General features: G+C 62.0%; 50 protein-coding genes and 2 tRNA genes (1 of these 52 only partly in view). 31 read left to right on the top strand and 21 right to left on the bottom strand.

The annotated features are described in order from the left end of the window. The first annotated feature begins 70 nt into the window (after positions 1 to 70). From HNQ36_RS16470 to lpdA, 10 genes are all read left to right on the top strand, one after another. Positions 71 to 709 (top strand): arylesterase, encoded by a 639-nt coding sequence (locus HNQ36_RS16470; RefSeq protein WP_184087105.1) that lies wholly within the window; start codon positions 71 to 73, stop codon positions 707 to 709. 110 nt (positions 710 to 819) lie between these two features. Continuing rightward, positions 820 to 1,356: an RNA 2',3'-cyclic phosphodiesterase gene (thpR, locus tag HNQ36_RS16465; RefSeq protein ID WP_046828057.1), complete on the top strand. Its 537-nt coding sequence runs from the start codon at positions 820 to 822 to the stop codon at positions 1,354 to 1,356. A gap of 61 nt (positions 1,357 to 1,417) precedes the next feature. After that, entirely contained in the window at positions 1,418 to 2,599 is a 1,182-nt protein-coding gene (gene zapE, locus HNQ36_RS16460; RefSeq protein ID WP_184086905.1) for a cell division protein ZapE, read from the top strand. A 188-nt stretch (positions 2,600 to 2,787) separates the two neighbouring features. Continuing rightward, entirely contained in the window at positions 2,788 to 3,756 is a 969-nt protein-coding gene (gene mdh, locus HNQ36_RS16455; RefSeq protein WP_184086903.1) for a malate dehydrogenase, read from the top strand. A gap of 105 nt (positions 3,757 to 3,861) precedes the next feature. Then, positions 3,862 to 5,058, top strand: a complete 1,197-nt coding sequence (sucC, locus tag HNQ36_RS16450; protein WP_184086901.1) for an ADP-forming succinate--CoA ligase subunit beta — start codon at positions 3,862 to 3,864, stop codon at positions 5,056 to 5,058. Between the two features lie 4 nt (positions 5,059 to 5,062). Next, entirely contained in the window at positions 5,063 to 5,947 is an 885-nt protein-coding gene (gene sucD, locus HNQ36_RS16445; RefSeq protein ID WP_184086899.1) for a succinate--CoA ligase subunit alpha, read from the top strand. A 136-nt stretch (positions 5,948 to 6,083) separates the two neighbouring features. Further along, positions 6,084 to 9,035, top strand: a complete 2,952-nt coding sequence (locus HNQ36_RS16440; RefSeq protein WP_184086897.1) for a 2-oxoglutarate dehydrogenase E1 component — start codon at positions 6,084 to 6,086, stop codon at positions 9,033 to 9,035. Positions 9,036 to 9,134: 99 nt separating this feature from the next. Beyond that, positions 9,135 to 10,376, top strand: a complete 1,242-nt coding sequence (odhB, locus tag HNQ36_RS16435; RefSeq protein WP_184086895.1) for a 2-oxoglutarate dehydrogenase complex dihydrolipoyllysine-residue succinyltransferase — start codon at positions 9,135 to 9,137, stop codon at positions 10,374 to 10,376. A gap of 13 nt (positions 10,377 to 10,389) precedes the next feature. Further along, complete coding sequence (locus HNQ36_RS16430; protein WP_184086893.1) at positions 10,390 to 11,133, top strand: SDR family oxidoreductase; 744 nt, start codon at positions 10,390 to 10,392, stop codon at positions 11,131 to 11,133. 33 nt (positions 11,134 to 11,166) lie between these two features. Next, positions 11,167 to 12,570 (top strand): dihydrolipoyl dehydrogenase, encoded by a 1,404-nt coding sequence (gene lpdA / locus HNQ36_RS16425; RefSeq protein WP_184086891.1) that lies wholly within the window; start codon positions 11,167 to 11,169, stop codon positions 12,568 to 12,570. Between the two features lie 38 nt (positions 12,571 to 12,608). On the opposite strand, the gene HNQ36_RS16420 is transcribed toward lpdA, so the two are convergent. Together HNQ36_RS16420 and HNQ36_RS16415 are read right to left on the bottom strand one after the other, a co-directional pair. Further along, on the bottom strand, positions 12,609 to 13,199 hold the full coding sequence (locus HNQ36_RS16420; protein ID WP_184086889.1) for a DUF4337 domain-containing protein: 591 nt from the start codon (positions 13,197 to 13,199) through the stop codon (positions 12,609 to 12,611). A 110-nt stretch (positions 13,200 to 13,309) separates the two neighbouring features. Next, complete coding sequence (locus HNQ36_RS16415; RefSeq protein WP_184086887.1) at positions 13,310 to 14,293, bottom strand: tyrosine recombinase XerC; 984 nt, start codon at positions 14,291 to 14,293, stop codon at positions 13,310 to 13,312. An 89-nt stretch (positions 14,294 to 14,382) separates the two neighbouring features. On the opposite strand from HNQ36_RS16415, the gene HNQ36_RS16410 reads away from it, so the two are divergent. Next, the gene (locus HNQ36_RS16410; RefSeq protein WP_184086884.1) at positions 14,383 to 16,557 is read left to right on the top strand and encodes a primosomal protein N'; all 2,175 of its coding nucleotides are present in this window, start codon (positions 14,383 to 14,385) and stop codon (positions 16,555 to 16,557) included. Between the two features lie 127 nt (positions 16,558 to 16,684). Here HNQ36_RS16410 and HNQ36_RS16405 read toward each other — a convergent pair whose 3' ends face one another. Beyond that, positions 16,685 to 17,122, bottom strand: coding sequence for a septal ring lytic transglycosylase RlpA family protein (locus HNQ36_RS16405; protein WP_046828046.1), 438 nt, complete (start codon positions 17,120 to 17,122; stop codon positions 16,685 to 16,687). A gap of 852 nt (positions 17,123 to 17,974) precedes the next feature. Here HNQ36_RS16405 and HNQ36_RS16400 point away from each other — a divergent pair. The 5 genes from HNQ36_RS16400 (at position 17,975) to HNQ36_RS16380 (ending at position 22,917) form a co-directional block, all read left to right on the top strand. Continuing rightward, complete coding sequence (locus HNQ36_RS16400) at positions 17,975 to 18,535, top strand: F0F1 ATP synthase subunit delta (RefSeq protein WP_184086882.1); 561 nt, start codon at positions 17,975 to 17,977, stop codon at positions 18,533 to 18,535. Then, complete coding sequence (gene atpA / locus HNQ36_RS16395; protein ID WP_046828044.1) at positions 18,535 to 20,067, top strand: F0F1 ATP synthase subunit alpha; 1,533 nt, start codon at positions 18,535 to 18,537, stop codon at positions 20,065 to 20,067. Before HNQ36_RS16400 ends, atpA begins: the two co-directional genes overlap by 1 nt. A gap of 84 nt (positions 20,068 to 20,151) precedes the next feature. Beyond that, complete coding sequence (locus HNQ36_RS16390) at positions 20,152 to 21,030, top strand: F0F1 ATP synthase subunit gamma (protein ID WP_184086880.1); 879 nt, start codon at positions 20,152 to 20,154, stop codon at positions 21,028 to 21,030. A gap of 40 nt (positions 21,031 to 21,070) precedes the next feature. Beyond that, entirely contained in the window at positions 21,071 to 22,501 is a 1,431-nt protein-coding gene (gene atpD / locus HNQ36_RS16385) for a F0F1 ATP synthase subunit beta (RefSeq protein WP_046828042.1), read from the top strand. Between the two features lie 5 nt (positions 22,502 to 22,506). Next, positions 22,507 to 22,917: a F0F1 ATP synthase subunit epsilon gene (locus HNQ36_RS16380; RefSeq protein ID WP_046828041.1), complete on the top strand. Its 411-nt coding sequence runs from the start codon at positions 22,507 to 22,509 to the stop codon at positions 22,915 to 22,917. A gap of 60 nt (positions 22,918 to 22,977) precedes the next feature. Here the strand turns inward: HNQ36_RS16380 and HNQ36_RS16375 are convergent, their stop codons facing one another. The 10 genes from HNQ36_RS16375 to obgE form a co-directional block, all read right to left on the bottom strand. Beyond that, the gene (locus HNQ36_RS16375; protein ID WP_046828040.1) at positions 22,978 to 23,478 is read right to left on the bottom strand and encodes an RNA pyrophosphohydrolase; all 501 of its coding nucleotides are present in this window, start codon (positions 23,476 to 23,478) and stop codon (positions 22,978 to 22,980) included. Positions 23,479 to 23,583: 105 nt separating this feature from the next. After that, on the bottom strand, positions 23,584 to 24,786 hold the full coding sequence (locus HNQ36_RS16370; protein ID WP_184086878.1) for a divergent polysaccharide deacetylase family protein: 1,203 nt from the start codon (positions 24,784 to 24,786) through the stop codon (positions 23,584 to 23,586). 159 nt (positions 24,787 to 24,945) lie between these two features. Beyond that, complete coding sequence (locus tag HNQ36_RS16365) at positions 24,946 to 26,289, bottom strand: S41 family peptidase (protein WP_184086876.1); 1,344 nt, start codon at positions 26,287 to 26,289, stop codon at positions 24,946 to 24,948. Continuing rightward, positions 26,286 to 27,626: a murein hydrolase activator EnvC family protein gene (locus tag HNQ36_RS16360; protein ID WP_184087103.1), complete on the bottom strand. Its 1,341-nt coding sequence runs from the start codon at positions 27,624 to 27,626 to the stop codon at positions 26,286 to 26,288. The genes HNQ36_RS16365 and HNQ36_RS16360 overlap by 4 nt, the downstream gene beginning before the upstream one ends. An 80-nt stretch (positions 27,627 to 27,706) precedes the next feature. Next, on the bottom strand, positions 27,707 to 28,189 hold the full coding sequence (gene rlmH, locus HNQ36_RS16355; protein ID WP_184086874.1) for a 23S rRNA (pseudouridine(1915)-N(3))-methyltransferase RlmH: 483 nt from the start codon (positions 28,187 to 28,189) through the stop codon (positions 27,707 to 27,709). Between the two features lie 55 nt (positions 28,190 to 28,244). Beyond that, complete coding sequence (gene rsfS / locus HNQ36_RS16350; protein ID WP_046829671.1) at positions 28,245 to 28,631, bottom strand: ribosome silencing factor; 387 nt, start codon at positions 28,629 to 28,631, stop codon at positions 28,245 to 28,247. 200 nt (positions 28,632 to 28,831) lie between these two features. Continuing rightward, positions 28,832 to 29,470: a nicotinate-nucleotide adenylyltransferase gene (locus HNQ36_RS16345; RefSeq protein ID WP_184086872.1), complete on the bottom strand. Its 639-nt coding sequence runs from the start codon at positions 29,468 to 29,470 to the stop codon at positions 28,832 to 28,834. A gap of 11 nt (positions 29,471 to 29,481) precedes the next feature. After that, a complete protein-coding gene (locus HNQ36_RS16340; RefSeq protein ID WP_184086870.1) occupies positions 29,482 to 30,774 on the bottom strand; it encodes a glutamate-5-semialdehyde dehydrogenase in 1,293 nt (430 codons plus the stop codon). A gap of 160 nt (positions 30,775 to 30,934) precedes the next feature. Next, positions 30,935 to 32,080 (bottom strand): glutamate 5-kinase, encoded by a 1,146-nt coding sequence (gene proB, locus HNQ36_RS16335; RefSeq protein WP_184086868.1) that lies wholly within the window; start codon positions 32,078 to 32,080, stop codon positions 30,935 to 30,937. A gap of 47 nt (positions 32,081 to 32,127) precedes the next feature. Next, entirely contained in the window at positions 32,128 to 33,201 is a 1,074-nt protein-coding gene (obgE, locus tag HNQ36_RS16330) for a GTPase ObgE (protein WP_184086866.1), read from the bottom strand. Between the two features lie 226 nt (positions 33,202 to 33,427). Between obgE and HNQ36_RS16325 the strand changes: the two genes are divergently transcribed. Both HNQ36_RS16325 and HNQ36_RS16320 read left to right on the top strand, forming a co-directional pair. Next, positions 33,428 to 34,348, top strand: coding sequence for a DMT family transporter (locus HNQ36_RS16325; RefSeq protein ID WP_184086864.1), 921 nt, complete (start codon positions 33,428 to 33,430; stop codon positions 34,346 to 34,348). A gap of 5 nt (positions 34,349 to 34,353) precedes the next feature. After that, positions 34,354 to 35,280 carry a DMT family transporter gene (locus HNQ36_RS16320; protein ID WP_184086862.1) on the top strand — a complete coding sequence of 309 codons (927 nt, stop codon included), beginning with the start codon at positions 34,354 to 34,356 and terminating at the stop codon, positions 35,278 to 35,280. A 45-nt stretch (positions 35,281 to 35,325) separates the two neighbouring features. Here the strand turns inward: HNQ36_RS16320 and HNQ36_RS16315 are convergent, their stop codons facing one another. From HNQ36_RS16315 to rplU, 3 genes are all read right to left on the bottom strand, one after another. Next, positions 35,326 to 35,913, bottom strand: coding sequence for a GNAT family N-acetyltransferase (locus HNQ36_RS16315; protein ID WP_184086860.1), 588 nt, complete (start codon positions 35,911 to 35,913; stop codon positions 35,326 to 35,328). Between the two features lie 132 nt (positions 35,914 to 36,045). Further along, positions 36,046 to 36,315, bottom strand: coding sequence for a 50S ribosomal protein L27 (gene rpmA / locus HNQ36_RS16310; RefSeq protein WP_019199405.1), 270 nt, complete (start codon positions 36,313 to 36,315; stop codon positions 36,046 to 36,048). A gap of 56 nt (positions 36,316 to 36,371) precedes the next feature. Beyond that, the gene (gene rplU, locus HNQ36_RS16305; RefSeq protein WP_046828028.1) at positions 36,372 to 36,872 is read right to left on the bottom strand and encodes a 50S ribosomal protein L21; all 501 of its coding nucleotides are present in this window, start codon (positions 36,870 to 36,872) and stop codon (positions 36,372 to 36,374) included. 430 nt (positions 36,873 to 37,302) lie between these two features. On the opposite strand from rplU, the gene HNQ36_RS16300 reads away from it, so the two are divergent. The 5 genes from HNQ36_RS16300 (at position 37,303) to HNQ36_RS16280 (ending at position 42,483) form a co-directional block, all read left to right on the top strand. Further along, positions 37,303 to 38,379 carry an ROK family protein gene (locus HNQ36_RS16300; protein ID WP_184086858.1) on the top strand — a complete coding sequence of 359 codons (1,077 nt, stop codon included), beginning with the start codon at positions 37,303 to 37,305 and terminating at the stop codon, positions 38,377 to 38,379. Between the two features lie 203 nt (positions 38,380 to 38,582). Then, a tRNA-Ser gene (locus HNQ36_RS16295) sits at positions 38,583 to 38,672 on the top strand. Between the two features lie 158 nt (positions 38,673 to 38,830). After that, positions 38,831 to 39,661: a chromate resistance protein ChrB domain-containing protein gene (locus HNQ36_RS16290; protein WP_184086855.1), complete on the top strand. Its 831-nt coding sequence runs from the start codon at positions 38,831 to 38,833 to the stop codon at positions 39,659 to 39,661. Further along, positions 39,658 to 41,061 carry a chromate efflux transporter gene (gene chrA, locus HNQ36_RS16285; protein WP_184086853.1) on the top strand — a complete coding sequence of 468 codons (1,404 nt, stop codon included), beginning with the start codon at positions 39,658 to 39,660 and terminating at the stop codon, positions 41,059 to 41,061. Before HNQ36_RS16290 ends, chrA begins: the two co-directional genes overlap by 4 nt. A 93-nt stretch (positions 41,062 to 41,154) precedes the next feature. Further along, positions 41,155 to 42,483 carry an NAD(P)/FAD-dependent oxidoreductase gene (locus HNQ36_RS16280; protein WP_210312053.1) on the top strand — a complete coding sequence of 443 codons (1,329 nt, stop codon included), beginning with the start codon at positions 41,155 to 41,157 and terminating at the stop codon, positions 42,481 to 42,483. 59 nt (positions 42,484 to 42,542) lie between these two features. Here HNQ36_RS16280 and HNQ36_RS16275 read toward each other — a convergent pair whose 3' ends face one another. Beyond that, positions 42,543 to 44,516, bottom strand: a complete 1,974-nt coding sequence (locus tag HNQ36_RS16275) for a DEAD/DEAH box helicase (RefSeq protein WP_184087099.1) — start codon at positions 44,514 to 44,516, stop codon at positions 42,543 to 42,545. Positions 44,517 to 44,771: 255 nt separating this feature from the next. On the opposite strand from HNQ36_RS16275, the gene HNQ36_RS16270 reads away from it, so the two are divergent. Next, positions 44,772 to 45,188 carry a DUF1236 domain-containing protein gene (locus HNQ36_RS16270; protein WP_184086851.1) on the top strand — a complete coding sequence of 139 codons (417 nt, stop codon included), beginning with the start codon at positions 44,772 to 44,774 and terminating at the stop codon, positions 45,186 to 45,188. 68 nt (positions 45,189 to 45,256) lie between these two features. On the opposite strand, the gene HNQ36_RS16265 is transcribed toward HNQ36_RS16270, so the two are convergent. From HNQ36_RS16265 to HNQ36_RS16255, 3 genes are all read right to left on the bottom strand, one after another. After that, positions 45,257 to 46,057, bottom strand: a complete 801-nt coding sequence (locus HNQ36_RS16265; protein ID WP_184086849.1) for an FAD binding domain-containing protein — start codon at positions 46,055 to 46,057, stop codon at positions 45,257 to 45,259. A 75-nt stretch (positions 46,058 to 46,132) separates the two neighbouring features. Then, entirely contained in the window at positions 46,133 to 48,487 is a 2,355-nt protein-coding gene (locus HNQ36_RS16260; protein ID WP_184086847.1) for a xanthine dehydrogenase family protein molybdopterin-binding subunit, read from the bottom strand. A gap of 82 nt (positions 48,488 to 48,569) precedes the next feature. Next, the gene (locus tag HNQ36_RS16255) at positions 48,570 to 49,055 is read right to left on the bottom strand and encodes a 2Fe-2S iron-sulfur cluster-binding protein (protein WP_184086845.1); all 486 of its coding nucleotides are present in this window, start codon (positions 49,053 to 49,055) and stop codon (positions 48,570 to 48,572) included. Positions 49,056 to 49,367: 312 nt separating this feature from the next. Between HNQ36_RS16255 and HNQ36_RS16250 the strand changes: the two genes are divergently transcribed. The 7 genes from HNQ36_RS16250 (at position 49,368) to HNQ36_RS16220 (ending at position 57,139) form a co-directional block, all read left to right on the top strand. Continuing rightward, on the top strand, positions 49,368 to 50,045 hold the full coding sequence (locus HNQ36_RS16250; protein WP_430641375.1) for a 3-oxoacid CoA-transferase subunit A: 678 nt from the start codon (positions 49,368 to 49,370) through the stop codon (positions 50,043 to 50,045). 51 nt (positions 50,046 to 50,096) lie between these two features. After that, complete coding sequence (locus tag HNQ36_RS16245; RefSeq protein ID WP_184087097.1) at positions 50,097 to 50,750, top strand: 3-oxoacid CoA-transferase subunit B; 654 nt, start codon at positions 50,097 to 50,099, stop codon at positions 50,748 to 50,750. Between the two features lie 284 nt (positions 50,751 to 51,034). After that, positions 51,035 to 52,534: an MFS transporter gene (locus HNQ36_RS16240; RefSeq protein WP_184086841.1), complete on the top strand. Its 1,500-nt coding sequence runs from the start codon at positions 51,035 to 51,037 to the stop codon at positions 52,532 to 52,534. Positions 52,535 to 52,537: 3 nt separating this feature from the next. Continuing rightward, a complete protein-coding gene (otsB, locus tag HNQ36_RS16235; RefSeq protein ID WP_184086839.1) occupies positions 52,538 to 53,350 on the top strand; it encodes a trehalose-phosphatase in 813 nt (270 codons plus the stop codon). Beyond that, the gene (locus HNQ36_RS16230; protein WP_184086837.1) at positions 53,347 to 55,185 is read left to right on the top strand and encodes a glycoside hydrolase family 15 protein; all 1,839 of its coding nucleotides are present in this window, start codon (positions 53,347 to 53,349) and stop codon (positions 55,183 to 55,185) included. Before otsB ends, HNQ36_RS16230 begins: the two co-directional genes overlap by 4 nt. Before the next feature lie 278 nt (positions 55,186 to 55,463). Next, the gene (locus HNQ36_RS16225) at positions 55,464 to 56,960 is read left to right on the top strand and encodes a trehalose-6-phosphate synthase (RefSeq protein WP_184086835.1); all 1,497 of its coding nucleotides are present in this window, start codon (positions 55,464 to 55,466) and stop codon (positions 56,958 to 56,960) included. An 89-nt stretch (positions 56,961 to 57,049) separates the two neighbouring features. Continuing rightward, positions 57,050 to 57,139: transfer RNA gene (locus HNQ36_RS16220), tRNA-Ser, on the top strand. Between the two features lie 169 nt (positions 57,140 to 57,308). Here the strand turns inward: HNQ36_RS16220 and HNQ36_RS16215 are convergent. Then, positions 57,309 to 57,424: the final stretch of a hypothetical protein gene (locus HNQ36_RS16215; protein WP_210312052.1), read on the bottom strand. The gene runs 223 nt beyond the window's last position; 116 of the gene's 339 nt are visible here — the last part of the coding sequence; its start codon lies off the right edge, out of view; its stop codon occupies positions 57,309 to 57,311.

Raw genomic sequence — 57,424 nt, 5'->3', positions numbered from 1 at the left:
CAAGGAGAGTGCGGACCTGCGAACCGCCACACTAGTGAGGACGTTCATTGTCGCAGCAGCGGGGGCAATGATGGCGATGTCGGGGCCGGCCTCGGCTCAAACGATACCCGTCAAACAAGATGTCAAAGATGTGAAGCCGATCAAGCTCGCCGTTCTGGGCGATTCCCTGACCGCCGGTTACGGCTTGCCGGCTTCGGCGGCGTTTCCGGTGCGCCTGCAGAAGGCTCTCGCCGACAAGGGTATCGCCACTGATATCCATAACGCGGGCGTGTCCGGCGATACCACGACCGGCGGCCTGGCCCGGCTCGACTGGTCGATCCCGCCCGGCACCGAAGCTGTGATCGTTGAACTTGGCGCCAACGACGCATTGCGCGGCATCGATCCGAAGGTCTCGCGCGGCGCACTCGACGAGATTCTCAACAAGCTGAAAGCGCGCAACATCGCTGTTTTATTGTGCGGGATGTACGCGCCGCCGAACTATGGCGCGGAGTATACGGCGACGTTCAACAGCATTTATCCCGACCTCGCTAAAAGTCACAAAGTGCCGCTTTATCCGTTCTTTCTCGACGGCGTGGCCACCGAGGCGAAGCTGACCCAGCCCGACGGATTGCATCCGACGGCCGCGGGCGTTGACGTCGTGGTCGAGCGGATTCTGCCCACGGTGGAGGCGTTTTTGAAGGATCATGCGTTGCAGCCGGGCAAGCCCTGAGGGGATTTGTTGTTGTTGTTCGCGCGATGGTCGCTTCGCACTGTCATCGTGCTGCGGTAAAAAAGACCTCAGGTGATTCGTGATCCTCTTTTGCATCGAGGAGATTCGTGATGCCGCGCTTGTTCACCGGGCTGGAAATCCCCCCGGACATCGGCCAGACGCTCTCGAACTTACGCGGGGGCCTGCCGGGCGCCCGCTGGGTCGATCCCGAAAATTATCATGTCACATTGCGCTTCATCGGCGACATCGATGGCCCCGCGGCCAACGAGATCGCCGCGACACTGGAGCGGATCAATCGCAAACCGTTCGAGGTTGCCTTGCAGGGCCTGTCCAGCTTTGGCGGCAAGAAACCGCGCGCCGTGGTGGCATCGGTTGTACCAAGCCGTCCGCTGATGGAGTTGCAGGCGGAGCTGGAGCGGCTGATGCAGCGCTTCGGTTTCGATCCGGAGGGGCGCAAATTCATCCCCCACGTGACGCTGGCGCGGCTGCGGGATGCATCCAATCGGGATGTGGCGGACTATCTGTCGGTGCGGGGGTATTTTCCGACCCGCAGCTTCATGGCCTCCCGGTTTGTGCTGTTCTCATCACGCGCGTCGGTGGGTGGCGGACCTTACGTGGTTGAAGACGCCTATGCGCTGAGCGCATAGAGAGTCGGCCGTTACGTTTGTAGTCTTGCATTTTCCGCCTCGTTCTGGCGGGTAGCGGGCCATGAACGCTCTCACCCCCGCCCCGTTCCGTCGGCAGTATCAGGCTCTGGTTGCTGCGGGCACCATCGAGGCTGATCCGGCGCAGGCCCGGGCTGTCGAAGCTTTCTCGGCGCTGGAGGCAAGGCTGGCCGGATACCGTCCCGGCCGCGGCGGACTGCTGCAACGGCTGTTCGCCGACAAGGACGCGGTCCCGCTGCGCGGCCTCTACATCCACGGCGAGGTCGGACGCGGCAAGACCATGCTGATGGATCTGTTCTTCAGCGAGAGCGCCGTCACGCACAAGCGTCGCGCGCACTTTCACGAATTCATGGCCGATGTTCACGAGCGGATTCATGGCTTTCGCCAGAAGATTGCGCGGCAGGAAATCGCAGACACCGATCCGGTGCGGCTCACGGCGGCGTCGATTTTCGAGGAAGCGTGGCTGCTGTGCTTCGACGAGTTTCACGTCACCGACATTGCGGACGCGATGATTCTCGGACGGCTGTTTGGCCGGCTGTTTGAACTGGGAACCGTGGTTGTTGCGACCTCGAATGTCGCTCCCGACGATCTCTACAAGGGCGGCCTCAATCGCGCGCTGTTTCTGCCGTTTGTCGGGCAGCTCAAGGAGCGGATGGACGTGCTGCGGCTCGACGCGCGCACCGATTTCCGGATGGAAAAACTCGCAGGCATCAAGATGTGGCTGGTCCCGGCCGATGCGTCGGCCGATGCCGCGCTCGACAAGGCGTGGACCAAGCTCACCGGCGGCGCCGCCGACCGGCCGCGCGACATCACGGTCAAGGGACGCGTGCTGCACGTTCCGCATTCGGCACACGGCGTTGCGCGATTTTCGTTTGCGGACTTGTGCGAGAAGCCGCTCGGCGCATCGGACTATCTGCGGCTCGCGCATGATTATCACACGCTGATCATCGACCGGATTCCGGCGATGAACTACGAGCATCGCAACTACGCGAAGCGCTTCATCACCCTGATCGACACGCTTTACGACAATGCCGTGAAGCTGATGGCGTCGGCGGAGGCCGATCCGCTGTCGCTATACAGCGCGACCGAGGGTGTTGAAGCCAACGAATTCAAGCGGACCTCGTCGCGGCTGATCGAGATGGGCTCGGAATCCTATCTGGCGCTGCCTCACGGCCGCAGCGACTCGTCCGCCAGCGGTTCGACCACCGGTCTGGTCGAGACCTGACGGGTTCGCTTTATGTTTCGGCTCCGGACCCGGCGAAAGCCCGATACGAAACCAGCCGGCACTGCCGCCGCGGTAAGCACTGCCTCTCCATTGGGCGAACAGCGACTTGAACGCTCGCCGCGAAAGGTCTAACCAGCCGTCCAGACTTTTCCCATCCTCTCCCGTCGACATCAAAGGACAGATTTCCCATGGCGCGTGACAAGATTGCTTTGATTGGTTCAGGTCAGATTGGCGGCACGCTGGCGCACCTGGTCGGACTGAAAGAGTTGGGCGACGTGGTGATGTTCGACATCGCCGAAGGCATCCCTCAGGGCAAGTCGCTCGACATCGCGCAGTCTTCGCCGGTTGATGGCTTCGACGCCAAGTTCACCGGCGCCAATTCCTACGAGGCGATCGAGGGCGCGAGCGTGGTGATCGTCACCGCCGGCGTGCCGCGCAAGCCGGGCATGAGCCGCGACGATCTTCTGAGCATCAATCTCAAGGTCATGGAGCAGGTCGGCGCGGGCATCAAGAAGTACGCCCCCGACGCGTTCGTGATCTGCATCACCAATCCGCTCGATGCGATGGTCTGGGCGCTGCAGAAGGCCTGCGGCCTGCCGCAGAAGAAGGTCGTCGGCATGGCCGGCGTGCTGGATTCATCGCGCTTCCGTTATTTCCTCGCCGACGAGTTCAACGTTTCGGTGGAAGATGTCACCGCCTTCGTGCTCGGTGGGCACGGCGACACCATGGTGCCGCTGACCAAGTACTCCACCGTCGCCGGCATTCCGCTGCCTGATCTGGTGAAGATGGGCTGGACCTCACAGGCCCGCATCGACGAGATCGTCGATCGCACCCGCAACGGCGGCGCCGAGATCGTCAACCTGCTCAAGACCGGTTCGGCCTTCTACGCTCCGGCAGCATCGGCCATCGCGATGGCGGAAAGCTACCTGCGCGACAAGAAGCGCGTGCTGCCTTGCGCCGCTTACCTCAACGGCGAATACGGCGTGAAGGACATGTATGTCGGCGTGCCGGTGGTTATCGGATCGAAGGGCGTTGAGCGCATCGTCGAGATCGAACTCGCCGGCAAGGATCGTGAAGGCTTCGACAAGTCGGTCGGCGCAGTGCAAGGCCTGGTCGACGCCTGCAAGAAGATCGCGCCGGATTTGCTCGGTAAGTAAACGCCGCGACACCGTTATCTTCACGTGCGATCCGGGAAGATCCGTTTCCGGCTCGCACGCTGAAATTCCCTTCTTCGTTCTCTTCTTCGATCTCTGGGGCAATCCATGAACATCCACGAATATCAGGCCAAGGCCGTGCTGAAGGAATTCGGCGTGCCAATCTCGCGCGGCGTGCCGATTCTCAAGGCATCCGACGCGGAAGCAGCGGCGAAAGAACTTGGCGGCCCGTTGTGGGTGGTGAAGAGCCAGATTCATGCCGGCGGACGCGGCAAGGGCAAGTTCAAGGAAGCCTCGGCCGGCGACAAGGGCGGCGTGCGTCTTGCCAAGTCGATTGAAGAAACCAAGCAGTTCGTGACCCAGATGCTCGGTGCCACGCTGGTCACCGAACAGACCGGCCCTGCCGGCAAGCAGGTCAACCGCATCTATCTCGAAGACGGCTCCGACATCGAAAAAGAGTTTTATCTGTCGCTGCTGGTCGACCGCGAAACGTCATGGGTGTCCTTCGTGGTTTCCACCGAAGGCGGCATGGACATCGAGAAGGTCGCGCACGATACGCCCGAGAAGATCGTGACGTTTTCCGTGGATCCGGCCACCGGCGTCATGGCCCATCACGGCCGCACGGTTGCGCAGGCGCTCGGCCTGAAGGGCGATCTTGCCAAGCAGGCGGAAAAGCTTGTGGCGCAGCTCTATACGGCGTTCCTCGCCAAGGACATGGAGATGCTGGAGATCAATCCGCTGATCATCTCCAAGCAGGGCGAATTGAAGTGCCTCGACGCCAAGATGTCGTTTGATTCCAATTCGCTCTACCGTCATCCCGAGATCGTCGCGCTGCGCGACACCACGGAAGAAGACGCCAAGGAAATCGAAGCATCGAAGTATGACCTCGCCTATATCGCGCTCGACGGCACCATCGGTTGCATGGTGAACGGCGCAGGTCTGGCGATGGCCACGCTCGACATCATCAAGCTCTACGGTGAATCGCCGGCCAACTTCCTCGACGTCGGCGGTGGCGCATCGGAAGAAAAGGTCACGGCGGCATTCAAGATCATCACCGCCGATCCGAACGTGAAGGGCATTCTCGTCAACATCTTCGGCGGCATCATGAAGTGCGACGTCATCGCACGCGGCGTCATCGCCGCGGTGAAGGCGGTCGGTCTTCAGGTTCCTCTCGTGGTGCGTCTCGAAGGCACCAATGTCGAGGAAGGCAAGAAGATCATCAACGAATCCGGCCTCAACGTCCTGTCGGCGAACGATCTCGACGACGCTGCGCAGAAGATCGTCAACGCCGTGAAGGGAAAGTAAGCCGATGTCCGTCCTGATCGACAAGAACACCAAGGTCATCTGCCAGGGCTTCACCGGCAAGAACGGCACCTTCCATTCGCAAGGCGCGATCGACTACGGCACCAAGATGGTCGGCGGCACCTCGCCGGGCAAAGGCGGCACCACCCATCTCGGCCTGCCGGTATTCGACACGGTGGCTGAAGCCCGCGACAAGACCGGCGCCGATGCGTCGGTGATTTATGTTCCGCCGCCGGGCGCGGCGGACGCGATCTGCGAAGCCATCGATGCGGAAGTGCCCCTGATCATCTGCATCACCGAGGGCATTCCGGTGCTGGACATGGTGCGCGTGAAACGCTCGCTGTCGGGATCCAAGTCGCGCCTGATCGGGCCGAACTGCCCGGGCGTCGTGACCGCAGGCGAATCGAAAATCGGCATCATGCCGGCCAACATTTTCAAACCCGGCAGCGTCGGCATCCTGTCCCGCTCAGGCACGCTGACCTATGAAGCCGTGTTCCAGACCACGCAGGTCGGCCTCGGCCAGACCTCGGCGGTCGGCATCGGCGGCGATCCGGTCAAGGGCACCGAATTTATTGAAGTCCTCGAGCTGTTCCTGGCGGACGAGAAGACCAAGTCGATCATCATGATCGGTGAAATCGGCGGATCGGCCGAAGAGGACGCGGCGCAGTTCCTCAAGGACGAAGCCAAGCGCGGCCGCAAGAAGCCGATGGTTGGATTTATCGCCGGCCGCACCGCACCTCCGGGTCGCCGCATGGGTCATGCCGGCGCGATCGTCTCTGGCGGCAAGGGCGACGCCGAATCGAAGATTGCGGCGATGGAAGCGGCCGGGATTACGGTTTCCCCGTCGCCTGCGCGGCTCGGAACGACGCTTCTCGAAAGGTTGAAAGCGTAGTTCAGTCCTTGGTTCTTTTCAGCGCGAAGTTTTGCCCTAAATAGGGTAAAAGGTGCGGCCCAAACACGATGCCGATACCAAATCGGGCGATTTTCTCCCGATTTTTCCGCGCGATGCAATCAATCAGGACGTAACCATGTCTCGCCAGGACGCGAACGCCAACTTCGCCCTCACTTCCTTCCTCGACGGCGCCAACGCCACCTACATCGACCAACTGTACGCTCGCTACGAGAACGACCCGTCATCGGTCGATCCGGAATGGGTTGATTTCTTCAAGACCCTGAAGGATCAGCCGGCGGACGTCGCGAAGAACGCGCAGGGCCCGTCCTGGGAAAAGGCCAACTGGCCGACCACGCCAAATGACGACCTGACCTCCGCGCTCGACGGCAACTGGGCCCAGGTCGAAAAGGCCGTCGGTGGCAAGATCGCAGCCAAGGCGCAGGCCGCAGGCGGCGGCCTGACATCGGCAGACCTGCAGCAAGCGACCCGCGATTCGGTGCGCGCGCTGATGCTGATACGCGCCTACCGCATGCGCGGTCACTTCCACGCCAATCTCGATCCGCTCGGCATCGAGGGCCAGAAGGATCACGAAGAACTCGATCCACGCTCCTACGGCTTCACCGACGCCGATTTCGACCGCAAGATTTTCCTCGACCATGTGCTGGGTCTTGAGACCGCAACGCTGCGCGAGATCGTGGCGATCTGTCAGCGCACCTACTGCCAGACGCTCGGCGTCGAATTCATGCACATCTCGAATCCGGCGCAGAAGAGCTGGATTCAGGAACGCATCGAAGGTCCGGACAAGGAAATCAGCTTCACCCGCGAAGGCCGTCGCGCCATCCTGATGAAGCTCGTCGAGGCCGAAGGCTTCGAAAAATTCTGCGACATCAAGTTCACCGGCACCAAGCGTTTCGGTCTCGATGGCGCTGAATCGCTGATCCCCGCGCTCGAACAGATCATCAAGCGCGGAGGCAATCTCGGCGTGCAGGACATCGTGCTCGGCATGCCGCACCGCGGACGCCTCAACGTGCTGACCCAGGTGATGGGCAAGCCGCACCGCGCGCTATTCCATGAATTCAAGGGCGGCTCGGCCAATCCCGACGAAGTCGAGGGTTCGGGCGATGTGAAGTACCATCTCGGCGCCTCGTCGGACCGCGAGTTCGACGGCAACAAGATCCATCTGTCGCTGACCGCCAACCCGTCGCATCTGGAAATTGTCGATCCGATCGTGCTCGGCAAGGTGCGTGCGAAGCAGGACCAGAACGGCGATCCGCCGGACCAGCGCATTTCGGTGCTGCCGCTGATGATGCACGGCGACGCCGCGTTCGCCGGACAGGGCGTGGTGGCGGAATGTTTCGCGCTGTCGGACCTGAAGGGCTATCGCACCGGCGGTTCGCTGCACTTCATCGTCAACAACCAGATCGGCTTCACGACCTATCCGCGTTACTCGCGTTCGTCGCCGTATCCGTCGGACGTCGCCAAGATGATCGACGCGCCGATTTTCCACGTCAACGGCGACGATCCGGAAGCGGTGGTGTTCGCGGCGAAGGTGGCGATCGAGTACCGGCAGAAGTTCCACAAGCCGGTCGTCATCGACATGTTCTGCTACCGCCGCCACGGCCACAACGAGGGCGACGAACCGTCATTCACCAACCCGGTGATGTACAAGAAGATCGCGACCCATCCGACCACGCTCGATCTCTACGCCAGGCGGTTGATCGCCGATGGGATCATGACCGAAGGCGAGATCGATAAGGCGAAGGCCGATTGGCGCGCGCGGCTCGATGCCGAGCTTGAGGCTGGTTCGGGCTACAAGCCGAACAAGGCCGACTGGCTCGACGGCAAGTGGGCCGGCTTCAAGTCGGCCGATCTCGGCGAGGATCCGCGCCGCGGCAACACCGGTATCGCCATCGACGAGCTGAAGGATATCGGCCGCAAGATCACCAAGGTGCCGGACGGTTTCCGCGTTCACCGCACCGTGCAGCGTTACCTCGACAGCCGCATGAAGGCGATCGAGAACGGCGAGGGCATCGACTGGGCGACCGGCGAAGCGCTGGCGTTCTGCACGCTGATGAAGGAAGGCCATCACGTTCGCCTGTCCGGACAGGACAGCGAGCGCGGCACCTTCTCGCAGCGGCATTCGGTGCTGTTCGATCAGGAAGATGAAAGCCGCTACACGCCGTTCAACCACATCGGCGACAATCAGGGCCACTACGAAGTCATCAATTCGTTGCTGTCGGAAGAGGCGGTGCTCGGCTTCGAGTACGGCTACTCGCTGGCGGAGCCGAAGGCGCTGACGATCTGGGAAGCGCAGTTCGGCGACTTCGCCAACGGCGCACAGGTTCTGTTCGACCAGTTCATCTCGTCGGGCGAACGCAAGTGGCTGCGCATGTCGGGTCTCGTCTGTCTGCTGCCGCACGGCTATGAAGGGCAGGGGCCGGAGCATTCCTCCGCGCGCCTCGAACGCTTCTTGCAGATGTGCGCTGAAGACAACATGCAGGTCGCTAACCTGACGACGCCCGCGAACTACTTCCACGTGCTGCGCCGTCAGCTGAAACGCGAAATCCGCAAGCCGCTGATCCTGATGACTCCGAAGTCGCTGCTGCGCCACAAGCGCGCAGTGTCGAAGCTCGAGGAGTTCGGTCCCGAGACCTCGTTCCATCGCGTCCTGCTGGACGATGCGGAAACCGGCGGCGAGATCAAGCTCGTCGCGGACGCAAAAATCCGCCGCGTCGTGCTCTGCTCGGGCAAGGTCTATTACGATCTTTACGAGGATCGTGAGAAGCGCGGCGTCGACGATATCTATCTGCTGCGTGTCGAGCAGCTTTATCCGGTGCCGCTCAAGACCCTGGTGCAGGTGCTCGAGCGCTTCAAGAAGGCCGAAGTGGTCTGGTGTCAGGAAGAACCCCGCAACATGGGCGGCTGGCACTTTATCGAGCCCTATCTCGAATGGGTGCTCAACCAGGTCGGCTCGGCGCACAAGCGTCCGCGCTATGCCGGACGCGCTGCTGCCGCCGCAACCGCGACCGGCTTGATGTCGAAGCATCTCCAGCAATTGAAAGCATTGCTCGACGAAGCTCTTGGCTGATCAATGGATGCCCGCAGGTCGCGGGCATTTCCATCACATTCAATTTGATTGAGGCGCTGACGGCAGAATGTGCCGCTCATGACGCAAGGGGAAAAGAAAATGGCTGAAATTCGTGTTCCGACATTGGGCGAGTCCGTCACCGAGGCCACCATCGGCCGCTGGTTCAAGAAGGCCGGCGATGCCGTCGCCGTCGACGAGCCCTTGGTTGAACTCGAAACCGACAAGGTGACCATCGAAGTGCCGGCTCCTTTCGCCGGGACCCTGGGCGAGATCGTCGCCAAGGACGGCGAGACGGTCGCGGTCGGCGCATTGCTCGGTCAGATCACGGAAGGCGCTGGCGGCGCCAAGCCCGCCGCGGCCCCGGCCAAGGCGGCTGAACCTGCTCCGGCCAAGGCCGCGCCTGCTGCCGCAGCACCTGCGCCCGCGCAAAAGTCGCCCCCGGCCGATGCGCCGCAGGCGCCATCGGTGCGCAAGCTTTCTGCTGAGTCGGGCGTGGATGCATCGACCGTCCCGGGCTCCGGCAAGGATGGCCGCGTCACCAAGGGTGATATGCTGGCCGCGATCGAAAAGGCTGCATCGGCGCCCACGCCGGTCAATCAGGCCGCCGTTCAGGCGCGCGCGCCGTCGCCTGCCGACGATGCAGCGCGTGAAGAGCGCGTGAAGATGACGCGGCTGCGCCAGACCATCGCGCGCCGGCTCAAGGACGTGCAGAACACCGCGGCGATGCTGACGACCTTCAACGAGGTCGATATGAGCCACGTGATGGCGCTGCGCGCTCAGTACAAGGATGCGTTCGAGAAGAAGCACGGCGCCAAGCTCGGCTTCATGGGCTTCTTCACCAAGGCCTGCGTGCAGGCGTTGAAGGACATCCCGGCGGTGAATGCCGAGATCGACGGCAGTGACCTGATCTACAAGAATTACTACCACATCGGCGTCGCTGTCGGCACCGACAAGGGTCTCGTCGTCCCGGTGGTGCGCGACTGCGATCAGAAATCGATTGCCGACATCGAAAAGAGCATCGCCGACTACGGCAGGCGGGCCCGCGACGGCCAGCTTAAGATCGACGAGATGCAGGGCGGCACGTTCACCATCACCAATGGCGGCATCTACGGCTCGCTGATGTCGACGCCGATCCTCAACGCGCCGCAGTCCGCGATCCTCGGCATGCACAAGATCCAGGAGCGGCCGGTGGTCGTCGGCGGCAAGGTCGAAGTTCGCCCGATGATGTATCTGGCGGTGTCCTACGATCACCGCGTCATCGACGGCAAGGAAGCGGTGACCTTCCTCGTTCGCATCAAGGAAAGCCTCGAAGATCCGGCGCGGCTGGTTCTCGACCTCTGATTGCGAGGCGGGCATGGACAGCGTCGCCATTGTCACCGGAGGCAGCCGCGGCATCGGCCGGGCTACGGCGCTCGCCGCTGCCTCGCGCGGCTACAAGGTTGTCGTCGGCTACGCCAGCAACAAGGCGGCCGCCGATGAGGTGGTTGCGAAGATCGAAGCCAGCAACGGCAAGGCCATCGCGGTGAAATGCGATGTCGGCCATGAGGCCGACATTCTTGCATTGTTCAAGCAGGCGGATGCTTTCGGGAAACTCGGCGCTCTCGTGAACAATGCCGGCGTGGTAGATGCCACCGCCCGCGTCGATGAAATGTCGGCTGCGCGTCTCGCCCGCATGATGAACGTCAACATCGTCGGCAGCATTCTGTGCGCGCGCGAGGCGGTGAAGCGCATGTCCAGCAAGCACGGCGGCACCGGCGGGGTCATCGTCAATATTTCTTCCGTCGCCGCGACGCTCGGCTCACCCGCGCAGTATGTCGACTACGCCGCCTCGAAGGGCGCGATCGATACATTCACGGTGGGACTTGCGCGCGAGGTCAGCACCGAGGGTATCCGCGTCAACGGCATTCGTCCGGGTCTGATCGACACCGCAATTCACGCCAGCGGTGGGGAGCCGGATCGCGCGCACCGGCTGGCGCATATGGTTCCGATGAAGCGGGTCGGCACCGCGGATGAAATCGCCAACGCCGTCGTCTGGCTGATGTCGGACGAGGCGTCATATGTCACGGGCACGATCGTCGATGTTTCGGGCGGCCGTTAACTTCCATTTCTCTGTGAGTACAGGATAATCCTCATGGCTTCTTACGATCTCATCGTCATCGGCACCGGTCCCGGCGGTTATGTCTGCGCGATCCGCGCGGCGCAGCTCGGCATGAAGGTTGCGGTGGTCGAGAAATGGCCGACCTTCGGCGGCACCTGCCTCAATGTCGGCTGCATTCCGTCCAAGGCATTGCTGCAGGCGTCGGAGCGATACGAGGAAGTCACGCACATGCTGCCCAAGATGGGCATCGGCGTCGGCAAGCCGAAGCTCGATCTGCCGACCATGATGAAGTTCAAGACCGACGGCGTCGATGGCAACGTCAAGGGCGTCGGCTTTCTGTTCAAGAAGAACAAGATCGAGCCCTACGAAGGCACTGGCCGCATCCTGTCTGCCGGCAAGGTCGAGGTGAAGGGCAACGACGGCAAGACGCAGGTTCTCGAAACCAAGAATATCGTGATCGCCACCGGCTCCGACGTGACAAAGCTCAAGGGCGTCGAAATCGACGAGAAGCGCATTGTCTCGTCCACGGGCGCGCTGACGCTCGATAAGGTGCCGGAGAAGATGCTGGTGATCGGCGCCGGCGTGATCGGTCTTGAGCTCGGCTCGGTGTGGCGCCGTCTCGGCGCGCAGGTCATGGTCGTCGAATTCCTCGACCGGATTCTTCCCGGCATGGACGGCGAGGTGGCAAAGTCGTTCCAGCGTATTCAGGAAAAGCAGGGCGTCGAATTCAAGCTCGGCGCCAAGGTCACCGGCGTCGATACCTCCGGCAAGAAGCTGAAGGCCAGCATTGAGCCGGCCGCAGGCGGTACGGCTGAAACCATCGAAGCGGACGTGGTGCTGGTGGCGATCGGACGCGTTCCTTACACCGAAGGGCTCGACCTCAAGGAAGCCGGGGTCGAACTCGATCAGCGCGGCCGCGTGCAGACCGATGGACACTTCCAGACCAACGTGAAGGGCATCTATGCCATCGGCGACGTGATCGCCGGACCGATGCTGGCGCACAAGGCGGAAGACGAGGGCATCGCCATCGCCGAGATCCTCGCGGGCCAGGCTGGTCACACCAACTACGATGTCATCCCCGGCGTGGTCTACACGTTCCCCGAAGTTGCTTCCGTCGGCAAGACCGAGGAAGAGCTGAAGCAGGCGGGCGTGGCTTACACCTCAGGCAAATTTCCGTTCACCGCAAACGCGCGTACCAAGGTCAATCAGACTACCGATGGTTTCGTGAAAATCCTCGCGGATGCGAAAACCGACCGTGTGCTGGGTGTGCACATCATCGGCGCGGAAGCCGGCGAAATGATCCACGAAGCCGCGGTGCTGATGGAGTTCGGCGGCTCTGCGGAAGATCTCGCGCGCACCTGCCACGCCCATCCGACCCGCTCGGAAGCGGTCAAGGAAGCCGCGCTTGCGGTCGGAAAACGCGCCATTCACATGTAACGGCTGAAAAAGGCCGGCATGAGCCGGCCTTTTTCTTTCTACATCAAATGCACGGCGTGCGGGGCGAACAGTCCGATCGCCGTGAACGCGAGCCCGGTCAGGGCTAGCGCGCCAGCCACCCACGCCAGCGCAATCATGCCGGTGATGATGGTCGCTGACGCCAGCACGATGCCGATCTGGAAAGCGGCGGAGGCCACCTCGTAGTGGTGATAGCGCGCCATGGCGAGATCGCGGGCTTCCTCGGCCTTCTTGGCACGTGCCGCCAGTTGCTCGGAGCCTTCGCCGGTTTCCGGTTCGGAGCGATAGCGGGCCGCGGCCTTGTTCCAGTCATCGATCTGTTTTGCCAGCGCCGCCTTCTGCGCATCGTCACCCGACAGGCCAAGGCTGAGCTTCGCATGCTCGGCCACCGCCTGCACCGTCGTGCGGCGGATGCTCTTGGCCTGGAAGAAGGCCCACAGGTTCGAGGCCTCGACGTTCTTGCTGATGGATTCGGTCTGGGCGCCCTTGCCGAGCGTCTCGGAGAAAGCGAGAAACAGCGCGATCACCGCGATCAGCAATGCAATCCTCTTGTTGGAGCCGGATGCATGTTCGGCATGCTCAGCGTGCTCCATGCTCTCATGTGCGCCCATATTCAGTATCCCCCGGTCAAAATCGGATGCCACGATTGACCGAACTGCGGCGCGCGCGCAAGGGTGTCCAAAGGATTTGGCAGGGCAAATTTTGGCACGACAAATTTATGTCAGGCGCGCGGATGGGCCGTCTTGTAGACGTCGAGCAGCCGGTCGGCATCGACGCCGGTGTAGATCTGTGTGGTCGACAGCGAGGAGTGGCCGAGCAATTCCTGGATGGCGCGCAGGTCGCCGCCGCGGGTCAAAAGATGCGTGGCAAAGGAATGACGCAGCGCATGGGGTGTTGCGCTGTCCGGCAAGCCAAGCGCGCCGCGCAGCCGCTCCATCGTCAACTGGATGATGCGCGGTGAGAGCGGGCCACCGCGCGCGCCGACGAAGATCGGGCCGTCCGCCGCGATGGTGTGCGGACACACCGCGACATAGTCCTGGATCAAGGCCAACACGTTCTGCAGCACTGGCACCATGCGGGTCTTGTTGCCCTTGCCGGTCACCACGATCACGTCGCCCTTGCCCGGCAGCGGTACGTCGCGCCGCTTGAGACCGAGCGCTTCGGAAATTCGCAGGCCCGATCCGTAGAGCAGCGCCATCACCGCAGCGTCGCGTGCCCAGATCCACGGATCGCGATTTTCGCCGGCGCGGATGTCCGCATCGGTCATCTGCCGTGCGGACGTCATCTGAATTGGTTTCGGCAGGCTCTTGCCGATCTTCGGGGCGCGGATCGCGGACAGCGCGCCGACCTTGCCCTTGCCCTCGCGTTCCAGAAATCGCCCGAACGAACGCAATCCCGCCAGTGCGCGCATCAGGGAACGCCCGCCCACGTCATCCACACGCCGCGCCGACATAAAGGCGCGCACGTCTGTGGCTTCGATGGCGGCGAATTGTTTCAAGGTGACGAGGCCGCCCCAATGCTCGCTCAGGAACATCAGGCACTGGCGCAGGTCGCGCGCATAGGCTTCCAGCGTCTTGGGTGACAGCCGGCGTTCCGAGCGCAAATGGGACAGCCAGTGCGTGATCTCGGCCAGCAGATCGGGCGCGGCGCAGATGAGTTGCACGCTTTCCGGGGTGGCTTCGGTTGCAGCGGCGGCCTTGACCATCTTATGTCTCGCGATGCGCCTGCGCTTGACAGGAATCGGTTTATCGCACCCTTTTCCTTATTCACCCCTTAATCTGGACCCCTCCTGCCATGGCAAGACGAGTTGTCGACGTCCTTGTCCCGGTGGCCTTGAACCAGACCTATTCCTATCGCGTTCCTGACGGCGTTGAGCTGAATCCGGGGGATGTGGTCAGCGTTCCGCTCGGGCCGCGCGACGTCACCGCCGTGGTCTGGGCCGACAATCCCAACCCCGATCCCCGGCTGCACAACCGCCTGAAAGACACCGGCCACAAGCTCGACGTGCCGCCGCTGAAACCGGAGCTGCGCAGCTTCGTCGACTGGGTCGCCAACTACACGCTGTCGGCGCGCGGCATGGTGCTGCGGATGACGCTGCGCATGGGCGAGCATCTTGGACCCGAGCGTGTGCGCATGGGGGTGCGGCTGGTCGGTACGCCGCCGCAACGCATGACGAGCGCGCGGCGTCGCCTGATCGAGATCCTGTCGGACGGACTGCTGCACGCAAAGTCCGAAGCTGCAAAGGATGCCGGCGTCAGCCCCGGCGTGATCCATGGGCTTGTCGATGAAGGCACGCTCGCTATCGAGCCGTTGCCGCGTGATCTCGCGCCACCGTCGCCCGATCCGTCGTTCTCGGAACCGGATTTTTCGCCCGAGCAGCGCATCGCCGCCGATGCGATGAGAGAGCTCGCCTCGAAGGATGAATTTCAGGTCGCGCTGCTCGATGGCGTCACGGGCTCCGGAAAAACCGAAGTCTATTTCGAGGCAGTGGCGGAGAACATTCGCCGCGGCCGGCAGACCATGATCCTGATGCCGGAGATCGCGCTGACCGGGCAGTTTCTCGACCGCTTTGCCGTGCGGTTCGGCGTGCGGCCGATCGAATGGCATTCGGAGCTGACGCCGCGCACTCGCGCGCGCAACTGGGCCGCGGTCGCGGCGGGCGACGCGCCGGTGGTGGTCGGCGCACGCTCGGCGCTGTTTCTGCCTTACGCAAATCTCGGCCTCATCATCGTCGATGAGGAACACGATCAGGCCTACAAGCAGGATGAGGGCGCGCATTATCATGCGCGCGACATGGCGGTGGTGCGCGGATCAATCGCGAAGATTCCGGTCGTGCTGTGTTCGGCAACCCCCTCGGTCGAGTCCGAAGTCAACGCACGCAAGGGGCGCTATCGCCGCGTCGCTCTGCCATCGCGGTTCGGCGGCCAGCACATGCCGCAGATCGAGGCCATCGATCTCAAGCGCGAAGGCCCGCAGCGCGGCCGGTTCATTTCGCCGCGTCTCGCAGAAGAGATCAAGATTGCAATCGAGCGCAAGGAACAGGCGCTGCTGTTTCTCAATCGTCGCGGCTACGCGCCGCTGACCTTGTGCCGCGCCTGCGGTCATCGGTTCGCCTGCACGATCTGCGATGCATGGCTGGTCGATCATCGCTTTCGCCAGCGGCTTGTTTGCCATCACTGCGGCTTCTCGATGCCGCGGCCGCATCAATGCCCGCATTGCGGGGCGGAGGAATCGCTGGCGGCCATCGGCCCCGGTGTCGAACGCCTGCAGGAAGAAGCCGCAAACCTGTTTCCCGATGCGCGCACCATGGTGCTGTCGAGCGATTTGATCACCGACATCGAGACCATGCGGTCGGAACTGAACGAGATCGCCGAGGGACGCGTCGACATCATCATCGGCACGCAACTGGTGGCGAAGGGACATAACTTTCCGCGCCTCAATCTGGTCGGCGTGATCGATGCGGATTTGGGATTGGGCAACGGCGATCCGCGCGCCGCCGAGCGCACGTTTCAATTGCTCAACCAGGTGATTGGGCGCGCCGGACGCGAGCAGGGACGCGGCGTCGGCTATCTCCAGACACATCAGCCGGAACATCCGGTGATGAAGGCGCTGGTCGCGTCGGATCGCGAAGCGTTTTACGCCAGCGAGATCGAAGCGCGTGAGCGCGCACTGTATCCGCCGTTCGGGCGGCTGGCGTCGCTGATCATTTCAGCGGGCGATCGTCCGACCGCGGAAGGTTTTGCGCGCAAGCTCGCCGCCGCCGCTCCGCTCGACGAACGGGTTCAGGTGCTTGGTCCCGCGGAGGCGCCGCTCGCCGTCATCAAGGGCCGCTACCGGTTTCGTATTCTGGTGAAGTCGGTGCGTGGTATCGACCTGTCGGCCTATATGCGGGATTGGCTCGCGGCCGGTCCGAAGACCAAAGGCAATCTCAAGCTCGAGATCGATATCGATCCGCAGAGTTTTCTGTAGGGCATGATCCCGAGTGGGCTCCGGTTTTCGGACGAGATCATGCCCAACGAAAATCCATGAAAAAGGCCGGTGCAACTGGCACCGGCCTTTTCAACGCAACTTACGCAACTCAACTCATACGCAACTCTTACTGAACTTCTGCAACCACGTGGCCGACGCCGCGGCTGGTGAGTCCGACCGCGCGGGCGGCGCCCTTCGACAGATCGAGCACGCGACCCTTGATGAACGGTCCGCGGTCATTGACGGTGACGACGACGCTGCGGCTGCCGTGGGTGACCTTGAGACGGGTCCCGAACGGCAGGGTCCGGTGTGCGGCGGTCATGGCCTCCTGATTGAAGCGCTGGCCCGAAGCGGTCTTGCTGCCCGACTCGTTGCCGTAGAACGAGGCTTTTCCGGAAAAGCTGCGGCCGGAGCCGACAGAGGCATTGGCATCGCGCCAGGATTTGCGCTGGCCAGCTTCGCTCGCAGTAGCGCCAAGCGCCAAAATTCCGACTGCAACCAACGCGATCGAGGTATTCCGATTCGCAGCGGGTCGCCCCGGCACGCGCTTGATAGCGGCGATCATATAGTTGTCCCTCACAATTGGTATATCCATCCAACGGCTGGCTAAATCGAGCCAGTGTTTACGTAGCCGGACGGTTCATTCAATAATGAGGCATAAGCGCGGCGAGCGATTTTGTTCCAAAACGCTAGAATTTTTTGAGGCCAATACAAATTAGCCTCAGTTTCTTGCTGAATATTTGAAAAATAAAGATTATCAACTATACTATACATGTAGATACTTAATAGTTTTCATAAGTATAGGTTTCGCCTAGTAAAAGCGAAGTCGCCAAATTCGTTAATGAAATGCGATAATTGCAATGCTGCATGCGTAAGGCGGGGAGCTCGTTGCCAGATTTGACGGTTTTCAGTCCAATCTCGGGCCCGAGCGAGCCTGTCGGCCGAATCGGGAGTCGCGCGCTGTGGATTGGGTACCAACCGGTTCCCTATATGGGCCGTAGTCTCTCTCGGTGGCGTAGAAGGCGAGGTTGTTGCGCCGGAGCGGGCACGAGGATTGGCGGCAGAGGTTGCGGCCCTGCTGCCGCTCCCCGCTTGTGAAGTTATTTCCACCAAGCTCCTGCAATGAGCCGCAGCAAAACGCTCAGGGTTTCTGTCCCGGCGTGCTGCTCAAACTACGCGATGCGCGCGTGCGACAAACCGGCGCCGCCAAAAACGCGTTCGCAATCGTCGTCATGTTGCACCTGCGCGCGCCCTATGTTAGCAAAACCGCGATTTTAGGCTGCTGGGCATGTCGCTCCGGCCAGAAATCGAAGTCCCGCTTGAATTCCAAGGACTTGGATCGCTTGGTGTCGCACTGGCACCAGACTGCAGCGATGAAACTTATCCTTGGGCATTCGACAGCTTAGAAGAGATATTTGTGGCAGCTGAAGATCCCTCCGTATCTGGCGTGTCCGGCCGTTATGCGACGGCCCTTTTCGAACTGGCGCGCGACCAGAAATCCGTCGATGCCGTCAAGGCGGACCTCGACAAGTTTACCGCCATGCTGGCCGACAGCCCTGACCTCCTGAGGCTGGTGCGCAGCCCGGTGTTTACCGCCGACGCCCAGGCCAAGGCGCTCAATGCCGTGCTGACCAAGGCCGGCATCAGCGGCATCGCCGCGAATTTCCTCAAGGTCCTGACTGCCAATCGCCGGCTGTTTGCCGTGGCTGATGTCATCAGGGCGTTTCGTGCGCTGGTTGCCAAGTTCAAGGGCGAGGCCACCGCAGAAGTCACCGTCGCCGAACCCCTCAGCGACGCCAATCTCGACGCTCTCAAGGCCGCACTGAAATCAGTGTCGGGCAAGGACGTCGATCTCAACGTGAAGATCGATCCGTCGATCATCGGCGGGCTTGTCGTCAAGCTCGGCAGCCGCATGGTCGACAGCTCGCTTCGCACCAAACTCAATTCGATCAAGCACGCGATGAAAGAGGCAGGCTGATGGACATCCGCGCCGCGGAAATTTCCGCAATCCTCAAGGACCAGATCAAGAATTTCGGCCAGGAAGCCGAAGTCTCTGAAGTCGGTCAGGTTCTCTCGGTCGGCGACGGCATTGCCCGCGTCTATGGTCTGGACAACGTCCAGGCCGGCGAAATGGTCGAGTTCGAGAACGGCACGCGCGGCATGGCGCTTAATCTTGAAAGCGACAACGTCGGTATCGTTATTTTCGGCGCCGACCGCGAGATCAAGGAAGGCCAGACCGTCAAGCGCACCCGCGCCATCGTGGACACGCCGGTCGGCAAGGGACTTCTGGGCCGCGTCGTTGACGCGCTCGGCAATCCGATCGACGGAAAGGGTCCGATCCAGGCGACCGAACGCAAGCGCGTCGACGTCAAGGCGCCCGGCATCATTCCGCGCAAGTCGGTGCATGAGCCGATGGCAACCGGTCTCAAGGCGATCGACGCCCTGATCCCCGTCGGCCGTGGCCAGCGCGAGCTGATCATCGGCGACCGTCAGACCGGCAAGACCGCGATCGCGCTCGACACCATTCTGAACCAGAAGCCGCTCAACGCCGCCGGCGCACCGGAAGGCCAGAAGCTGTATTGCGTCTACGTCGCGATCGGCCAGAAGCGCTCGACCGTCGCGCAGTTCGTGAAGGTTCTCGAAGAGCAGGGCGCGCTGGAATATTCCATCGTCGTCGCCGCAACCGCTTCCGATCCTGCTCCAATGCAGTATCTCGCGCCGTTCACCGGCTGCACCATGGGCGAGTACTTCCGCGACAACGGCATGCACGCCGTCATCATCTATGACGACTTGTCCAAGCAGGCCGTCGCCTATCGCCAGATGTCGCTGCTGCTGCGCCGCCCGCCGGGCCGCGAAGCTTATCCGGGCGACGTGTTCTACCTGCATTCGCGCCTGCTCGAGCGCGCCGCGAAGCTCAACGACGATCAGGGCAACGGTTCGCTGACCGCTCTCCCGGTCATCGAAACCCAGGCCAACGACGTGTCTGCCTACATTCCGACCAACGTGATTTCGATCACCGACGGCCAGATCTTCCTCGAAACCGATCTGTTCTTCCAGGGCATCCGTCCTGCTGTGAACGTCGGTCTGTCCGTGTCGCGCGTCGGATCGTCGGCGCAGACCAAGGCGATGAAGAAGGTCGCCGGCAAGATCAAGGGCGAGCTCGCGCAGTACCGCGAAATGGCTGCGTTCGCGCAGTTCGGCTCCGACCTCGACGCCTCGACCCAACGCCTTCTCGCGCGCGGTTCGCGCCTGACCGAACTCCTGAAGCAGCCGCAGTTCTCGCCGCTGAAGATGGAAGAGCAGGTCGTGGTGATTTACGCCGGCGTCAACGGCTACCTCGACGGCATTCCGGTCAACAAGGTCCGCGCCTTCGAGGACGGCCTGCTGTCGCTGCTGCGAGGCAAGCACGTCGACATCCTCAACGCCATCCGCGACTCGCGTGATCTGTCGGACGACGTTGCCGGCAAGCTCAAGGGCGTGGTCGAAGGCTACACCAAGACGTTCGCTTAAGATCATCGCCGCGCCGATTTGCGCGCGCGGCGAAACTGGGGTTGCGATCCGGCGTGAGGCTGGATCGTCAGGGTGAGATAAAGAATGGCGTCTCTTAAGGACATGCGTGTCCGCATCGCCTCGACCAAGGCGACGCAGAAGATCACCAAGGCCATGCAGATGGTTGCGGCGTCGAAGTTGCGCCGTGCCCAGACCGCGGCCGAAGCGGCGCGTCCCTATGCCGAGCGCATGGACGCGGTGATCAGCAACATCGCGGGTGCTGCGGCCGGATCCGGCAACGCGCCGGCATTGCTTGCCGGCACTGGCAACGACAAGGTTCACCTGCTGCTGGTCTGCACCGGCGAGCGCGGCCTGTCGGGCGCCTTCAACTCCTCCATCGTGCGCCTGGCGCGCGAGCGGGCCCTGTCCCTGATGAGCCAGGGCAAAGAGGTCAAGTTCTTCTGCGTCGGACGCAAGGGTTACGAGCAGCTCCGCCGCCAGTTCGACAAGCAGATCGTCGGCAACGTCGAACTGCGCTCGGTGAAGGTGCTCGGCTTCAGGAATGCCGAAGACGTCGCCAAGCAAGTCGTCGCGATGTTCGAGGCGGGCGACTTCGACGTCTGCACGCTGTTCTATTCGCGCTTCAAGTCGGTGATCGCGCAGATCCCGACCGCCCAGCAGATCATTCCGCTCGTGCTCGAAGAAAAGGAAGCCGCGAACGGCGCGACCGCGGTTTACGATTACGAACCGGCCGAAGACGAGATTCTCTCAAGCCTGCTGCCGCGCAACCTCGCGGTGCAGGTTTTCCGTGCGCTGCTCGAAAACAACGCGTCGTTCTACGGCGCGCAGATGAGCGCCATGGACAACGCGACCCGCAACGCCGGCGACATGATCCGCAAGCAGACGCTGATCTACAACCGCACCCGCCAGGCGATGATTACCAAGGAACTGATCGAAATCATCTCCGGCGCCGAGGCCATCTAGGCCAACCGCCGCATAGACCGAGTTTTAAGGAGACTATCCCATGGCATCACCCGCCAACCAGACCGGACGCATTGCACAGGTTATCGGCGCCGTCGTCGACGTGAAGTTCGACGGCTATCTCCCAGCCATTCTCAACGCGATCGAGACCACCAACCAGGGCAACCGCCTTGTGCTGGAAGTCGCGCAGCATCTCGGTGAATCCACCGTGCGCGCCATCGCGATGGACACCACCGAAGGTCTGGTGCGTGGTCAGGAAGTGAAGGACACCGGCGCGCCGATCACGGTGCCGGTCGGTGCCGGAACGCTCGGCCGCATCATGAACGTCATCGGCGAGCCGGTGGACGAGCAGGGACCGGTGAAAGCCGAAACTACCCGCGCAATCCATCAGGAAGCGCCGCTCTACACCGATCAGTCGACCGAAGCTGAAATTCTCGTCACCGGCATCAAGGTCGTCGATCTGCTCGCGCCTTACGCCAAGGGCGGCAAGATTGGCCTGTTCGGCGGCGCCGGCGTCGGCAAGACCGTGCTGATTCAGGAGCTGATCAACAACGTCGCGAAGGCGCACGGCGGTTACTCGGTGTTCGCAGGCGTCGGCGAGCGAACCCGCGAAGGCAACGACCTCTATCACGAGTTCATCGAATCCGGCGTCAACAAGAAGGGCGGCGGCGAAGGCTCGAAGTGCGCTCTCGTGTACGGCCAGATGAACGAGCCTCCGGGCGCGCGCGCCCGCGTCGGCCTCACCGGCCTGACCGTCGCCGAACATTTCCGCGATCAGGGCCAGGACGTGCTGTTCTTCGTCGACAATATCTTCCGCTTCACCCAGGCAGGTTCGGAAGTGTCCGCTCTGCTCGGCCGTATTCCGAGCGCCGTGGGCTATCAGCCGACGCTCGCCACCGACATGGGCGCACTGCAGGAGCGCATCACCACCACGCACAAGGGTTCGATCACTTCGGTGCAGGCCATTTACGTTCCGGCCGACGACTTGACCGATCCGGCTCCGGCCACCTCGTTCGCCCACTTGGACGCGACGACCGTGTTGAACCGCGCGATTTCCGAAAAGGGCATCTACCCGGCGGTGGACCCGCTGGATTCGACCTCGCGCATGCTTTCGCCGCTGATCGTCGGCGAGGAGCATTACCTCACCGCGCGCATGGTTCAGCAGGTGCTGCAGAAGTACAAGTCGCTGCAGGACATCATCGCCATTCTCGGCATGGACGAACTGTCGGAAGAGGACAAGATCGCCGTGGCACGCGCCCGCAAGATCGAGCGCTTCCTGTCGCAGCCGTTCTTCGTCGCTGAAATCTTCACCGGCTCGCCGGGCAAGTTCGTCGATCTCGCCGACACCATCAAGGGCTTCAAGGGCCTCTGCGAAGGCAAGTACGATCACCTGCCGGAAGCGGCCTTCTACATGGTCGGCACCATCGAAGAAGCCGTCGAGAAGGGCAAGAAGCTCGCAGCAGAAGCGGCGTAATCACGATGGCCACCTTTCACTTCGATCTCGTATCACCTGAAAGAATCGCCTTCTCGGGCGAAGTCGAGCAGGTCGATATTCCCGGCGTCGAGGGCGACCTCGGCGTGATGGCTGGCCATGCGCCGCTGGTGGCGAGCATTCGTCCCGGCATCATGACCGTGACCGTCGGCGGCAAGCACGAGAAGATCATCGTGCTTGGCGGTCTTGCGGAAATCTCCGAGAAGGGCCTCACGGTTCTGGCCGATACCGCAACGTCGGTGGCTGAACTCGACGCGGCTGCCTTCGCCGACAAGATCGCTCAGATGGAAGAGGATCTGAAGGAAAAGGAAGGCTCGGTTCTCGATCAGGCGATCGAGCGGCTCGATCACTTCAAGACCATCCAGCGGCAGATCGTCAATTCAACAGCGATGCATTGACGTTGTTACATCGAAGTCAAAAAGCCCTGCACTGCAGGGCTTTTTTGCATTCTGGACTTATTATTTCCCGGCGAACCTGGTGAATTCCTTGACCACCCGCTCATAGACCGGCCGCTTGAACGGCACGATCAGCTCGGGAAGATTCTTCATCGGCTCCCAGCGCCAGTCGATGAACTCCGGCTTGTGGCCGGCCGGTGAAGCGACGTTGATCTCGCTGTCCTTGCCGGTGAATCGGAGCGCGTACCATTTCTGCTTTTGTCCGCGAAACCGGCCCTTCCAGGCGCGGCCGGCGACGGTGCGCGGAATATCGTAGGTCAGCCATTCCGGCACTTCGCCCAGCTTCTCCACCGAACGGGCGTTGGTCTCTTCATAAAGTTCACGCTTGGCGGCGGCCCATGTGTCTTCGCCGCTATCGACGCCGCCCTGAGGCATCTGCCAGACATGGGTTTGATCGACATGCTCCGGACCGCTGGCGCGGCGGCCGATGAACACGAGTCCGTCCGGATTGATCAGCATGATGCCGACGCAGGTCCGGTAGGGCAGATCGTCGTAACGCGCCATCCTGCTTAAGCCTTTGATCCAGCCGTCCAAGCGCGCCAGCCGCACTCTATTCGTTCGTTCACGCGAGAGCGCCGGAACACCTGGTTCCGGCTTTGCCGATCACGCCTAGCTTGATTTTGGTTTCAGCATCGCCGTTGTCAACGGCACCAGCGCGATGCCGCGGGCCTCGAGTTGCTTCGCCCAGGTTCCGATTCGCTCAATCGAAATCGGCAAAGCGGATGCGATGCCGACGGCAGATCCGCGCTCCTTCGCGAGTGTTTCCAGCCGCGTCAGCGCCCGGTCGATTTCGGCCGGTGTCGGCACGGTGTCGATGCTGACATCGGCTTTCGCGAACGGCATCGCCTGTCCTTCCGCGATCACGCCCGCAACGCTGCGCGGCGCGCTGCCGTCGTCGAGCCATGCGAGTCCGCGCCGGGCCGCTTCCTTGACGAGCGGCTGCATCGCCGCGTCGGTCGCGACGAAGCGCGACCCCATGAAGTTGGCGATGCCGACGTAACCCTGAAACCGGCTCATATGCCAGGCCAAGCGGTCGGCGTTCTGCTCGGCGGACAACGTCGTGAGCAGCGTCTGCGGTCCGGGATCGTTGTCCGGATAGTCGAAAGGCTCCATCGGAACCTGCAGCAGCACTTCGTGCTTCTGCGCGCGGGCGCGCTCGACCAGTTTGCCGGGATCCGAACCGTAAGGCGTGAATGCGAGTGTCACGGCGCCCGGGAGCTTGGTGATGGCGTCGGCGGTTTTCGCGGCGCCAACGCCGAGGCCGGTCACAACGATGGCGATCGTCGGCTTCTTGGCCGCGCTGGCGCGCTCAGTATCGCTGCCGGCGGCATAGACGCGAAAGGATTTCAATCCATCGGCGGTGACGGGGATCATGCCGTAGCGTGACGGCTCGAGCAGCTTCGGATTGACGCCGGCCATCACCGCGCTCTGGGCATCGGTCTTCGCCGCGGCGTCGGGTCCGGCGCCGATCATCACGTCCTGTCGTGCGCCGCTGGAACCGTCGATGATGGTCACTGTCTGACGGCCGCTGACGGGCTCCTTCGCGGCAGCGGTAGCCTCCTTGGGCATTGCAGGCGCAGGGCCGGCAGATTTCGCTGCGCCCTCGCCGGGCAGCGTGGTGGGATCGTAGGACACCCGCGCCAAAGGCTCGCCGCCCATCGGGTTATGGTTGAAAATTGCAAAGCCGAGGAAGGTCGTTAGAAACAGGCCGCACAGCCCCGCGATCGCCTGTGGCGCACTAAACGGAAGCCTGTATTGCCGCTTGCGCGGCCGATCTTGTCCGAGCGGCGCGCTCAGATCGTCGGTTGTCACTGCGCTCAACCCCCGCGAATCAATCCGCGAATCCTACCACGGCCCCGGCAGGGCGGGACGTCAAGGCTTGAGTTCCGAGCGCCCAAGGCACCAAAGCCGCAATGAAAAAGGGCGGCCCGGAAGCCGCCCTTGATCAGATAAAGGAACTTGTCTGCGCTGTTAGTTCGCAGCCTTGTTCGAGGCCTTGTCGGTCGGCGCCGGAGCCGACGTGGTCTGCTTGATGCCATGGAGGAGATCGGCGGCCATCTTGAGCGCCTTGTCGTTCTTGGCATCCGGCGGGACATAGGACTGCGATCCGGTTTCTTCCTGGCCCTCGGCCTTGAGATGACCGCGCAGCGAGGCTTCACCCTTGGTGTCGGTCTTCGACTTGAGATCGTCAGGAACGTCCTGCAGGACCTCGATATCCGGAATGATGCCCTTGGCCTGGATCGATTTGCCCGACGGCGTGAAGTAGCGGGCCGTGGTCAGCCGCAGCGCGCCGTTGCCGGAGCCGAGCGGGATGATGGTCTGCACCGATCCCTTGCCGAACGAGCGGCTGCCGAGCAGCGTCGCGCGCTTGTGATCCTGCAGCGCGCCGGCGACGATTTCCGACGCCGAGGCCGAGCCGCCGTTGATTAGCACGATCACCGGCTTACCCTTGGCGAGGTCGCCGGGCTTGGCGGTGCGGCGCTGGGTTTCCTCGGCGTTGCGGCCACGGGTCGAAACGATCTCGCCGCGATCCAGGAATGCGTCGGAGACCGACACGGCCTCTTCAAGCAAGCCGCCCGGATTGTTGCGCATGTCGAGGATGTAGCCCTTGATCTTGTCCGGACCGATCTGCGTGGTCAGGTTCGCCATCTCGCGCTTCAGGCCTTCGGTAGTCTGCTCGTTGAAGGTGGTGATGCGGATATAGGCGATATCGTCGCTTTCGACGCGGGCGCGCACCGAGCGGACGCGGATGTTGTCGCGCACCAGCGTGACTTCGATCGGCTTGTCCTGGCCCTTGCGAATGATCTTGAGCTTGATCTTGGTATTGACCGGGCCGCGCATTTTCTCGACGGCCTGATTCAGGGTGAGACCCTGCACCGCTTCATCGTCGAGATAGGAAATGATGTCGTTGGCCATGATGCCGGCCTTGGAGGCGGGCGTCTCGTCGATGGGCGACACAACCTTGATGAGGCCGTCTTCCATCGTGACCTCGATGCCGAGGCCGCCGAATTCGCCGCGCGTCTGCACCTGCATGTCGCGGAAGCTCTTCGTATCCATGTAGCTGGAGTGCGGATCGAGACCGGTGAGCATGCCGCTGATCGCGGTCTCGACCAGTTTGCTGTCGTCCGGCTTCTCGACGTAATCGCTGCGAACGCGTTCGAACACATCGCCGAACAGGTTGAGCTGACGGTAGGTGTCAGACGACGCAGCGCGCGCCGTCGATCCGACCAACGCCGAGCGGGGCTGGGTGAGGAAGAGAGTGGCCGCCGCGCCTGCTGCGACGCTGAGGAGAACCAGGGAAGTCTTGCGCATCATCCGCGAACCTTTTGGCCTTCACTTGCGGCCCACCATGGACCAGAATCGATTGGAGTGCCGTCCTTACGGAACTCGATATAGAGCACAGGCTGGCTAGACGTTGCCGCCAGAATTGACGCGACCTGAGACGTGGTCCCCATGGTCGCGACCGGTTCTCCTGTCAGAACAAACTGCCCGATCGTGACCGAAATACGTTCCATCCCGGCGATCAGGACATGATACCCGCCGCCCGCATTGAGGATCAAGAGTTGTCCGTAGCTCCGGAACGGGCCTGAGTAAACAACCCAACCATCACAAGGCGTTGTGACCTGCGCTCCGGGCCGGGTGGCGATGGAAATGCCCTTTTCCTGGCTTCCGGCGCCGTCGGAACCGCCAAAACTGCGGATCCGGGTGCCGTTAACCGGGATTGGCAGAAGCCCCTTGGCGGAACCGAAGGCGATCGCCGGGCTCAATCGGGCCGGGTCCTTCAGGGCGCCCAGATTGGGTTTGCCGTTCAGCGATGCCGGCGTGCCCTTCAGTTCGGCCGCCGCCGCAGCCTTCGCGGCCGCCTTCACGTCCTGCTCCATCTTGGCGATCAGGTCCTGAAGATTCTCGGTCTGCTTCGACAACGCGATGGCGCGCTGCCGCTCCGCTTCCATGTCTTTCTCGGTGTCGGTCTGCTTTTTCTGTCGCTCCTGCACCAGTGCGGCGAGCCGCGTCCGATCGTCATTGAGCTTGTCGCGGTCGACCGCCAGCCGGTCGCGCTCTTCCGCGATGTTTTTGCGCAGGCTCACCAGTTCGCCGAGGTCACTGGCGAGCTTGGCGGCGCGGGTCCGCATCTCCGGAACGACGGCACCGAGCAGCATTGCGGTGCGCAGCGATTGCAACGCATCTTCGGGCCTCACGAACAGCGCAGGCGGCGCGCGGCGTCCTGCGCGCTGCAGGGCCGCCAGCACCTCGGAGATTTCATCCCGGCGCGATTCGAGCGCTGCGCGAATCTGAAGCTCGCGCGCATCGAGCGGGCGCAGCCGGCCTTCGGTGTCGGCCATTTTGCCTTCAACGTCGCGCACCTGCCCGGCGATGCCGATCAGTTGCTGGTTGAGTTTGGTACGGTCCTGGCCGATAGCGGCGAGATCGGCTTTCAGCTTCTGTTCGAGTTCGGCAGCCTTCTTCTGTTGCTCACGGGCAGCGTCGAGTTCCTGCGTGCGCTGCTTGATTGTTTCAGCATCCGGCGCAGCGGCCTGCTTGACGGCGGTTTGTGCGCGGGCCGGCGCAATCCCGCCCGCGACATGAAGCGCTGAGATCACCAGAGACAGCGGCAGCGCTGTGCCGCGCGCCAGTCTGCGTGCTGTCAGCAGAGTTGTGTTGCCTGTCGCGTCGGTCACGGGCAGTTCGATCTTTCAGGATCTTGGAGTGCGCATGATTTCAGGATCATGCCTTACGCGCGATGGTACGGGTGGCCGGATAAGATCGTCGCGGCCCGGTAAATCTGTTCCAGCAGCATGACGCGCACCATCTGATGCGGCCAGGTCGCTTTGCCAAACGCAACGCTGAGTTTGACCTTGCGCCGCAATTCTGGCGAAAGTCCGTCCGCTCCGCCGATTAAAAAAACAGCGGTTGGAACCGATTCGTCGCGCCAGCGGCCAAGATGCCGCGCGAATGCGGCGCTGTCGATGGTTTCGCCGCGCTCGTCGAGCGCAATGATGGACGATTTGTCAGGAATCAGTGCCGAGATCGCGGCGGCTTCGTCAGCCATCCGCGCGGCCACATCGCGCGCGCGGCTTTCGGGAATTTCGTGAATCTCAAGGCCGCGAAAGCCGAGCTTGCGGCCGATGTCGTCGAACCGCTCGCGATAACGGTCTGCAAGCTCCCGTTCCGGGCCTTGCTTCAGGCGGCCAATGGCGATGACAACGATGCGCATGGCGCGCAAACTAACATGCGCGCAAGCACATGAATACGCGCCGGCTCACCGCGTCTTAGCGTGCCTTTGCCGCCGGCTTGTCCGAGGTCCACATCTTTTCGAGATTGTAGAACTCACGGACTTCCGGCCTGAACACATGAACGATCACATCGCCGGAATCGATCAGCACCCAGTCGCAGTTGGGCAATCCCTCGACGTGAGGGGCTGCGATTCCGCTTTCCTTGAGACCCTTCGCGACGTTCTCCGCGATCGCGCCGACGTGGCGGTTGGCCCGCCCCGAGGTGACGATCATGTAGTCGGTGATGGAGGATTTGCCGCGGAGGTCGATGGTGACCGTTTCTTCCGCCTTCATATCGTCAAGGCGGGAGAGGATCAGGTTCAGCGTTTCGTCGGCATCAGGTCGCGCCTTGAGGGCGGGAACGAGGTCGACGGACGCAGGCATCGCTTTGGCACGAGGCTTTGAAGCAGTGGCCTTGGACGAAGCAGCCTTGGACAATACAGATGTGGTCAGGGACCATTCCTTTCACTGTATCGCGAGCGCCGAATCCTAGCGCCCACGTTCATCATACGCATGTGGGGTTAACCGTTTCAATCTTCCAGATGCCGCCGCGATGATTTGGGGCGCGCTGTTGCCGGAAAACGTCATCGTGGATTGGCGTCCTTCCAGCTTCCGTCCGGGTTCCTCAGCCGGGTCGACGACAGACTGGATTTCAGTCCGGTAAGGAACGTCCAGGCCGGTGCACGTCGGCTCGCCAGTGTTCCCGCAGCGCGCTCGTCGATGCGATAGGGCATCAGCGTCTGTGCGGCGGTGGAGGATAAGGCGCGAAAGCTGTCGGGCGGCCGGTCGACCACAGCGATCGGAACCATGCTGGCGATGTGCTGCCAGTTTTCCCAGCGGTTGAACTGCGCGAGATTGTCGGCGCCCATGATCCATACAAAGCGTACGCCGGAGCAGCGGCGCCGCAGATACGAAATCGTATCCGCAGTGTAGCGGGTGCCAATGACGGTTTCGAGACAACTGACCTCGATGCGCGGATGATGCGCGACCTTCTCGGCTGCGATCATGCGTTCGCGCAGAGCGTGCAGCGAACCGTTGTTCTTGAGGGGATTGCCGGGCGACACCAGCCACCAGATGCGGTCGAGCCGTAATCGCTTCAGCGCAAACAGGCTGATGGCGCGGTGGGCTTCGTGCGGCGGGTTGAACGATCCGCCGAGCAAACCGATGCGCATGCCGTCGGCATGGGTCGGGATGGCGCGAGGCAGATGAACGGAGTCGCTCACGGGCGCGCAATTCACGGACGTGTCTGTCCGGTGCCGCGAACGCGATACTTGAAGCTCGTCAACTGCTCGGCGCCGACCGGGCCGCGGGCGTGGAATTTGCCGGTGGCGATTCCGATTTCCGCGCCGAAGCCGAATTCGCCGCCGTCGGCGAACTGCGTCGAGGCGTTGTGCAGCACGATGGCGGAATCCACCTCGTTGAGAAACTTCTCGGCGATCGCTGCGTCCTCGGTGACGATGGCGTCGGTGTGATGCGAACCATAGCGCGCGATATGCGCCAGCGCGTCGTCGACGCCGTTGACCAGCTTGGCGGAGATGATGGCGTCTTCGTACTCTGTGGCCCAGTCCTCGTCGGTGACAGGCTTTACGCGTGCATCGGCGCGCTGAATATCGTCACCGCCGCGCACTTCGCAACCGGCATCGAGCAGCATCGTCACCAGCGGCTTCAGCTGCGTCTCCGCAGCCGCCTTGTCGATCAGCAGCGTTTCGGCCGCGCCGCAGACTCCGGGCCGGCGCATCTTGGCGTTGAGAACAATCGTCTTTGCCATGTCGAGCGAAGCTGCCTTGTCGACATAGACGTGATTGACGCCTTCGAGATGCGCGAACACCGGCACGCGCGCTTCATCCTGTACGCGGGCGACGAGATTCTTGCCGCCGCGCGGCACGATGACATCGATCGCGCCGTTCAGTCCGCCAAGCATCAGGCCGACCGCCGCGCGGTCGCGGGTCGGCACCAGCGCAATCGACTCTTCGGGGAGCCCGGCCTTGCGCAAGCCTTCGACAAGGCATTGATGGATCGCGCGGCACGAGCGGAAACTGTCCGAGCCGCCGCGCAGGATCACGGCGTTGCCGGATTTGAGGCACAGCGCACCGGCGTCGGCCGCAACGTTGGGGCGGCTTTCGAAGATCACACCCACGACGCCGAGCGGCACGCGCACGCGCTCGATGGTCATGCCGTTGGGGCGCATCCAGCTTTCGGTGACGATACCGACGGGATCCTTGATCGCGCGGACCACGTCGATGCCGTCGGCCATCGCATTGATGCGTGCGTCGTTGAGCGCGAGCCGATCCACGAAGGCGCTGCTCATGCCACCGGCTTTTGCCTCGGCAACATCCTCGGCATTGGCGGCCAGAATTTCTTTTGCGCTGGCGCGGATCGAAGCCGCCATGGCGGCCAGCGCCGCATCCTTCTGTTCGCCCGAGGCAAGCGCCAGCACGCGCGCGGCGCGGCGCGCACCCGCGCCGAGATCGGTCATCAGCGCGGTCAGGTCGGGTGTGCCGTCGAGAGCTTTAAGCGGAGCAGACATATCGGTCTATGTGGGGTTGGATACTTGTAAGGCCATGCCCTAGCACAGAAATCCGGCCTCGGCGAGGCGCCGGGAACATGGCTGCCCGGCGGGGTCGGCCAGTGGCCGATAGGATCGGCCGCTAGGCCATTGGCCGCGCTCGGGCTTTGGCCGGACGCCGCTATTTGGCGCTGTCGGTGCCGCGTGGTCCGCCAACCACGAGGTCGTCGCGATGGATCATTTCCGCGCGCCCGGTGATGCCGAGGATTTGCGCCGCATCCGAGGATGAGCGGCCCTTGATCTGCTCGGCGTGATCCGCGTCATAGGCGACAAGGCCGCGGCCGATCTCGTGGGTGTCGGGTCCGCGCACCACCACGGCGTCGCCGCGTGCGAATTGCCCGTCGACCCGGATCACGCCCGCCGGCAGCAGGCTCTTGCCGGCGCGCAGGGCCGCGACCGCCCCCGCGTCGATGGTGAGGGTGCCTTTCGGCTCGAGCGATCCGGCGATCCAGCGCTTGCGCGCGGTGACGGGATTGGCCGGCGTCAGAAACCAGGTGCAGGGTCCGCCGTCGGCGATGGCCTGCAACGGGTGTTCGATCTTTCCGGACGCGATCAGCATGTGCGTGCCGGCGCTGGTTGCGATCTTCGCAGCTTCGATCTTGGTGCGCATGCCGCCGCGTGACAATTCGGACTCGGCGGCACCTGCCATCGCCTCGATGTCCGCGGTGACGGATTCGACGACGGGAATGAGTTTCGCATTTGGATTGGCCGACGGCGGCGCGGTGTAGAGCCCGTCGATGTCCGACAGTAGAATGAGCAGGTCGGCGCTGGTCATGGTGGCGACGCGCGCCGCAAGCCGGTCATTGTCGCCATACCGGATTTCGTTGGTGGCGACAGTGTCGTTCTCGTTGATCACCGGCACCGCGCGCCATTCAAGAAGCTTGGTGATGGTCGAGCGCGCATTGAGATAACGCCGCCGCTCTTCGGTATCCTGCAGCGTGACCAGAATTTGTCCGGCACCGATGCCGTGATGGCCGAGCACACCGGACCAGATGCGCGCCAGTTCGATCTGGCCGACGGCCGCTGCCGCCTGGCTTTCCTCAAGCTTGAGCAGGCCGCTCGGCAGCTTCAGGCGGCTTCGCCCGAGCGCGATCGATCCGGATGAGACGACGAGCACATCCTTGCCGGCCTGATGCAGCTTGGCGATATCGGCGGCGAGCGCGGCGAGCCAGGTCGCGCGGACTTCACCGGCAGCAGCGTCGATCAGCAGCGACGAACCGACCTTGACGACGATGCGGCGGAAATTCTTGAGTTTGGGGTTCGACATCGGAAATCAGTGTGTGGTGGGCTTAAGTTGAAATTGCGAACAGATTATCAGCGGCCGAGCGGGTTCCAGCCCGACGGCTCCGGCTCTGCTTCCGGCGCGATTTCGTTCGCTCGTTTGGCTTTGGTCGACACTGGCGCTTCGCCGATCACGGCCAGCAATGCCCGCAGTGCTTCCGGCACGCCTTCGCGCGACACACCAGAGATCAAGAGCGGAGTCTTTTTCGCCGCGCGTTTCAGCCGCGCCTTCTGGTCCTTGAGATGCTCTGGCGATACGGCGTCGATCTTGTTGAGAGCGACGATCTCGATCTTGTCGGCGAGGTTGCCGTCATAGGCTTCCAGTTCGCCGCGCACGGTCTTGTAAGCCTTGCCGGCATGCTCGCTGGTCGCGTCCACCAGATGCAGCAAGACCCGGCAACGCTCGACGTGTCCGAGAAATCTGTCGCCGAGACCTGCGCCTTCATGCGCGCCCTCGATCAGTCCGGGAATGTCGGCCAGCACGAATTCGCGCCCGTCGATGCCGACGACGCCGAGCTGCGGATGCAGGGTCGTGAAAGGATAATCCGCGATCTTTGGCTTCGCCGCGCTGACCACCGAGAGGAACGTGGACTTGCCGGCGTTCGGCAATCCGACAAGACCTGCGTCGGCGATCAGTTTCAGCCGCAGCCAGATCCAGCGTTCCTCGCCGGGCAATCCGGGGTTGGCATTGCGCGGCGCGCGATTGGTTGAGGTCTTGAAATGGGCGTTGCCGAAGCCGCCATTGCCGCCCTGCGCCAGGACGAACTTCTCGCCGACCTCGGTGAAGTCGTGGATCAGGGTCTCGCGATCCTCGTCGAAAATCTGCGTGCCGAGCGGCACCTTCATCACGATGTGCTTGCCGTTGGCGCCATGGCGATCCGACCCCATGCCGTTCACGCCCTTCGGCGCCTTGAAGTGCTGCTGGTAGCGATAGTCGATCAGGGTGTTGAGGCCGTCTGCGACCTCGACAATGACGTCGCCGCCCCGGCCGCCATTGCCGCCGGAAGGGCCGCCGAACTCGATGAACTTCTCGCGGCGAAATGCCACGCAGCCGTTGCCGCCGTCGCCGGAGCGGATGTAGACCTTGGCTTCGTCGAGAAATTTCATCGGTTTTCCGTTACGCCGCGATCGGCAAAAGCCCGGCTTTTTTGGGTCCGATCGCGCTTGTATGTATGCGCCAATGTATGCGCCATGGGTGCCTGAGCGGCAACCCATTCATGCATGATATGGCTATAAAGGCTGCATTTGTAACGGTTGCCGAACCGCCATCTGCCTTCTAAACGACGTTATCGGTTCGTTTTTTTGACGAATTAACGCTATCCGGCGGCACCCCATGACCATGCTTGCGAAAATCTCCGCCAACGCCGGAAACCGCTCGGCTGGGCTCGCGGGCATCGCGCTGATGCTGCTGGCTGTCTGGCTGTTCTCGTTTGGCGACGCGGTGGGGAAGTACATCGTCGCCACCTATTCCGTGGGGCAATTGCTGCTGCTGCGCGGTCTGGGCTCGATGATCCTGCTGTCGCCGCTGATCTGGCGCAACCGGTCGCAGTTTACGCGGATTCGCAGGCCGGGTTTGCAGCTTCTGCGCGTCGTGCTCTCCACGGCCGAAGTCGCCGCATTCTTCGCGGCATCGATCTATCTGCCGCTCGCCGATATCATCACCTACTATCTGGCGGCGCCGATTTTCGTCACCGCGGGAGCGGCATTCTTCCTTGGCGAGCGGGTTGGCTGGCGAAGATGGGTCGCAATCGGGATCGGATTCAGCGGCGTGCTGATCGCCCTGCAACCCTCGGCTCAGACGGTGAGCTGGCCCGCGATGATCGCGCTCGGCGGCAGCATGTCGTTTGCCGGGCTGATGCTGGTGACGCGGTCGCTGCGGGATGCGCCCGACATCGTGCTGGCGTCGACCCAGTTTGCGGGCACCATCACCTTCGGCGCGATCATGGCGCCGCTGGGCTGGATAACGCCGCCGCTGACGGATCTGGGCCTTTTCCTGCTGGCCGCCTGTATTTCGGTCGGCGCGCTGCTCAGCCTTAACCGCTCCCTGATGCTGGCGCCGGCCAGCGTCGTGGTGCCGTATCAATATTCGATGATCGTCTGGGCGGTGATCTTTGGATATGTGGCGTTCGGCGACGTGCCCTCCGTTGCCACACTGCTGGGCGCTGCGGTGATTATCGGCGCCGGCTTCTACATCTTCCTGCGCGAGCGCGCTCTTGCGAACGAAGACCCGGTGGTGGTGCCCCCGCCGGGCTGACGCGCATGACGAGTCCATTCAAACCATCGAGCGGTGCAGCGACGCGATCCTCGACGCTGGCGGGCATTCTGTTCATGCTGGCGGCCATCACGATCTTCTCGCTGGTCAATGTCTTCAGCAAGATGATGGTGGCGGCTTATCCGCCGGCGCAGCTTTTCTTCATCCGTGGTTTTGCGGCCATTGCGACGTTGCTGCCGTTTCTCGCGCGAGACAATTTTGCGGCGGTACGCAGCGTGCCGCGGCCCGGATTGCAGGTGCTGCGGATGGCGCTGTCGGTCGCCGACGGCATGCTGTTCTTTACAGCGATCAAGTATATTCCGCTGGCGGATGCGACGACCTGCTATCTCGCAGCACCGATCTTTGTCACGGCCTTCTCGGCGATTTTCCTGCGCGAGCATGTTGGCTGGCGACGCTGGACGGCGGTGGTCGTCGGTTTCATCGGCGTACTGATCGCGCTGCGCCCGACCGGCGCTGCTATTTCCTGGCCGGCAATGATTGCGCTGGCGGGATGCCTGTGCCAGTCGGTCTTCATGATCGTGACGCGTTACGTGCGTGGCACGTCGAACTTTTTTCTGGCCATGACTCAGGTCGTGGGCTCGTTCGTCTTCGGTGGAATCGTGTCCGCCTTCATTTTCCTTCCACCGACATGGCTGATTGTCGGCCTGTTGCTCGTCAGCGGCACAGTCAATGTGGTCGCCGTGCTCTGCCTCAATCGCTCGCTGATTCTGGCGCCCGCCAGCGTCGTGGCGCCGTTTCAGTACACGATGATCGTATGGGCAATCGTGCTCGGATTTCTGGTGTTCGGCGACGTGCCGTCACTGAACACCATGATCGGGGCGACGATCGTGGCCTGCGCGGGAATCTATATTTTCCTGCGTGAACGCGCGGTCATGCATCGCGAGCCGGAGCCCAATCCGCCCACGGTGGTCTAGAGCATGATCCTCACCGGTTTCTCGAAAGGATCATGCTCTGGCAGCTCACCGCCGCGTTGAGCTGCTCCAGCTCTTGAGCGAAGCCCACACGCCGCGCTCCAGCTTGAAGCGATCGACCGGTGTCGATGATCCAAGCGTCAGGAAGCGGTGCAGTTCAACGCCGGTCCACTGGAAGCCGCACTTCTCCAGCACATGGCGCGAGGCCGGATTCAGCACCCGCGCCCCGGACAGCAGTTCGTCGATGGCGAATTCCTCGAAGGCGTAATCGATCACGGCCCGCGCGGATTCCGTCGCGTAGCCCTTGCCCCAGTGATCGACACCGAAGCAGTAACCGAGTTCCGGCGCGTTTTCGTTTTCCCAGCTCACGCCGACAAGCCCGATCGCGGCACGCTCGTGCTCGACCAGAAATACGGTGTCGATGGTGGCGGCGATGGTGGTCACGAAGCTGATCGCATCGTCGGCCGTGTAGGGATGCGGTACGCGGCGTAAATTAACCGACACGCGCTTGTCGCCGACGACACGCGCAATGGCTTTTACGTCCGCGAGCGTCGGCTGACGCAAAACCAGCCGATCGGTCTCGAGGACGACGGCTCTTGATTCCCGCAACGTGGGCGTTGGCTTTTCCAGCAACATGGTCAGGCTCCGTGATGTGCCCGTCCCCAAAACGAGCAAAACAAAAGGGGAGGCCGGTTACCCGTCTCCCCTTCGAGCCTTCCAGTGCTCTGCCGGTTCAACGAGACCCGGCAGACGCGATGTGTCTACCGTTTATTCAGCCGCAACCGCCATCGGAATAACCGAGATGAAGGTGCGGCCGTTGGCTTTGGCGCGGAATTCGACGCGGCCTTCAACCTTGGCGAACAGGGTATGATCCGTGCCCATGCCGACGTTAAGGCCGGGGTGCCAGGTGGTGCCGCGCTGACGTGCAATGATGTTGCCCGGAATCACGTGCTCGCCGCCGAACGCCTTGATGCCAAGGCGCTTGCCTGCCGAGTCGCGTCCGTTGCGCGATGAACCGCCTGCTTTTTTGTGAGCCATGGCTCCGTCTCCAAAATTCGCTTTAAGCTATAGACCGATTCCTTGACGGAATCATTTCACTTTTCGTCGCTCTTTGCCTTCGGCGCGGCTTTCTTGGCCGCGGTCTTTGGCTTGGCGGCGGCTGTTGACGCTGCCTTTTTGGCCGGAGCCTTCTTGGCGACCTTGGCCGGAGCCTCGTCACCGTCCACCGGAGCGGCCTCGATCTTCTTTTCACGCTTCGGACGCGGACCCACGGTCGGGGCCTTGCCGTCGGTGAGAATCTCGGTGACGCGGATCACCGTGATTTCATCGCGATAGCCGCGCTTGCGCTTCGAATTCTTGCGGCGGCGCTTCTTGAAGGAAATCACCTTCGGGCCGCGCTTGTGGTCCAGCACTTCGGCGGCCACGGACGCACCCGAAACGAACGGGAATCCGAGGACCGGCGTGTCGCCACCAACCACCATTACTTCGCCAAGCTGCACGATCGTTCCGACATCGCCGGCGATCTTGCCAATCTCGAGCACATCATCCGGTACGACGCGGAACTGCCGGCCGCCGGTTTTGATGACTGCGAACATCGTTTTCATCCTTCGTGTTCGATTCCGATGCTCGGATAAATCCGGCCCGGCTTCTTGTTCAGTCGTTACATCTTAAGCGCGACCGGACGCAAAACCGGTTTCCACTTTTGCTGGCCGCGCTCGATGGGTTCACCGCGATCATCACTTGATCATCGCGAAATCTCTGCGCTATCGGGGCTGCTCTCGTATCGGAGCCGTCCGGCCGGTCGCACAAAAACAAACGGCGCGAGAAATCCCGCGCCGGGTTGCGGGTGTTATAGCCGCAGAAGACAACGAGTCAAGAAAAAGCGACCCCAAAATGGGCCGTTTATAAGCCATTTGGCTCGATTTCTGGCGTTTAAGGCTGCCGTCCGTGCTGCCGCGCCCGTGCCCCCGAAACCATCCGGTTCCCCGGCCGTTATACCCCGCAACAGGCAAGGGGTCCCCGGATATGGCTGAAGACACGCTGACGACCGCCGGTATCGGCAATCACGGGGCGGCACGCCTGCCGTCCGTGGACATCGACAGCTACAACATCGAACTTAAAGACGAGGATGGTTTTCTGGGCGACCGGGCCAGCAAGGGGGCGTTTCAGGACATCCTCGATAAGTGGCGAAAACCATTGAAGAAAAACGGAGATGATCCGTTCGGCGCCAAGTCGACCGAAGAGATCAGCAAGAAGAAACTGGACGAGATCCTGGTCGGTGATGACGTCGAAGCCGCAGCCTTGATCCACAGTGCCATCGAGGAATTCGCCCAGGAGCTGGCTTACGTCACGGGGCGCTTTCTCAAGACCAAGGCCTGGGACAAGACCGAGGCGATCATCGTCGGCGGCGGCTTTCGGCAAAGCCGGATCGGCGAACTGGCGATTGCCCGGGCGGACATCATTCTCAAGGCGGGCGGCGCAAAAGTCAGCCTGATCCCGATCCGGTTTCACCCGGATGAGGCGGCGCTGATCGGCTGCGCGCATCTGGTGCCGTCGTGGATTTTCGAGGGGCACGACAGCATTATCGCGGTCGATATCGGCGGCACCAACATTCGCTGCGGTGTGGTCGAAACCCGCCAGAAGAAGACCCCCGATCTGTCGAAAGCGTCGGTCTGGAAATCAGAACTATGGCGTCATGTCGATGACGAGCCGACCCGCGAAGGTGCGGTGAAGAAACTCGCGGGGATGCTGAAAGCGTTGTTGAAGGGCGCCGAGGCCGAAGGTTTGAAGCTTGCGCCGTTTATCGGCGTCTCGTGTCCCGGTGCGATTGATGCTGACGGCTCGATCGAGAAAGGCGCGCAGAATCTGCCGGGGAACTGGGAAAGCAGCAAATTCAACCTACCCGCCAGCCTGATCGAACTGATCCCGAGCATCGGCGATCACGACACCGCGGTACTGATGCACAATGACGGCGTGGTGCAGGGCTTAAGCGAGATCCCCTTCATGCAGGACTACAAGCGCTGGGGGATCCTTACCATCGGGACTGGGCTCGGCAACGCGCGCTTCACCATGCGCAATGCGAAAGAGAAGAAAAAGGGGTGAGGCGAGAAATCTGCGGGCGGGTGCGCGCATCGGCTTCGAGGTCAGGTGCAGCGCCCAGAAGGCTTTCGTGGCCGTGGCGTTTCCGGCGAGCCCGATCCATTCTCTCTAAATGGCACGAAAAGGCTGCCGGTGCCTTGTCTGGACCGGCATCCTCGCATAGAACTCGCCCCGCGACCCGGCGGGAAACCGCTGCTTTGGTACCTGGAGAGGTGGCAGAGTGGTCGAATGCACCGCACTCGAAATGCGGCATAGGTGCAAGCCTATCGGGGGTTCGAATCCCTCCCTCTCCGCCATCAAACCTTGGTCAATGCGTATCGCCGGGCGGTCAGCCCAGCCAATCCGCAATTGACAAAATTGCACTCCTTGATTTTACTTCAAGTTATGGGGAAGCGATCTCCCCACAAGGCGACATGCCCAAGAATCGCGTCCGGTTTTCCAACAAGGACGCATCATGTCAGCAATCAACGCAATCTCCCCTGATAAGCTTGCCCGTTTAATCGGTACGCCCGCGTGCCCGGTACTCGTTGATGTCAGGATCGACGAGGATTTCAACGCCGACCCGCGATTGGTTCCCGGCGCTATCCGCCGCAGCCACAGGGAAGTCGCCGAGTGGGCGCCGGGCTTTTCAAAGCGGACCGTCGTCGCGATTTGCCGAAAAGGACACAAACTCAGCGAGGGTGTCGCCGCGTGGCTGCGTCATGCCGGCGCCTCCGCCAACATTCTTGAAGGCGGAATTGAAGCGTGGGCGAAGGAGGGGCGCCCGCTTGTTCCTGTGTCCAAGCTTCCTGCCCGCGATCCACAAGGGCGAACCGTATGGGTTACACGCGCCCGACCGAAGATCGATCGCATCGCCTGCCCGTGGCTGATCCGCCGGTTCGTCGACCCTTCCGCGGTATTTCTTTTCGTAAGCGCCTCCGAGGTCGAAGCTGTTGCGGAGCGTTTTGGTGCCGCTGCCTTCGATATTGAAAACGTCCACTGGAGCCATCGCGGAGAGCTCTGTACGTTCGATGTTATGGTCGAGGAATTCGGGCTGGGACTCGAGCCGCTCAAGCGTCTTGCGACCATCGTGCGGGCGGCGGATACAGCGCGCCTCGATCTTTCGCCGGAGGCACCCGGCCTGCTTGCGGCTTCACTGGGATTGTCGCGAATGTACTCCGACGACCTCGAACAGCTCGAAGCGGGTCTGGGGCTGTACGATGCCTTCTATCGTTGGTGTCGGGATGCCACCGACGAACCCCACAATTGGCCATCGCACAAAGCGAAAGTGAAAGCGAAGGCATGACCGATGTGACCACGCCGCCAGCGGCTCTGCACGAGCGGACTGCTCCGGATTTCCCGAGTCTGGCCGAAGCATTTCGGGTCTGGCTGCGGGTGGCGATGCTCAGTTTTGGCGGCCCCGCCGGGCAGATCGCGGTGATGCACCGGATTCTTGTCGAGGAAAAGCGCTGGGTTTCCGAAAGCCGGTTCTTGCACGCCCTCAATTACTGCATGCTGTTGCCGGGCCCCGAGGCGCAACAGTTGGCCACCTATATCGGCTGGCTGATGCATCGCACCCGCGGCGGCATCATGGCGGGAGGCTTGTTCATTGTCCCCGGTATCGTCGCCATTATGGCGCTGAGTTACGTCTACGCTGCATTCGGCAATGTCGGATTCGTTGCCGCCCTGTTTTTCGGTCTGAAGGCGGCGGTGCTGGCCATCGTGATTCAGGCCGTCGTTCGTGTCGGCAAGCGGGCGCTGAAGAATCAGGTCATGCAGGGACTCGCGGCCGCGGCATTCGTCGCGATCTTCTTTTTTGATATTCCGTTTCCGATCATCATCGTAGTTGCTGGATTGATTGGCTACTTCGGTGGCCGGGCCGAGCTTGCGGTGTTCGCAGTCGGCGGCGGGCATGACAGCAAAAATTCCACGGCTATGGTCGATGCCTTGCTGGGCGACGAAGTGCCCGGCCATGCACGCCCGAACCTCGGGCGCTCCCTGCGGGTGGCCGTCGTTTGGTTGCTGTTGTGGCTGATACCCGTGGCCGCGCTTCTTCTGCTGCTCGGAGAGCACAACGTCTTCACGCAGATTGCGGTGTTCTTCAGCAAGATGGCCATGGTGACGTTCGGCGGCGCCTATGCGGTGCTGGCGTATGTCGCGCAGCAGGCCGTGGAGAATTACCATTGGCTGCGTCCGGGCGAGATGCTCGACGGATTGGGCATGGCCGAGACCACGCCCGGTCCGCTGATCATGGTGTTGCAGTTCGTGGGCTTCATGGCCGCCTTTCGCGATCCCGGCCCGCTGTCGCCCATGATGGCGGGAACGCTGGGCGGGCTGCTGGCGACCTGGGTGACCTTCACGCCTTGCTTCCTCTGGATCTTTCTCGGCGCGCCGTTTATCGAGATGATGCGCGGTAACAAGGCGCTCGCGGGGGCGCTTTCCGCGATCACCGCAGCAGTGGTGGGCGTGATCCTGAACCTTGCGATCTGGTTCGCGATCCACACCGTTTTTCGCGAAACATTTCCGGTGCGCGGTTTCGGGTTCTGGTTCGAGGCTCCTATGCTCAGGAGCGTCGATCCGTGGGCGCTTGCGCTGTCGCTCGCGGCGGCTGCAGCGATATTCCGCTTCAATGCCGGAATGTTGCAGACGCTGGCTGCCTGCGCCTCGGCGGGGGTGTTGCTTTACTTGGCCGGGCTTCTTGGATGAGCCCGATGGACGATGCATTTCGCCTCTCGCCAGCTTGCCTTGCGCGGAAATTTGCCGCCAACTCATGAATGATTTTCTTTGCGGAGAGACATCATGGAGCGGTCGGCCGATATCCCGGGCGGGAAAGATAACGCGGAGGCGGCAACAACCGGCCGTCATCGCGTCGTCGTGGTCGGCGCAGGCTTCGGTGGACTGGAAACGGTACATCGGCTTGCAGGCGCGCCGGTCAGCATTACGCTGATCGATCGGCGCAACCATCATCTGTTTCAGCCTCTGCTCTATCAAGTGGCGACGGCTTCGCTGGCGACTTCGGAGATCGCGTGGCCGATACGGCACCTGCTGAGCGGGCGGCGGGAGGTGATCACGCTGCTCGCGTCGGTTACAGGCGTCGATGTCGCCGCGCAGCGCGTTTTGCTCGATGACGGCGACGCGCTGGAGTACGACACGCTGGTGCTCGCGACCGGTGTGCGGCATGCCTATTTCGGCCACGATGAATGGGAGCCGTTCGCGCCGGGGCTGAAAACGCTCGAAGACGCCACGACGATCCGTCGCCGTCTTCTGCTGGCGTTTGAGCGCGCGGAGCGTGAGAGCGATCCGCAGCGGCGCGCGGCGCTTCTGACATTCGTGATCGTCGGTGGCGGTCCGACCGGCGTTGAACTCGCCGGGACCATCGCGGAGCTGGCGCGCGTGACCCTGCCGCCGGACTTCCGCAACATCGATACGCGAGCCGCGCGCGTGGTTCTGATCGAGGCTGGGCCACGCGTGCTTGCGGGCTTCGCCGAGGATCTGTCCGACTACGCACACCGCTCGCTGGAGCGCATCGGGGTTGAAGTGGTGCTCGGGCGAGCAGTGTCCGAATGCAGCGCCGATGGCGTGATTTACGGCGGCGAGGTTTTGAAATCGAACACCATCCTCTGGGCTGCCGGCGTGCGTGCGTCACCGGCGGCGGAATGGCTCGGCGTGCCGCTTGATCGTGCCGGGAGGGTCATTGTCGAGCCTGACCTTACGGTCCCCGGTCGTCCGGAAGTATTTGCGATCGGCGATACGGTGACGATCGCCGCGCCTGACGGTCAGCCGGTGCCGGGCATCGCGCCCGCGGCGAAACAGCAGGGGCGATACGTGGCGGACGTGATCAAGGCGCGATTGCGCGGCGAGACATCGCCCGCGCCGTTTCACTACAAGCACGCCGGAAGTCTCGCCCAGATCGGCAAGCGGCTGGCGGTGATCGATTTCGGCCGTATCAAGCTGCGCGGCGCACTGGCGTGGTGGATTTGGGGAATCGCGCACATCTATTTTCTGATAGGCGTGCGCAACCGGCTGAGCGTCGCGATCAGCTGGCTCTGGAACTACCTGCGTGATCAGCGCAGCTCACGGCTGATTACTCAGGGACGCAGCGCGCCGGAGTATCCCAAGCAGCCTTAAGGGGAGGGATGCCGAAGGCTGCAAATTGGCCCTCGGCGTTCATGCCCCACTCAAAGAAACTATCCGCCTTTGCGGTGCTTCTTTTTCTTCGGCTTCTTGGCAGGGCCACCCTTGTCGACATCCGGCCAGCTCTGGCGATCCTGGCTCTTGCCGGGCTTCGGACCTTTGCCGCGCGGAGGTGCACCTTCGAAGCGGCGAGTGTCGTCCCGCTGAGGTTTTTCGCTGTGCTTCGGCTTGTCGTAGCGCGGCTTGTCCTCGTGCCGAGGCTTCGAGTCGTAGCGCGGTTTGGCGCTGAAATCCCTTTCCTTGTGCGCGGGCTTCCGCGGGCGCTTGTCGAACGATGGGGTATCGCCCTGCGGTCCGTTCGGCAGCGCCTCGATGCGGATATTGTCTTCCTTGTCGGGACGCTTGATCTTGGCGGTAAATTCGTCGACCGCGTTCGCGGAAATTTCAAACTCGGTGCTGGCGTCGAAAATGCGAATGGCGCCGATATCCTGTTTGCCGATTCCGCCGCGACGGCAGATCATCGGCAGCAGCCAACGTGCCTCGGCATTCTTGTTGCGGCCGATGGCGGCGCGAAACCAGACGCTGCCTTCGGGCATCTCGCCGCGTGATTTCGATTTCGCGCGCGGCGCGCGGTCGTCACCGCGCGGCTCGCGGCTGTCACGTCGCGCACCGCGATCTTCGCGCGATCCTCGGTCGTCGCGCGACCGGCCACCCTGGCCGGGATCGAGAATGTCTTCGGGCGAGGGAAGGCGCGAGCGATAGAGGCGCGCCAGTGCCGCTGCGATGTCCTCCGCAGAGCGTTCGGCGAGCATCGCGCGCGCCAGCACCAGATCGTCTTCCGTGGTTTCTTCACCGAACAGCGCGTCCTGCAACATGCGCTGCTGATCGAGCGTGCGGATCTCCTCGACGGTCGGCGCGGTGCCCCAGACCACATCGATACCTGCCATGTTGAGTAACAGTTCGGCACGGCGCTTGCGCGCTGGGATCACGAGCATCACACTGATGCCCTTCTTTCCCGCCCGGCCGGTGCGGCCCGAACGATGCTGCAAGACTTCGGGATCGTTCGGCAGATCGGCGTGAATCACCAGACCGAGATTCGGCAGGTCGAGACCGCGTGCCGCAACGTCGGTGGCGACGCAGACCCGCGCGCGTCCATCGCGCAGCGACTGTAATGCCTTGGTCCGTTCGTTCTGGGTCAGTTCGCCCGACAGCGCGACCACGGAGAAACCGCGTTCGAGCAAGCCGGCCTGTAAATGGTTTACCGCGTTTCGGGTGTTGCAGAACACGATGGCGCTGGGGGATTCGAAAAACCGCAGCACGTTGACCACGGCATGTTCGACGTCGCCCGGCGCGATACGGATGGCGCGATATTCAATGTCGGCATGGCCGCCGTCGCCGCCAGCCACTTCGATGCGAAAGGGGTTGTTCTGATATTGCTTGGTGATGGAGATAATCGTGCGCGGCAAGGTCGCCGAGAACAGCAGCGTACGGCGCGTGTCCGGCGTGGTCTTGAGGATGAATTCCATATCTTCGCGAAAGCCGAGATCGAGCATCTCGTCGGCCTCGTCGAGCACGACGGCTTTCAGTTCGGAGACGTCGAGCCGCTTGCGGCGGATATGATCGCACAGCCGACCGGGCGTGCCGACCACGATGTGCGCGCCGGCTTCAAGCTCGCGTTTTTCGCGCTGGGGGTCCATGCCACCGACGCAGGAGACGACGCGGGCGCCCGCATAGGCATAAAGCCATTCCAGTTCGCGATGAACCTGCAGGGCCAGTTCACGCGTCGGCGCAACGATCAGCGCGAGCGGGGCGCCTGCGCGTGGCAGGCGCTCGGCGTCGCCGAGCAGATCGCTTGCGAAGGCCAGTCCGTAGGCGACGGTCTTGCCGGAGCCGGTTTGCGCCGACACCAGCAGGTCGCGGCCGATGGCATCGCGGGCAAGCACCGCCGTCTGGACCGGCGTTGCATCGTTGTAGTTGCGCTCGGCCAGGGCGCGGGCGAGCGGGGGACTTGCGGACAGGGATTTCACGTTGAGACCTTGGTTGGCGTTGTCGCCATGAATGAGATTGAAACGGCTCAATGCACGCACGACGCGCGCATCTGGCAGTTTCAAAGAAATCGATGAATTGGGGGTGCTTTAGGCCAGTTTTGGCCAAAGAGCCATCAATAAGTGCTCCTGTTGCCACCAGAATAAGGCCATTCCGCGTTCTCGCCGCCACGGCAGGAACCATTGGGCCGTCAGCCACTTGTGCTTCCCGACAATCTTCAATCGGGAGTTTTGAATATGAAGCGGACTTTGATGGTTTTAGCGATGATTTCGACGAGCGCGCTCATTCCGGCCGTCGCCTCGGCTCAAGGCGTTCCGGGCGGCGTCGAGCGCGGGGCTCGCGAGGGCGAACGCGTAGGCGGGCCGGTCGGTGCGATTGTGGGCGGCACAGTGGGTGGCGTGGTCGGCGGCGTTGCGGGCGTTCTTGGCGTCGACCAGGGTCCGCGCTTCCGCAGCTACGTTGTCGAGCAGCGTCGTCCCTCTTACCGGTATCAGAACGACCTCGCGGTTGGTGTCGTTCTTCCGGAAGAAGGCGTGACCTATTACGACGTTCCGGCAGAGTACGGCGTTCGCGACTATCGCTACACCGTGGTGAACGACCGTACCGTTCTGGTCGATCCGCGGACCCGTCGTGTGGTTCAGATCGTCGAGTAAATCGCTGTCGCTCTCGAATAAAAAGGCCGCCCCCAAGGGCGGCCTTTTTCATTTTTGTGAAAGGAGATTTATCCTGCCGCGGCGACCGCGCGCTGCGCCATCACCTTGACGAGGTTGGCGCGATAGGTCGCCGAGCCATGGATGTCCGCCATCAGCCCGTCGGCTGAAATCGTCACGCTGTCGATGGCGCCGGCAGACCAGTTCGCCTTCAACGCCGCCTCGATGGCGGGTACGCGCATCACGCCGTTCTGTGACGCGCCGGTCGCGGCCACGCGCACATCGCCCGACTTCGTCTTGGCGACGAATACGCCGGTGAGTGCGAAGCGCGATGCCGGGTGGCGCATCTTCGCATAGGCTGCCTTCGCCGGAATCGGGAACGAGATTTCGGTGATGATCTCGCCATCTTCCAGCGCGGTGGTGAACAGGCCCTTGAAGAAATCGTCAGCCTTGATGCTGCGCTTGTTGGTTTTCACCGTGGCGTCGAGGGCGACGACGGCTGCGGGATAATCAGCCGCCGGATCGTTGTTCGCGATCGAACCGCCGATGGTGCCTCTATAACGAACCGCGGGATCGCCGAGCACCGAGGTCAGATGCACGATGGCAGGGATCGCCTTCTTCGCATCCGCGCTGGTGAGGATGTCGTAGTAGGTCGTCGCCGCCTTGATGACCAGCGCATCCGCCGTCGCCGATACCCCGACGAGCGCAGGAATCCGCGCGAGATCGATCACGTCGGACGGCTGTGCGAGGCGTTGCTTCATCACCGGCAGCAGCGTGTGGCCGCCGGCGAGATACTTCGAATCGGAGCCCTTCTTGAAGAGCGCGACGGCGTCATCGATGCTGGACGGGCGGTGATAGGTTGTCTCGTACATGATGCTTCTCCCCTACGGCGTTTTTCTGCGCATGATCTTTTCCGAAAACCGGTATCCACTTTTCGGGATCATGCGCTACTCCGCGGCCTGTTGCTGATGGATGGCGTGCCACACCCGGTCGGGGGATGCCGGCATTTCAAGCTTGTTGTTGCCGATAGCGTCGGTAATCGCGTTGATCACCGCCGGCGTCGAGCCGATGGCGCCGGCTTCGCCGCATCCCTTGATGCCGAGCGGATTGCTCGGGCAAAGCGTCATGGTATGCGACACCTTGAACGACGGCAGATCGTCGGCGCGGGGCATGGCGTAATCCATGAACGACGCCGTCAGGAGCTGGCCGCTCTTGTCGTAGACCGCGCCTTCCAGCATCGCCTGTCCGATGCCCTGTGCAAGACCGCCGTGAACCTGACCCTCGACGATCATCGGGTTGATCAGGCGTCCAAAGTCATCGGCTGCGACGAAGTTGACGATATCGGTCTTGCCGGTGCCGGGATCGACGTCGACCTCGCAGACATAGGCGCCGGCGGGGAAGGTGAAGTTGGTTGGATCGTAGAATGCGGTCTCCTTCAGGCCGGGCTCCATGCCGTCCGGCAGGTTGTGCGCGGTGTAGGCAGCAAGAGCGACCATCGGCAGCGCAATCGCCTTGTCGGTACCGGTGACCTTGAATTCACCGTTCTCGATGACGATGTCGTTTTCTGAGGCCTCAAGTTGATGCGCGACGATCTTTTTCGCCTTGGCTTCGACCTTCTCCATCGCCTTGACGATGGCGGACATGCCGACGGCGCCGGAGCGTGAGCCGTAGGTACCCATGCCGAATTGCACCTTGTCGGTGTCGCCGTGAACGATCGACACCTGACCGATCGGAATGCCGAGACGATCGGCTACCACCTGGGCAAATGTCGTTTCATGGCCCTGACCATGGCTGTGTGAGCCGGTGAGGATTTCAATGGTGCCGACAGGGTTGACCCGCACCTCGCAGGATTCCCACAGACCGACGCCTGCGCCGAGGCTGCCGACGGCTTTCGACGGCGCGATGCCGCAGGCTTCGATGTAGCAGGAGAAGCCGATGCCGCGCAGCTTGCCGTCTTTCTTGGCCTGCTCCTTTCGCGCGGGGAAGCCGGCATAGTCGATGGCTTTCAAGGCCGCGTCGAGTGAGGCGTTAAAGTCGCCGGCGTCATAGGCCATGATCACCGGCGTCTGATGCGGGAAGCTGGTGATGAAGTTCTTGCGGCGCAGCTCGGCCGGATCGACCTTGAGCTGCCGCGCCGCGGTTTCCATCATCCGCTCCATCACGAAAGAGGCTTCCGGACGGCCCGCGCCGCGATAGGCATCGACCGGGGTGGTGTTGGTATAGACGCTGATCACCTCGGCATAGATGTTCGGGATGTTGTACTGGCCCGACAGCAGCGTGGCGTAGAGATAGGTCGGCACCGACGACGAGAACAGCGACATGTAGGCGCCGAGATTGGCATGGGTTTTTACCCTGAGACCAATGATCTTGTTGTCCTTGTCGAACGCCATCTCGGCCTTGGTGAGATGATCGCGGCCGTGGGCGTCGGTCAGGAACGCCTCGGTGCGGTCGGATGTCCATTTTACCGGACGGCCGGTGCGCTTGGAGGCCCACAGCGCCACCATTTCTTCAGGATAGATGAAGATCTTGGAGCCGAAGCCGCCGCCGACGTCCGGCGCAATCACGCGCAGCTTGTTTTCGGCAGCGACGTTGTAGAACGCCGACAGCACGAGGCGCGCGACATGGGGGTTTTGTGACGTAGTGTAAAGAGTGAAGTGCTCTTCGGCGGAATCGTATTCCGCAACCGCCGCGCGCGGCTCCATGGCGTTCGGCACCAGACGGTTGTTGGTGATATCCATCGACACGACATTGGCGGCCTTCTTGAAGGCCTCGCCGGTCGCGGCCTCGTCGCCGATGCTCCAGTCATAGATGACGTTGCCGGGCGCTTCGGGGTGAAGCTGCGGCGCGCCGGATGCGATGGCCGAACGAATGTCCGCGGCCGCCGGCAGTTCTTCGTACGCCACCTCGACGGCTTCCGCCGCGTCGCGCGCCTGATTGCGGGTTTCCGCGATCACGACAGCAACGGCGTTTCCGACAAAGCGCACGGTTTCCGGCGCCATGGCCGGCCACGCGCCCATTTTCATCGGCGAACCGTCCTTGGAGTGGATCATCCAGCCGCAGATCAGGTTGCCGATCTTGTCATCCACGAGTTGCTGGCCTGTCAGCACATCGACCACGCCTGGCATCTTCATGGCGGCGGTGACGTCGATGTTTTTGATTTTTGCGTGGGCGTGCGGGCTGCGGACGAACGACGCATAGGTCATGCCATGGAGGCGGACGTCGTCGGTGTATTTGCCCTTGCCGGTGATGAAACGCTTGTCTTCCTTGCGCACTACCCGTGCGCCGATACCTTCAACACTCATAATCTCGACCTTTCCATAAGGGCTGCCTTGATCGCGCGAGCAGCGCGGGCAGCTGCACATCTGATTATTGAGTCGTCGCGGATCATTCCGCGGCGGCAGAAACCTTCATGCGTCCGGCGGCGTCGAGCACCGATTTGACGATGTTGTGGTATCCCGTGCAGCGGCAGATATTGCCTTCCAGTTCTTGGCGAACGGTTTCTTCGTCGAGGCCGCCGGGATGGCGCTGCACGATGTCGATGGCGCTCATGATCATGCCCGGCGTGCAGTAGCCGCACTGCAGGCCGTGGTTATCGCGGAATGCCGCCTGCATCGGGTGCAGGGTGTCGCCCTTCGAAATACCTTCGATGGTGGTGACGTTGGCGCCGTTGGCCTGGCCGACCATGGTGGTGCAGGATTTCACCGCGCGGCCGTCGATGTGGACGATGCAGGCGCCGCACTGGCTGGTGTCGCATCCGACATGGGTGCCGGTAAGGCCGAGATGATCGCGCAGCAGATGGACCAGAAGGGTCCGATCCTCGACATCGGCAGACACCGCCTTGCCGTTGACCGTCAATTTGATTGTAGACACAAGCACCTCCCCAGTGATTTCCAGAAAACGCTTTTTGTAATTGTTCTAATTAACAACCGGCCTGCAAAACTTTGCAACGTCGATTTTCGTCGCGGATGTCATCGCGCGATCATCTGGACGTGAGGCGCATGCGCGATGCGCTGCGTGATCGCGTAAGGTGCCAGATACAATGTTCATTTCGCAGATGCGAAAGAGGGCTGCTTTCTGCATCCCCTCAATGCCGACGCGAGGTTTGATTGACGCGTCCTTTTTGCCTAGGCTCGATCGATCAAAGGCAAGAAAATAGAACGCTAACAAAGGAGTAAGGTGGTGATCGACAAGCGCGTAGAGTCGCTGGCGGCTGCGGTCGCCGGTGTGCAGGACGGTGCGACCGTGCTGGTGCCTGGTTTTGGTGCGGTCGGTGTCGCCGACAATCTCCTCGAAGCGCTGCACGATCAGGGAGCAAAGGAATTGACGATCGTCGCCAACAATTCAGGCAACGGCGATCATGGTTTGGCGCGCCTCATCAACTCCGGACGTGTGCGCAAGGTCATCTGCTCGTATCCGCGCTCAGGCGACTACAGCGCCTTCCTGAATGCCTACCGCGCCAAGAGCCTTGAACTGGAATTGGTGCCGCAAGGCACCATCAGCGAGCGCATGCGTTGCGCCGCCGCCGGTCTCGGCGGTTTTTTCTCGCCTGTCTCGGCGGGCACGAAGCTCGCGGAAGGCAAGGAGCAGCGGGAAATCGACGGACGGCTTCATGTGTTCGAGAAGCCGCTGAGGGGCGACATCGCGCTGGTGAAAGCGGCGAAGGCCGACCGCTGGGGCAATCTCACCTACCGCAAATCCGCCCGTAACTTTAATCCGGTCTGCGCGATGGCTGCGGAATTGACCGTGGTTGAGGTCGAGACCATGGTCGAGCTCGGCTCGCTCGATCCCGAAGCCGTTGTGACACCCGGAATTTTCGTCGACAGAATCGTCGTTGCCGAACCGCGCAAGATTGGGAGCTGACACGTGACTCTTGATGCAACTGCTCGTTACACCCCTTTGACGCGGCACCAGATGGCATGGCGCGCTGCGCAGGATTTGCCGGAAGGCGCTTACGTCAATCTCGGCATCGGCATTCCGACGCTGACCTCGGGCTTTGTGCCGAAAACTCGCGAGGTGATTTTTCACAGCGAGAACGGCGTGCTCGGGATGGGCGGTCCGCCGAAGCCTGGTGAAGAAGATGAAGAGCTTACCGATGCCGGCAAGAATCTGACGACGCTGGTGACCGGCGGTTGCTACGTCCATCACGCCGATGCGTTTCTGATGATCCGCGGCGGTCATCTCGATGTCAGCCTGCTCGGCGCATTCGAAGTGTCGGAAAAGGGCGACCTCGCCAACTGGACCACGGAAGACACGGAGTTTCCGCCCGGTGTCGGCGGCGCGATGGATCTCGCGGTGGGCGCCAAGGAAATTCGCGTCCTCATGGAGCACACCGACAAGAAGGGGCAGCCGCGCATCAAGTTCCGCTGCAGCTACCCGCTCACGGCGGCAGGCGTGGTGAAGCGCATTTACACCAACTACGCGGTGATCGATGTCACGCCGCAGGGTCTGCTTGTGGCTGAAATGATACCGGGCATGACGCTCGAGAAGCTGCAGACTATGACGGAACCGAGGTTGCAGCTTGCACCCGGCTACAAGGATATGATGCCGCCCGCCCGCGCGGCCTGATCCACTGGCGGAACCCGCGTCGGTCGCGGGTTCCGCATGGAACTACTCTCTCATTTCGGTGTTGGTATTACGGACGGCGGCGGATGTACCCGCCGTCCTGCGAAACAGCATGGAACCACAAGTTCCGGGCCGTTCTGCTGACGTGTTGCGTTCTGGGGAGACCCTGCAGCGCAGAATTCCAACACCTGCCGTGATGCATTGCATCCGGCGGTGCCCGCCATCGTTTCGCCGATCACGGCGTCCATCGAAGGGTCGAGAGTGGAACCGGGAGAAGGGACGGCGGGATGTCAGCTTTGACAAGCATCCAGATGTCCCCCGCACAGACCTCACCGCGACAAAGCGCTTCTTCTGTCGCGCTCGCTCAAGGGACTGTCGAGACAGATATCCCCGCACGTCTGGATTCGCTGCCATGGAGCGGATTTCATACCCGCGTGATCGCGGCGCTTGGCATCACCTGGATTCTCGATGGTCTCGAGGTGACGCTTGCGGGTGCATTGTCGGGTGCTCTGAAAGAGAGTCCGGTTCTCAAGTTCACCAACACCGACATCGGCATCGTCACCAGTGCGTATCTTGCTGGCGCTGTTCTCGGGGCTATCGGCTTCGGCTGGCTGACGGACCGGATCGGACGCAAGAAACTGTTCTTCGTTACACTTGCGGTCTATCTCGCAGCTACAGCAGCAACGGCTTTTTCGTGGAGTCTCGCAAGCTTCGCGTTCTTCCGGTTTCTGACCGGTGCGGGCATCGGCGGTGAGTACACCGCGATCAATTCGACCATCCAGGAGCTTGTGCCTGCGCGTTATCGCGGTCGCACAGATCTGATTGTCAACGGCAGCTTCTGGATCGGTGCCGCGATAGGTGCTGTGAGCGCAATCGTGCTGCTTGATCCGAATGTCATCGATCCTGAGAAGGGCTGGAGGCTGGCGTTTTTGACCGGCGCGGGTCTCGGCCTGATCGTGTTCGTGATGCGGTTCTGGATTCCCGAAAGCCCACGCTGGCTGATAATCCACGGCCAACCGGAGCGAGCCTTGAAGATCGTGAACGATATCGAATCCTCGATGATGCCCGTGGCGCGCGGTAGCGGTTCTCCGTTACCCAAAATGAAACTGAAAATGCGCGCCCATACCCCGTTACGCGAGGTCGCCGTCACCCTGTTCCGGACCTATCGCAGCCGCTCCCTGGTGGGACTGTCGCTGATGGTGGCGCAGGCATTTTTCTATAACGCGATTTTCTTCACCTATGCTTTGGTTTTGACAGATTTCTTCGCTATCCCCGCCGCAAATGTCGGCTGGTACATCCTGCCTTTCGCGGCCGGAAATTTTCTCGGGCCACTGCTGCTCGGCTCGCTGTTCGACACGGTCGGGCGGCGCACCATGATTGCCTTCACCTATAGCGTGTCGGGCATCTTGCTCGCCGTCTCGGGCTATCTGTTCTCGATCGGCGTTCTCAGCGCGCAAACCCAGACGATTGCCTGGATGGTGATCTTCTTCTTTGCGTCGCCGGCGGCCAGTGCTGCGTATCTCACCGTGAGCGAAACCTTTCCGCTCGAGATTCGCGCCCTGGCCATCGCGTTGTTTTATGCGATCGGTACCGGCATCGGTGGCATCGCTGGGCCAATGCTGTTCGGCGTGCTGATCGACACCGGTTCGCGCGACAGCGTGTTTGTCGGTTATCTGCTTGGATCGGCTTTGATGGTCGCAGCGGCGCTGATCGCGTGGCGTTATTGCATCGATGCCGAGTGTAAACCACTTGAGGAGGTTGCGCGGCCGCTGGCGGCGCAAGAATAACGAATGGATCATCGTGTGACTGAGAATTTTTCCGCAAAATCCATGGGGGACATGCTGCCCGCGCCGGCCGGAATCGTGCCGGACCTGGACCAGACCGCGCTGCTGCTCGATATCGACGGCACATTGCTTGAGTTAGCGCCGACGCCTCGCGACGTCGTGGTGCCGCCGAAACTTGGCTTGGTTCTTCAAACACTGCATGACCGGCTGGATGGCGCGCTCGCGCTGGTCAGCGGCCGCTCGCTGACCGACATTGATGTCATCTTTGCGCCGTTACAGTTTCCGGCGGTTGGCGGCCATGGTGCGGAAATGCGACTGTCGGTCGAGAGCGAGGCGGTCGCGTCGTGCGCGCCCCCGATGGATAATGACCTGAAGCGCCGTTTCATCGCGATCTCTCACCTCAGCCCCGGCATTCTGTACGAAGACAAGGGCTACTCTGTCGCGCTGCATTACCGGCTGGCGCCCCAGTTCGAGCGAACGATCTACGAAGCGGTGTCGGCGATCCGCGCCGATCTTCCGCAAGCTCCGATTGAAGTACTCCCGGGAAAATTCGTGTGCGAGATCAAGCCCGCCGGTTTCACCAAGGCGACCGGTGTTCGCGAATTGATGAATCGCGCGCCTTTCTCCGGGCGCAATCCCATATTCATTGGTGATGATGTCACCGACGAATCCGTGTTCGCCATCATGCCGGCGTTTCGCGGTGTGTCATTTTCGGTGGGTCGGCGCGCGCATGGCGTCAACGGGCAGTTCAAGGCCCCGAAGGACGTCCGCGCCTGGCTCACACATTTACTCGATGAAGAAGCGATGGCGGCGCAATGAATATTCCCAAGGCAATCACGGCACCACAGGCTGAAGCAGGCGCGAAGATCGATCACGGCCTTGATCTTGCTGTGATCGGTAACTGCAAGACAGCGGCGCTGGTCGATCCCACGTCGCGGCTGGTGTGGTGGTGTTTCCCACGCTTCGATGCCGATCCGGTCTTCTCCCGATTGCTTGCGGGCGACGAAGAGAAAGGTTTCAGCGACGTCGTGCTCGACGGCATGGTGGACTTCAAATCCGAGTACGTCCGCAATACGGCTTTGGTTGAAACCATTTTGACTGATGCCAAGGGCAATGCCGTTCGCATCACCGATTTTGCACCGCGCTTCCGGCAATATGGTCGTATGTTCCGGCCGCCGCAGCTGTTTCGCATCATCGAGCCGATTGCCGGGTTGCCGCGCATCACGGTTCGTATTCGGCCGACCCATTCCTATGGCAAGCCGCTGAAGCGGAGCTCGCTCGGTAGCAATCACATTCGTTACGTCGAGGAAGAGTCATCGGTTCGTGTCACGACCGACGCGCCGATCGCCATGATCGAACATGAAACGCCGTTCGTTCTGACGCGGCCGGTGCACATGGTGTTTGGTCACGACGAGCCCTATCCCGGCGATCTCGCGGCGACCGCAAAGTCGTTCGCCGAACAGACCAAGGCGTACTGGCTGCATTGGGTGCGGCGTCTTTATATCTCATACGACTATCAGGAAGCGATCATCCGCGCCGCTATCACGCTCAAGCTGTCGAATTTCGAGGAAACCGGCGGCATCATCGCCGCGCACACCACGTCGATACCGGAAGCGCCGGGTTCAGGGCGTACCTGGGATTATCGGTTCTGCTGGCTGCGCGATGCTTACTTCGTGGTGAAAGCGCTGAATCGCGTTGGTGCGACGCAGACGATGGAGGATTTCATCGGTTTCACGCTGTCGCTTGCGGCGAATACCGATGAACCGCTGAAGCCGGTCTACAGCGTGGTACCGAACCTCCCGCTCGACGAATGGATCGCGGCCGATCTCAAGGGTTATCGGGGCGATGGCCCGGTTCGCGTCGGCAACGCCGCCGTCGAGCAGAGCCAGCACGATACCTATGGCAGCGTGATCCTCGCGGCGCTGCCGCTATTCTTCGATCGCCGATTGCCGACGCCGGCTGGTGAAAAGCTGTTTCGCCTGCTGGAGGGCCTTGGAGAGAAAGCAGCCGATGTCGCGCTGAAGCCGGACGCTGGCATCTGGGAATATCGCGGTCGGCAACGGATTCACACCCATTCCGCAGCGATGTGCTGGGCAGGCGTCAACAGGCTCGCATCGATCGCTGCGCGACTCGGCTTGCACGATCGCGCGGCTTACTGGAACTCGGTCGCCGATCCGATTCATAAGGAATTGCTCGAGCGTGCATGGAATCCGAAGCGCGAAGCGTTCACTGCTGCATTCGGATCTGACGATCTCGACGCAAGTGTGCTGCTGCTGCCCGACCTTGGCGTATGTGAGGTCGACGATCCGCGTTTCGTCAAGACGGTGGCGGTGATGGAGAGGGAACTGCTGCGCGAAAAGCACGTGATGCGCTATGCGGCAGAAGACGATTTTGGATTGCCGGTGACTGCGTTCCTGATCTGCCGGTTCTGGTTGATCGATGCCTGGTGGCAGCAGGGACGGCGTGAGGAAGCACGCGAAGCGTTTGCCGATGCACTCGCGCATCGCAATCGCTACGGCCTGTTGTCGGAGGACGTCGATCCGAAGACCGGCGCCTTGTTCGGGAATTTTCCGCAGACCTACTCGATGGCGGGATTGATTCTCACCGGCATGAAGCTGTCGCGGAACTGGGAAGATCGCTACTGGCGCAGTTAGTCTTGCTGTTTCGACAGCTATGCGCGCAGTTAAATCGAATTCTCTTTCGGCTGATCAAACAGAATATCGGTGACGGTATTTTGCATACGTGCGCGTTGCGCGATTCCGTCTGTGTCAAGACTATGCAAATCGTTTTTAATGCTTCACCCTTTTGTTTAATGGAACCCGGTTCCGTTTTGCTTGCCCAAATTTGACATCAATCAGTCTGAAGGGTGGCAGGGAACCATATTGATGAACAGGTGTTGTTTTTGCGGCTGCAAAACTAGGGAGGGCACTCTGTGGATCTCGTCGTCGTTTCCAACCGTGTCGCTCGCGCAAAAGCAAATGAGCCGATGACCGGTGGACTGGCAGCAGCGTTGCTGCCTGTAGTTGAAAAGTCCGGCGCGATCTGGGTCGGCTCATCCGGTCGCGTTCGCGACAACGTCTCGAAGGATTCATTCGCTGAAATCGAGTCGCTTGGCGCAGGCGCTCTCGCGCTGCTTGATCTTCCTGCGGCACATTACGGCGGCTACTACGAAGGCTTCGCCAATTCTGCCCTATGGCCGGCTCTGCATTCGCGCACCGACCTGATCAGCGTGTCGCAGGATAACTATCAGTGCTATCGCGAGGTGAACGCATTCATGGCGCGCGCGCTGATGCGCTTCAACAAGCCGAGCGCCGCATTCTGGATTCAGGATTATCACTTCCTCACGCTGGGCGCCGAGATGCGCGAGCTCGGGGTTCGCAATCCGCTCGGCTTCTTCCTGCATACGCCGTGGCCGGCGCGCCGCGTGATCGCGGGTGTCCCGCATCATCGCGATCTGGTCGAGTCGATGCTCGCCTACGATTTGATTGGCTTTCAGACCGAAGATGATTGCGAGAATTTCGCGACCTATCTGCGCGCTGAGCTTGGTCTTGAAGTCGAGGGCGGCAGTGTTTCCTCTCGTTTCGGCACTTCGCGCATCGCGGTGTTTCCCATCGGCATCGATGTCGATGGTTTCGCGGCACAGGCCCAGCGCGCTGCGTCGCATCCGGACGTGTCGCGGCTGCGCAAGAGCCTGCATGGTGAGCGTCTCGCGATCGGTGTCGATCGGGTTGATTATTCGAAGGGCCTCGTCAATCGCATCAGCGCGTTTGACCGGCTGTTCGAAATTCAGCCGTCCTTGAAGCGCTCTGTTTCATTGTTGCAGATCGCAACTCCGTCTCGCGGCGGGATCGAGGCCTACAGCAACCTGCAGGACGAACTGTCGAGGCAGGTGACCGAGGTCAACGGTCGTCATGGCGAGGTGGACTGGACGCCGATCCGCTACCTCAGCAAGGGATTCAGCCAGACTGTGCTCGCCGGTTTCTATCGGGCCGCGCAGGTTGGCGTGGTGACGCCGCTGCATGACGGTATGAACCTGGTGGCCAAGGAATATGTCGCCGCTCAGAATCCCATCGACCCCGGCGTTCTGGTGCTGTCGAAATTTGCCGGCGCGGCGAACGAACTCGACACCGCGCTCCTGGTTAATCCGCACGATATCGACGGCATGGCGCGCACCATTGCGACCGCGTTGTCGATGCCATCGACCGAGCGCCGGATGCGGTGGGAGGCGATGATGGCCAAACTGCGCGCGGGCACCATCCACAGCTGGTTTGCGGGATTTATCGAGGCGCTGGAGACCGCGCATACGGGCATCGGGCCGAGCCTGTTGCCGTCGGTTGTCCGGCCGCTGCGGGTCGCGGGGGCATCCGCCCTCGGCGATCGCCGGATGCGTGATTCGGCGCACTTTGGACCCCGGCCCATGGCAAATTAGTGCCTCAACTTCAGATATTTACGGAATATTTTGAGCTGACGCCCGCGCTCTCTTGCAAATCGGCGCGCGCCCCTTCATGACAGGCGCGTGGAGAGGTGGCCGAGTGGTTGAAGGCGCACGCCTGGAAAGTGTGTATACGGGAAACCGTATCGCGGGTTCGAATCCCGCTCTCTCCGCCAGAGAGTCTCCATAAGTCATTGTATTAATTGATATATTTATCTTATTGCGTTTGGCAACGTACGTTTTCACGTCAATAAAATCGAGCGTCGCTTTGGCTAGCCGCGCCCGGCCGCTTCCCCGGTCTTAGGCTTCTCTCAGTCTATTTTAGCGTGAGCCGGGCGGCTGAGCTTAGCGGTATTCCAGCTTTCGTCCTCGCTTACCAACATCGACGCATTCTTGACCCATCGCATCGCCGAGTTTGTACGCATGCTGGCGATATAAATCAGCTTGCGCTTTCGGGTCCG

Source organism: Afipia massiliensis (assembly GCF_014203115.1).
Taxonomy (GTDB): Bacteria; Pseudomonadota; Alphaproteobacteria; order Rhizobiales; family Xanthobacteraceae; genus Afipia; species Afipia massiliensis.
This window is presented reverse-complemented; position numbering and strand designations above follow the sequence as displayed.

Bases quoted from the DNA above. Each gene is read 5' to 3' on its own strand.
- HNQ36_RS16470 (WP_184087105.1), top strand. From the start codon at position 71: ATGGCGATGTCGGGGCCGGCCTCGGCTCAAACGATACCCGTCAAACAA.
- thpR (WP_046828057.1), top strand. From the start codon at position 820: ATGCCGCGCTTGTTCACCGGGCTGGAAATCCCCCCGGACATCGGCCAG.
- zapE (WP_184086905.1), top strand. From the start codon at position 1,418: ATGAACGCTCTCACCCCCGCCCCGTTCCGTCGGCAGTATCAGGCTCTG.
- mdh (WP_184086903.1), top strand. From the start codon at position 2,788: ATGGCGCGTGACAAGATTGCTTTGATTGGTTCAGGTCAGATTGGCGGC.
- sucC (WP_184086901.1), top strand. From the start codon at position 3,862: ATGAACATCCACGAATATCAGGCCAAGGCCGTGCTGAAGGAATTCGGC.
- sucD (WP_184086899.1), top strand. From the start codon at position 5,063: ATGTCCGTCCTGATCGACAAGAACACCAAGGTCATCTGCCAGGGCTTC.
- HNQ36_RS16440 (WP_184086897.1), top strand. From the start codon at position 6,084: ATGTCTCGCCAGGACGCGAACGCCAACTTCGCCCTCACTTCCTTCCTC.
- odhB (WP_184086895.1), top strand. From the start codon at position 9,135: ATGGCTGAAATTCGTGTTCCGACATTGGGCGAGTCCGTCACCGAGGCC.
- HNQ36_RS16430 (WP_184086893.1), top strand. From the start codon at position 10,390: ATGGACAGCGTCGCCATTGTCACCGGAGGCAGCCGCGGCATCGGCCGG.
- lpdA (WP_184086891.1), top strand. From the start codon at position 11,167: ATGGCTTCTTACGATCTCATCGTCATCGGCACCGGTCCCGGCGGTTAT.
- HNQ36_RS16420 (WP_184086889.1), bottom strand. From the start codon at position 13,199: ATGGGCGCACATGAGAGCATGGAGCACGCTGAGCATGCCGAACATGCA.
- HNQ36_RS16415 (WP_184086887.1), bottom strand. From the start codon at position 14,293: ATGGTCAAGGCCGCCGCTGCAACCGAAGCCACCCCGGAAAGCGTGCAA.
- HNQ36_RS16410 (WP_184086884.1), top strand. From the start codon at position 14,383: ATGGCAAGACGAGTTGTCGACGTCCTTGTCCCGGTGGCCTTGAACCAG.
- HNQ36_RS16405 (WP_046828046.1), bottom strand. From the start codon at position 17,122: ATGATCGCCGCTATCAAGCGCGTGCCGGGGCGACCCGCTGCGAATCGG.
- atpA (WP_046828044.1), top strand. From the start codon at position 18,535: ATGGACATCCGCGCCGCGGAAATTTCCGCAATCCTCAAGGACCAGATC.
- HNQ36_RS16390 (WP_184086880.1), top strand. From the start codon at position 20,152: ATGGCGTCTCTTAAGGACATGCGTGTCCGCATCGCCTCGACCAAGGCG.
- atpD (WP_046828042.1), top strand. From the start codon at position 21,071: ATGGCATCACCCGCCAACCAGACCGGACGCATTGCACAGGTTATCGGC.
- HNQ36_RS16380 (WP_046828041.1), top strand. From the start codon at position 22,507: ATGGCCACCTTTCACTTCGATCTCGTATCACCTGAAAGAATCGCCTTC.
- HNQ36_RS16375 (WP_046828040.1), bottom strand. From the start codon at position 23,478: ATGGCGCGTTACGACGATCTGCCCTACCGGACCTGCGTCGGCATCATG.
- HNQ36_RS16365 (WP_184086876.1), bottom strand. From the start codon at position 26,289: ATGATGCGCAAGACTTCCCTGGTTCTCCTCAGCGTCGCAGCAGGCGCG.
- rlmH (WP_184086874.1), bottom strand. From the start codon at position 28,189: ATGCGCATCGTTGTCATCGCCATTGGCCGCCTGAAGCAAGGCCCGGAA.
- rsfS (WP_046829671.1), bottom strand. From the start codon at position 28,631: ATGCCTGCGTCCGTCGACCTCGTTCCCGCCCTCAAGGCGCGACCTGAT.
- HNQ36_RS16340 (WP_184086870.1), bottom strand. From the start codon at position 30,774: ATGTCTGCTCCGCTTAAAGCTCTCGACGGCACACCCGACCTGACCGCG.
- proB (WP_184086868.1), bottom strand. From the start codon at position 32,080: ATGTCGAACCCCAAACTCAAGAATTTCCGCCGCATCGTCGTCAAGGTC.
- obgE (WP_184086866.1), bottom strand. From the start codon at position 33,201: ATGAAATTTCTCGACGAAGCCAAGGTCTACATCCGCTCCGGCGACGGC.
- HNQ36_RS16325 (WP_184086864.1), top strand. From the start codon at position 33,428: ATGACCATGCTTGCGAAAATCTCCGCCAACGCCGGAAACCGCTCGGCT.
- HNQ36_RS16320 (WP_184086862.1), top strand. From the start codon at position 34,354: ATGACGAGTCCATTCAAACCATCGAGCGGTGCAGCGACGCGATCCTCG.
- HNQ36_RS16315 (WP_184086860.1), bottom strand. From the start codon at position 35,913: ATGTTGCTGGAAAAGCCAACGCCCACGTTGCGGGAATCAAGAGCCGTC.
- rpmA (WP_019199405.1), bottom strand. From the start codon at position 36,315: ATGGCTCACAAAAAAGCAGGCGGTTCATCGCGCAACGGACGCGACTCG.
- rplU (WP_046828028.1), bottom strand. From the start codon at position 36,872: ATGTTCGCAGTCATCAAAACCGGCGGCCGGCAGTTCCGCGTCGTACCG.
- HNQ36_RS16300 (WP_184086858.1), top strand. From the start codon at position 37,303: ATGGCTGAAGACACGCTGACGACCGCCGGTATCGGCAATCACGGGGCG.
- HNQ36_RS16290 (WP_184086855.1), top strand. From the start codon at position 38,831: ATGTCAGCAATCAACGCAATCTCCCCTGATAAGCTTGCCCGTTTAATC.
- chrA (WP_184086853.1), top strand. From the start codon at position 39,658: ATGACCGATGTGACCACGCCGCCAGCGGCTCTGCACGAGCGGACTGCT.
- HNQ36_RS16280 (WP_210312053.1), top strand. From the start codon at position 41,155: ATGGAGCGGTCGGCCGATATCCCGGGCGGGAAAGATAACGCGGAGGCG.
- HNQ36_RS16270 (WP_184086851.1), top strand. From the start codon at position 44,772: ATGAAGCGGACTTTGATGGTTTTAGCGATGATTTCGACGAGCGCGCTC.
- HNQ36_RS16265 (WP_184086849.1), bottom strand. From the start codon at position 46,057: ATGTACGAGACAACCTATCACCGCCCGTCCAGCATCGATGACGCCGTC.
- HNQ36_RS16260 (WP_184086847.1), bottom strand. From the start codon at position 48,487: ATGAGTGTTGAAGGTATCGGCGCACGGGTAGTGCGCAAGGAAGACAAG.
- HNQ36_RS16245 (WP_184087097.1), top strand. From the start codon at position 50,097: ATGGCATGGCGCGCTGCGCAGGATTTGCCGGAAGGCGCTTACGTCAAT.
- HNQ36_RS16240 (WP_184086841.1), top strand. From the start codon at position 51,035: ATGTCAGCTTTGACAAGCATCCAGATGTCCCCCGCACAGACCTCACCG.
- otsB (WP_184086839.1), top strand. From the start codon at position 52,538: ATGGATCATCGTGTGACTGAGAATTTTTCCGCAAAATCCATGGGGGAC.
- HNQ36_RS16230 (WP_184086837.1), top strand. From the start codon at position 53,347: ATGAATATTCCCAAGGCAATCACGGCACCACAGGCTGAAGCAGGCGCG.